Consider the following 57325-nt stretch of genomic DNA (forward strand, 5'->3'; position numbering starts at 1 on the left):
CGCTTCCAGCCGGGCAATGTCGGCCGCATAGACCTGCGCGCCCAGACGCGCCGCCACGAACCGGCCATAGCTGTCGATCACCCGCAGCGCGATCTGGTAGCGGGTCGCGTCGATCGCCGCTTCCGCCGAAGAGAGCCGCGCCTTGGCGGCATCGACGTTCGCGCCGATCCGCCCGAACGTCCACACCGGCTGCGTCAGCGTGCCCGTGACGACATAGCCCCGCCGCCCCCGCTCGCTCTCGAACGCCGGCTCGGGAAAATACGCCCAGCGCGCGCTCGCCACCTCATAAGCCGAAGCCCGCGCGCCATCGGTCTGCGACAATACCTGCGGATTGTTCCGCGCGGCCTGCGCCATCAGATCATCCAGCGACAGAGAGGACGGCTCAGAGACCGAGCCCGGCGCTGCGGCCACGGCCGCCGGCGCGCGAACATCGCCCTGCTGCGCAAAGGCCGTAAGCGGAGCAACAAGCACCGCCCCCAGCACAGCGCAGCCGATCAGCCCGCCCCCGCGCCCTGCGGGACCGCGCAAACCACGACACAGCGTCGCAGCGCGCCTCGTCCCAACCCCCTCAAACATCGAAATCACCCTGAATATCCTGATCTTGTGCCGACATCGCCAACCACCCCGCGCCAAAGCTACGAAGCGACCCGCACAACCAGTTGAAGAAGAAGCCACCACAGCAGCAGACTGACCGGAGCACCCAGGAGAATGCCCCGCGCCAGCGAAGGCTGAACCACATCCGGCGCAGACCAAGGATCACCGAGGGGCGTGCCTGTCCGGGCACGAACATCCGCAAGGCCGCTCATCCGACCGCCCTCCGCGTTTCGGACCAGCCGGCTTGCGGCTGATCGAACAGCGTGAGCACATTGGTGCCGCCCATAGGACCGGACCAGGAGCGGACGACGGAGGGATAGCCCGTGTGATAGCCTTGCAGCCACACAGCGCCGGCGCGCAGGGCCAGATCGGCCTCCGCGCGCGTTTCCACGCCCTCGACCACGACATCGCGGACAAAGCTGCCCGCCAGGCCGATCAGATGATGCAGCGCGACGCGATCCGGCTCGGAACTGGCCGCCCGGCGCAGGAAGAAGGCGTCGATCTTGATAATGTCGGGCTGCAGCGCCAGCAGCGAACGCAGCGAGGCATGGCCAACGCCGAAATCGTCCAGCGCGACCCGCACGCCGAGCTTGCGCAGCCGCGCCGCAAAGCATGTCGCCTCGCCAATGTCCGGATAATGCGCAGTCTCGGTGATCTCGATGACCAGACGGCGCGCGACGGACGGCATGTCGCGCAGGCGCGGCATCAGCTCATCCCACCACCCACCGGGACAGGCGCTGTGCGCAGAGATGTTGGCGCCCAGGCACACGTCGGGATCGCGCTGCAGTTCCTCGATCACCGTCGAGACCACATAATGATCCAGCACGCCGACCATGCCCAAGCGCTCCAGAGCGCCGATGGCAGGGCCGGCCGTCTCCTGACGCCCGTCCTCGAGCATCCGCAGCAGACATTCATGATAGAGCACAGCGTCGCCCTGCGCGCCGCTGCGCACCGGCTGCCAGACCGGAAGCAGCCGCCCGTTCGCCAGCGCCGAAAGCAGGGACGCAGCCTGCGCCATGTCGGCCCGATAACGCTGCGCCCAGTCGGCCTGCGTATCGATCGGGTTGCCGTTGAAACGCTGGGTCGTCAGGCGACACGCCAGATCGTCCCGCGCTGCACCAAGATCGGCGTCGGAATGGACATCGGGCAGCAGGGACCAGGCTGCACTGACGGCGAGCCGCAGGTCCGCGTTAGCGTGAAGGAGCGGCCGACCAGCGACCGCGACCGCAAAGCGCCGGGCGAAGTCCGCACATGCCGCATTCGTGAAGGCTTGCCCGAAGGCCGTCGGCGACCAGACCACCGCCGTAATCAGGTCATCGCAGACCGGCATCACGACCCCGTCGCCGCCGAGCACCTCACCGAGCAGAGCGGCCAGCAGAGCGCGCGCGCCTTCACGCACAGCTTCGCCATAAGCCTGGGCAAGGTGGGACAGGTTATCGATCCTGAACCCCACCATCACGAGTTCGGGTGCCGGCCCCACCGAAAGGTTAACCGGCACCCCGAAATCGTCTGCCATCCGTTGCGCCATATCCAGCATCCCAAACCCCTCTGAGTCCGTGACAGAATACTGAATACTGTTTCAAATGACTGTTTTTGCATCCTTTTGCAGTGCGAAAACGCCTGGATGGCGGTCCCGGCGGCGGCTCTCCGAGAGGGAGATGCGGGATGCTGAACATGGTTTACGGCAATGAAGGGCAGCGCAAATATCTGACCCAGGAAGAGCGGGCCGCCGTGCTCGCTTACGCCGCACGCGAAGCGCCCGAGACCTATACCTTCTGCATGGTGCTCGCCGTGACAGGATGCCGGATCTCGGAGGCCCTGGCGCTTACGCTCAGGAGCATCGATCTGCGCTCGCAATGCATCATCATCGAAAGCCTCAAGAAACGGAAAAGGGGGATTTACCGCGCCGTTCCGGCTCCGCTGGAGCTGGTGAAGCTGATCCACAAGGTGCATGGCCGGGGCAGGGGCGCGGACGACAGCCTGCTATGGACCTGGTCGAGAATGACAGCGTGGCGAAAGGTCAACGCAATCATGCAGGCGGTCGGCATCAAGGGAATGCAGGCGACGGCCAAGGGTTTTCGACACGGATTTGGCGTATCGGCCATCCACTCGGGTGTGCCGTTGAACATGGTGCAGAAGTGGATGGGGCACACCGACATCAGCACCACCGCCATCTACACAGGCGCCGTTGGGCGGGAGGAACTGGAGATTGCGAGCCGCATGTGGGGAAGCAGACCACGCCAGCGGAGTCGGCGCCAAATCGGCCTGAAGGGAGTGACGGGCACGCTCGGAAGCGCCTGGCAGTCGTAAACGGGCAGAAGGTTAAGGGCGTTTGCGCTCTCGGCCTTCTCCTTGCCGGTCAAGGCAGGGGCGAGAAATATTCTATATTTTTCAAAGTGTAAGACGGCGTGGGCCGGCTATTGGCTCGGGCTAAATCGACGTTAAAAGCAGATCGATAATTAAATAATTTAATGGATTTCGTCGAAGCTGTTGCCAGAAGATACAGTATTCAGTATTTTGTAACGTGTAGTTTTATTCATTTTCAATGCCTTACCCGTTTTATGTTGTCATCATCCGACTTTAAACCGGCATGGTGCGACCCAGCAATGCTGCGCTGCAAGAAACCCTTAACGACCGGCAGATTTGGAGCCTGACACGGCTCAAATGAACCCTGCCTGTCCCGCATGTCGAGCGCCGTATTTCAGAAGCAGGTCGGATACACGAGACTCCTAACAAATCAGGAATTTCCAGTAAAATTAAATAGAATTAATTATAGGTTAAATATTGCGTACTGACCATTATTGTTGACTATTTTAAACGTTTCCTTCTTCAATCATCAACCTCCTTCCTTTCCAAGATTCCCTTACGTCCGTAGCCATTTTTTTGGACGCCCTGCTTACGCAAGAGGGCAATTAACGCCAAGCTCTTCTCGGTCGTCATCCGTCGGACAAAGTCGCGTCCGCCTACGGAACTGGAACCGAGTCCCCTTGCCGCTGTCAGGAAGATGACGATGCTGGAGAGGCGAATCCCTTGAATCGCTGTCGCCGGACTGATCTTTCCCCAAGCTCGATGGCCCCTGAATGGCCGTGCGGGCGTCGGGTTCCCGGCTCCACTTGCCCTTTGGGGCTAACCCGCTTCAACGCCCTGGAGAGACGAACAAAAAGAAATTGATCCCGCTTCCGCATCTGCTATCGGTTTCGTTGATTACTCAACGAGGGGCGGATGACTGACACCGAAGTTCTAATTATCGGCGCTGGGCCCGTGGGGCTGCTGCTCGCGCTGGACCTGGCGTCGCGGGGGATCCAGGTCGTCGTGGCAGAGATGCGCCCAGCCGGTCAGCCACCCAGCGTGAAATGCAACCATGTGTCCTCGCGCACGATGGAGACGCTGCGCCGCCTCGGCCTGTCGCGGGAGGTGCGTGCGGTCGGCCTGCCGCACGATTACCCCAATGACATCGTGTTCCGCACGCGGATGACCGGCACCGAACTCGCGCGCATCCCCATCCCGTCGCGGCGCAACCGCTATCAGGACAGGAGCGGGCCGGATGGCTGGTGGCCCACCCCCGAACCGCCGCATCGGGTCAATCAGATCTTCTTCGAACCGATCTTCTTTGCCCATGCTGCGCAGCACCCTAACATCACGCTGCTCAACGAGACGCGGTTCGACAGTGTGCGGGACGAGGGGGGGAGCGTGTACGCGCAGCTGACCAACCTGTCCGCCGGTACGTCCCGAGAAATCCGCTGCCGCTACATGGTCGGCTGCGACGGGGGCAGTTCCGCAGTGCGCAAGCAGATCGGCGGAAAGCTAGAGGGCGATGCCGTCGTCCAGCGCGTACAATCCACCCTGATCGACGCGCCCGATCTTCTCGATGCACTCGGCAGCACCCCGGCGTGGATGAACTATAATTACAATCCAGACCGGGCCGGGACCGTGCTCGCCATCGATGGCGAGCGGCGGTGGCTCGTCCACAATTATCTGCGGCCCGATGAGGAGACGTTCGAGGAGGTCGACCGGGATCGGTGCATTCGGCACATCCTGGGCGTCGGGCCGGACTTCCCTTTCACGCCACTCTCCAACGAGGACTGGATCGGCCGGCGACTGGTCGCCAACCGCTTCCGCCAAGGCCGCGTCTTCATCGCCGGCGATGCCGCGCATCTGTGGGTGCCTTATGCCGGCTATGGCATGAACGCCGGCATTGCCGATGCCATGGACCTCTCCTGGATGCTCGCCGCCACCCTGCAAGGCTGGGCACCCGAGGGAATCCTCGATGCCTATGTCGCAGAGCGCAAGCCCATCACCGAACAGGTTTCCCGCTTTGCGATGGGTCATGCCAGCGGCGCCATCAAGGAGCGTAATACCCTGCCGCCGGAGATCGAGGACGGCACGCCCGAAGGCGAGGCGGCGCGGCGGGACGTGGGCGCCGCTGCCTATGCGCTCAATGTCCAGCAATATGCCTGCGCCGGGCTGAACTACGGCTATTTCTACGATGCTTCGCCGATCATCGCTTATGATGGCGAAGCCGCGCCCGCCTACACCATGCACGATTATACCCCATCAACCGCGCCGGGGTGCCGCGTGCCGCATTTCTTCCTCGCGGACGGGCGCTCGCTCTACGACCTCTGCGGGCCGGGCTACACGCTGATCTGCGTTGAGGACGAGGGTGAGGCCGCGCCGGACGTCGAGCCGCTGGTTGCAGCGGCGCGGGCTTGCGGGATGCCGCTCACGGTCCTCGCCATGGATCGCGCGCTCGATAATGTGCCGAAGGTTTACCGGCACCGCCTGCTGCTGGCCCGGTCGGACGGCCATGTCGCTTGGCGCGGTGACGCCATCGATGATGCAGCCTCGCTCGTGGATTTGCTGCGCGGCGCACGAGTGGCAGCGTGAAGCACGACCTTAAGGGTCGCACTGTCGCCCGCCTGCTCTATAAGTTGATCTATCAACACAAGCCGCAAGGACATTCATGACTGACGATCCCCTCGCCCTTCGCTGCGATCATGTCTTCGACATCCGCATCAATTTCGACAAGCGCTGGGCGACTGGCGCCATCCATGCGGGCGGCCCCAATCACGGCTACACGTCCGTAGGCGAAGGCAGCACCGTCGAGGGGCCCCGCCTCAATGGCAAGCTGGTCGATTATAGCGGCGCAGACTGGCCGGTGGTCCGCACCGACAAGGTGGTGGAGCTCAATGCCCATTATATGATCGAGGCGGATGACGGCGCGCTGATCTATATTCGCAACCTTGGCTATGTGCACGGTCCGCTGGATCTACCGGATGGCACCAAGACATCGTCCTATTTCCGCTGCACGCCCTATTTCCGCGCGCCGGACGGGCCGCATGGCTGGCTCAACCGCACCGTGATCGTCGGCGTTGGGCAGCGTCGCCCGAAACTGACGCCCGACGACGCGCCGGACCATTCGCTGTTCCGCTATTACGCGATCACTTAACCGCGTCGGTCGACACCGGTTGCGAAAGCACAACCAGCTGCTCGCCGATCTTGGCGAGCAGCTGGTTGAGCGTCTCGCACTCCTTGTCGGAGAGTTTCGCGGTCAGCAGTTCATGAAAGGCTTTCCGCTCGGCCAGCGCCGCGCGGTATCGCTCCAGCCCCACGGGAGTCATCTTGAGAATGGGCGCCCGCCGATCATGGGGGTTCTCCATGCGCAGCGTGTAGCCCTTCTCTTCGAGGGTGCTGACGGCGCGGCTGACTTCGGCCCGATCGACCCAGGCCATCTCGGCCACCTGCCGAACCGTTCCGCCCTGGTGCATCGTGGCGAGCCGCGCCATCACCCGCCATTCCGCATAGGTGATGTCCTCAATCTCCGCGAGATTGCGAATGGTCAGCCGATCCATGATCTTGGCGATCAGCGTCATCCGGAACGTCGGATAGTTCAGCTCATCAAGGTTCCAGCCGGGGAGCTGGACCTCGTCCGCCGAGCCTGCTTTACGACCGCTCACCTTCGACTGCGCTTTCTCATCGCTCATCATTCAAATCGCTGCCCCCTTGCCCGGCCCACGCCCCAGCGGTCAAGCTGCGGCCTCCGCGCGCCCAAGCCACGTCGCGAAATCCTACCACTGCAACAATTGCGCGCCAAAAGCAATTCATTGAGTCATCAACAGTCTTGCGTCGCCGACTGGCCGGTCTATACCGTCTGCGCGCAGGCAAGCGCCCTTCGTCCCACCCCCTATTGCGCAGGCCCCATGACCAACGACGCCTCGACACCTTCACAACAGCGACATTATGGCCCCGGCTATCGCGCCATGCTGCTGGCGCTGATCATGCTGGTCGCCGCCTTCGCCTATATCGACCGGGTGATCGTGCAGACGCTGGGCCAGCCGATCAAGGAGGATCTTGGCCTCACCGATTTCCAGCTCGGGCTGCTGGGCGGGCTCGGTTTTGCCATCCTCTATTCCACGCTGGGCTTGCCGATCGCGCGGCTGGCGGAACGACGCGACCGGATCACGATCATTTCCGTCTCGGTGGGGCTGTTCTCGCTGATGAGCGCGCTGTGCGGGCTATCGGCAAATTTCTGGCAGCTCTTCCTGTGCCGGATCGGCGTCGGCATCGGCGAGGCGGGCGTGCAGGCACCCAGCACCTCGCTCATCGGCGATCATTTCCCGCCGCATCAGCGCGGCTTTGCAATCACCATGATGCGGCTCGGCTCCCCACTCGGCTCGTTCATCGGTGCGCTGGCGGCGGTGTGGATCGCCAAGGACCATGGCTGGCGGACCGCGATGATCGCGGTATGCGGCCCCGGCCTCATCGTCGCCCTCCTCTTCCGCCTGTTGTTGCGCGATCCGCCCAGAGGTTTAAGCGATGGCCTGAGCAACGGCGCCCGGCCGACCAGCAAAGCCGCGACGCCGCCCCCTCCGATGGGAGAGGTGATGAGCATGATGGCGCGCAAGGCGGTGTTCCGCAATCTGCTCATCGGCCTCGCCCTTTCTAGCATGGCGCTCTACGCCGGCGGTGCTTTCACGGCGCCGTTCTTCATGCGCGTCCATGATCTCTCGATTACGCAGGCCGGCGTCTATGTGGCGATCATTTCGTCCACGGCGGCCACCGCCGGTATGGTGCTGGGCGGCGTCGGGATCGACTTCATCGCCCGGCGCGGACAGCATTGGTATGCGCTGCTGCCCTTTTGCGGCATCGCTACCAGCGTGCCGCTCTATCTGATCGGCTATTCGCTGGGCAGCCCGCTGCCGGCGCTCGTCTGCCTGACCGTGGCCGGCGTCTTCCTGTTCTTCTATTCGGTGCCGACCTTGGTCGCCCTGCAGAACCTCGTCGCGCCCAACGCGCGGACGACGGCGGCCTTCATCTACTTCTTCATCGCCACGCTGGTCGGCGTTGGCCTCGGCCCGCCGATCATCGGCCTGGCGAGCGACATCTTCGCCGGTTTCGCAATGCCCGGCTTCAAGAGCGTCTGCACGGCCCCCCGCCTGACCGGCGCCTGCGCGACAGCCTCGGCCTGGGGTGTGCGCCACGCCCTGCTGGCCAGCATCGCGCTCTATGCGCTGGCTGCCTTCCATTATTGGCGCGCGGCCTGCGCGCTCAAGCGGGACGCCAGCCTATCGGCCTAATCGGACGTAGCCCTAAATCCTGAACCGAGCGCAATTCTCCTTTTCTTGCGGCAAGGGATTGCATCGCCCGAACAATCGACATAGTTGCGACTTACTCGCATTATCGATTCATTCAGGGGGCTGTCTTGTCTTTTCTCCGATCCGTTCTGCTGGCGTCCGTCGCGCTGTCCGCTGCCCCCGCTATGGCCCAGATGGAAGGCGCCCCGGCGGAAGCTGGCGCGGATAGCGACGACACGATCATCGTGACGGGCCGCGTTCAGCGCCTCTACCGCGCGGATGAGACGACGGTCGGCAAGGCCGCCGAAGACCCCATGAACATCCCACAGGCCGTGCAGGTCATCAAGTCCGAGCTGTTTGCCGATCAGGGCGCGCGCGATGCTACCGACATCTATCGCAACATCTCCGGCGTGAGCGCCTTCAGCTATGCCGGCGTCACCTTCCGCGGCTTCCGTCAGGACCAGTCCTTCTACGATGGGCAGCGCGGCAACCCGTTCATCGGCTTTTCCGTGCCGCAATTGTTCAACATCGAGCGGGTGGAAGTGCTCAAGGGGCCGTCTGGCCTGTTCTTCGGCCCCGGCTCGCCCGGCGGCATCATCAACTATGTCTCCAAGACACCATCCGACAAGCGCGGGCTGCGTATGGTCGTGACCGGCGGCAATTACGACCGCGTCGGTATCTCCGCCGAGGCGACAGGGCCGATCGATGCCGAGGGCATCGTCACCTATCGCGTGGGTGGCTTCTATGAGTCCATGGACCCTTACCGGCTCAACACTCAGAACAAGTCGCGCATCGCCGACGCTGGCATCGCCATCAAGACCAATGAAGGCGGCAAGCTAACGCTGCAGGCGACCATCTATGACAATGAGCTGCGCGCCAATCGCCTGCGCGGCGTGCTCGTCGATGATGCCGGCAATTTCCTCACCGACATTCGCTGGAACGCCAATGAGCCGACCGACTTCCTGCACCTGACGAGCGAAGCCTATCAGGCGCGCTATCAAACCGCGATCGGCGAGCGGGTGACCTTCGATGCCGGCGTGCGTTACTTCACCGCGCGCGAGGTCCAGCAATATCATGAGCCGCGTGGGCTGGACCCCAACAATTCCGATCTTGTCCGCCGTGAGTTCCGCGACCAGATCCGCCCGGTCGATGGCCTGTCCTTCATGGCCAACGCCACAGCGCGTGTCGATCTGTTCGGCATGGAACATAAGTTCCAGGCGGGTGCGGACTGGTATGACGAGACGAACCTTCTCGACTCCCGCATCCTGCGGGCCGGGGTCAGCTCGCTCAGCCTCTCCAACCCGATCTACGGTGCAGGCAAGGGGGATGCCGCCCGCGCCGCCCTTTTGCCCTTCACCACCACCGACACACGCTCGAAGCGGCGCGGCGTCTATCTGCAGGACCAGATCAGCCTCACCGATGCGCTGCTGCTGGTCGGCGGGATGCGCTACGACTGGTTCCAGGACAAGGTGACGACCAGCACCGGCGGGACCGTCAGCAGTCGATCATCCTACACCGATAATGATGTCAGCTTCCGCACCGGTCTGATCTTCAAACCCCGACCGGACGTTTCGACCTATGTAAGCTGGTCGCAGAGCTTCGAGCCGCAGAGCGCTGCCAGTCAGGACGCCAATGCGGGCGGCCCCTTCGCGCCGGTGACTGGCAATCAAATCGAAGGCGGGATCAAGACCGAGCTGCTCGACGGGCGCATTCAGGCGAATGCCGCCGTGTACCGGATCGTGCGGCGGAACATCCTGCAGGTCGATGCCACCCGCGCGCCAGTCAACGGTGTCGATCAGTTGGCGCCCATCGGCGAAGTGACCAGCAAGGGGTTCGAGATCGACCTCGCCACAGACATCACGCCCAACTGGGTGTTGCTCGTCAACTATGGCTATAACGACGCCCGCATCACCGACACGGCCCCCGGCCAAGCCATTACCAATGCCGTCGGTGACCGGTTCGCCAATGCCCCGCGCCACAAGGTCGGCTTCTGGACGCGCTATCAGCTGCCCGTCATCGACACCGCTTTCGCCTTCGGCGGCGAGCATGTCTCGCGCCGCATCAGCCTATCCGGGCAGACGGTGAAGCCCTACACGATCTTCGACGCCTCGATCACCAAGGGGCTGGGCTTTGCCGAGGTGCTGCTGCGGGTGGATAACATCTTCGACACGGTCTACGCCGCCTCGGGCTTCAGCGCGCAGAGCGGGCACTTCCCCGGCGAGCCGCGCACCTTCCTCGCCGAGCTGCGGTTCAAGTTCTAAGCGTTCATGACAAGCGCCCGGAAGCCCAAACCCCGTTCGATCTGGTGGCGCGTCCATAGCTGGGCGGGGCTGAAGCTCTCGATTTTCCTGACCTTCATTCTCGCCACCGGCACGCTGGCGGTGTTTGCGCATGAGATCGACTGGCTGGTGACCCCGGCCATGCGCGTCACCCAGCAGGATGGGCCCGTGGCAAGCTGGGGTGCCATTGCGCAGGCGGCCGCCCGCGCGGAGCCGGAGGGGCGGCTGCAGATGGTCCACGCCCCGCTCGATCCCTGGTTCGCCGCGGAGGCGTGGGTGGACATCGGCAAGGGTTCGCCTCGCCGCGTCTATGTCGATCCCTGGGAAGCGCAGGTGACCGGCACGCATGGCTGGGCCAATGTCCACCGCTTCCTGCGGCAAGTGCATCGCCACCTCATGCTGCCGACCAAGATCGGCATTCCCATCGTCAGCGCGCTCTCGCTGGTGCTGCTGGCATCGCTGGTCACGGGTATCGTGACGTACAAGAAATGGTGGCGCGGCTTCTTCCGCGCGCCAAGACGCGGGGACTCACGGCGCTTTCATGGCGACCTGCACCGCCTCGCCGGCCTGTGGAGCCTGTGGTTCGTCGCGCTCATCACGCTGACCGGGCTCTGGTATCTGGTCGAAACGCTCGGCGGTCGGGCGCCGGTGCCGGAACTGCCCGAGATCGCCGCCGCCACTGCGCCGCCCCCGACCGGCGCCGCGCTGGATCGACTGGTCGCGGTCGCCCATGCGGCCAAGCCGACACTCTCGATCAGGGAAATCCGCTTCACGCCGGACAATGGCGTCATCTTCCTCGGGCAGGATCAGGCCTGGCTGGTGCGGGACCGCGCCAATGGCGTCGCCGTCGATCCCGCGACCGGCCGCGTGACCGCCCTGCTGGATGGGCGCGACCTCGACGTGCATCAGCGCATCTCGGAAATGGCCGACCCGCTCCATTTTGGCGACTTCGGCGGCCTGCCGACCAAGCTCGTCTGGTTCCTGTTCGGCGTGCTGATGACCGGCCTCGCGGTCACCGGGACAATCATCTACGCCCGCCGGCTGCAGAAGGCCGACGGCATGGAGGGCGGCGCCCTGCGCGCGGCCTGGGCCGGCATGGGCGTCTGGGCCTATATCGCCACCGCGCTCATCCTGCTGGCGCTGGTGCTGACGCCCGGAGCAATCGGCGGCGCAAGCTGAAGACGACCTGCATTGCCTAACAATTTTATGTAGCCAATGCCCGCCCCGCGCGGCACTGTGCGCCCTATGAAGATCGTGAGAACAAGGGCGTTGCGAGTGAAGGCTGTTCGGAAAATCATCCTCTCCGGCATGATGGCTTTAGCGGGCGTCGCTGGCCTCAGCGCCTGCGCGACCAGTGGTCTGCCAAAGGCAGTGTCGAACGAGACGCCCCTCGGCTCCGGCCCTTTTCCGGTGACCCCGTCCACCGATGCGCGCCTGCCCGATCACACGATCTATGATCCCCTGCGGGGGCGCACGCAGCCAAAGCAGAAGCTCCCTATCGTCGTGTGGGGCGTTGGCGGCTGTCTGGACAAGGGCACGTGGTTCCGTTGGTTCCTCAGCGAGATCGCCTCCCACGGCTATCTCGTGGTGTCGAACGGCAAGATCGGCGCGCTGGAGGATCAAAGCTGGCGGCCCGAGCCTGCGCCCAACCAGGGCCCGCCCGATCCGGCGACGGCACCGCCCGCCCCGACATCGGCCCGGCAGCTGATCGCCGCCCTCGACTGGGCCATCGCCGAGAACAGCCGCGCCGGCAGCCCCTATCAGGGCCGCATCGACACGGCGAACATCGCAGTGATGGGCATGTCCTGCGGCGGCGTGCAGGCGATCGAGGCAGGTGCCGACCGGCGTGTAACCACCACCGTCGTGTGGAATATGGGCCTGTTCCCTGACGATTCCGGCCTCAATGCCACCGCCGGCGGCAAGGCGCTGGTCAAGGCCGATCTGGCCAAGCTGCATGGCGCGGTCGCCTATATCAGCGGCGATGAGATGGATGTCGCCTTCCCCAACGCGAATGACGACTTCGCCCACCTGCCGAACATCCAGGCCCTGCGCGCCTATCGCAAGCAGACCCCGCATGAGGGCACCTATTGGGAGAAGAATGGCGGCGAATTCGGCAAGGTTGCCGTCGCCTGGCTGGACTGGCGCCTGAAGGGCGATTCACAAGCGCGCGCCATGTTCGTTGGCACCGATTGCGGGCTGTGCCGCAACCCGCGCTGGGTCGTGCGGCAGAAGAACTTGCAATAGCGCAGCGCCGGCCTGCAACGGGCAGCAGACTTTCAGATGCTGAGGAAAGTGGTGCCCGGGGACGGAGTCGAACCGCCGACACTGCGATTTTCAGTCGCATGCTCTACCAACTGAGCTACCCGGGCACGGGGATCGCCTCTGGTGCAAGACCCGGCGAAAGAGCGTGCGCTATAAGCATGGTCGCGGGGGCATGTCCAGCCCCGTTTCGCCCTTTTCCGTTCAAGAAAGTGACGGGAGCCGAAGATGCGCATTCCGCCCGCATTTGGCGGGCCTTGCGCGCCGGTCAGCCCCGCGAAGCGTCCTCATTGGCGGGACCGGCACTGCCGCCTTCGCCATCCTCGTCATCATCGGCACGAACGGGGACGCGATAGCCCTCATCCATCCAGCCGATCAGATCACGGTCGCGGCAGCCGCGCGAGCAGAAGGGGCGAAATTCCTGCACGCTCGGCTGGCGGCACAAGGGGCAGACGTTCTTAATGGGCATGATGCGTCCCGAGCGTCAGGGCGTCGTCGATGCGCAGGTCCAGCGACCCGCCGCGCCGGCGCTCCAGCAGCTTTATCCAGTCCGGATGGGTGCGGATATCCTTCGCGACAGCCGCAGGCACCGTCAGCACGACCGGCCCGCCTCCGCCGCCGGCGGTCTCCTGCCGCTCAGCCGCGCGCAGCGCCGCCATGCTCGCCGCGCGCACTGGGTCGGCGCGCAGCAGTTCCATGAGCGAGGGCCGCTCGCGCTTGCGGATGATCTGCACGAAGCCAAAGCCGTTGACCGCCGTGCGCTCGAAGGGCTGGGGCAGATATTTGTCGATCTGCGCCGCCGCGATCAGGCGCTCGTCCTTGTTGTTCATCGTTGGCAGATCGATGCCGATCGACCCGGCTATGCCCATGCGCGCAATCGCCTGCGCGGCAAGCTTGGCGCCCTTGGGGCCGAGCTGGGCGGGCGGCGCGGCACCGTCGACATCGATGAGTGTCATCGCCGGCGTCGGGAAGATGCGTAATGCGGCATCCTCGGCGCCCACCTCACCGCTCATCGCCTCGGCCAGCAATTCGCTCCAGCCGGCCGCTTCCATCCGGTCGGCCTCATGCGCCGGGCATGGCACGATAGGCACGCCGCTCGCCTGCAGCCGCTGGAGCAGGCTCGGCCCGGGACCGGCCTGCACGCCGAGCTGCGCGATGCGCCCCTTGGCCAGCTTTTCGCGCGCCTCGTCCAGCCCCGGCTCGGCGATAGCCTCGCGCAGGATCTCGACGCGCACGGGCGCGCCTTCCGCCACCTTGGGCGGGATCGGCTCGATCAGGACCATCTCGCCGCTATCCAGCCGCGCGATGCCGCGCTTGCGGGCAATGAGCGTGCGAACCAGCCGCCCGGAATGAATGCCGCCGGCGCGGGCGCGCTTGTCTTCCCGCTCGATCTGCGCCTCGACGATCCGCCCGCCCCTCACCAGCGCGGCGCGGGCCTCGCCAATGCCCTCTTCATAGAGCCAGTGGAGCGTCGTGGGTATATCAGTCACAAGAATAGCCTGCTGAAAGGAGGAGCGTGCGCGTTTCGTAAAGTGGCAGGCCAATCACGCCGGACGGACTGCCGGAGAGGGCGCGGATCAGTCCCGCCGCGCGTCCTTGAATGGCGTAGCCACCAGCCTTGCCGTCCCACTCGCCGCTGGCGAGATAGGCGTCGATCTCCTGCGGGTGCAGGCGCTTGAAGGTGACGGTGCTGGTCGAGAGCTTGTGGCGCGCCTTGCCCTCGGCATCGATCAGCGTGACCGCACTCAGCACGCGATGCCGCCGACCGGAAAGCAGCGTCAGGCAGGCGCGCGCCGTGGCTTCATCCTCCGCCTTGGGCAGAATGCGCCGCCCGCAGGCCACCACCGTATCGCCGCTCAGCACCAGCGCGCCGGGATGACGTGCCGCCACCGCCGCGCCCTTCTGCGCGGCCATGCGCGCGGCATAGGGCGCCGGCAGTTCGGTCTTGCGCGGCGTTTCATCGATGTCGGCAGGGTCCACGCCATCGGGCGTCACGCCGATCTGGGCGAGAAGGTCCAGTCGGCGCGGCGAGGCGGATGCGAGAATGAGGCGCATGGAGTCGCCTGTCCGGCTATCGCGGGGCGGAGGCGCCGCCGCGCTGCCGATCAGGGCTGGCCGGGGCCAGGGCCGCCGCGGCCGGGCATGTAGCGATAGGTGATCCGGCCCTTGGTTAGGTCATAGGGCGTCAGCTCGACCAACACTTCGTCACCGACGAGCACGCGGATGCGGTTCTTGCGCATCTTGCCTGCGGTGTGACCGAGGATTTCGTGATCATTTTCCAGACGGACGCGGAACATGGCGTTGGGCAGCAGTTCAACCACCTGCCCGCGCATCTCGAGGAGTTCTTCTTTGGCCATAATCTTCCAGTTTTTCGCGAATGGCGCCCCATAGCCGCAAAAGCGCGGATTGGGAAGCGATTGAGCCGTCCGGTGAATTTCAGCGCGTGTGCCAGTTCGGGCGGGTATCCACCGCGTCCGCAATGACGGAGAAAGCCTGCGCAATCTCGGCCGGCGTCGTGCAATAAGGCGGCATGAGATAAATGGTGTTGCCAAGCGGCCGAAGCAAGAGCCCCTGCGCCAGCGCATGCGCCCGCAAGCGGGGGGCGACGTCCGAGAGATAGCCGCCATCGGGCACCACCATGTCGATGGCCGCAATGGCACCGATCCGCCGGGGGTTGTGCAGGCGGCCATGGCCGGCGAGCGTTGCCAGCCCTTCATCAAGGGCCAAGCCCAGCGCGGCGATGCGCCCCGGCACATCCTCGTCTCGCCAGATCGCCAGATTGGCATTGGCCGCCGCGCAGCAGACCGGGTTGGCCGTGAAACTCGATGAGTGAAAGAACATCGTCGCGCGGTCCATGCTGCGGTGCGACTCGAAAATTGCTGCGCTGGCCAACGTCGCCGCCAATGGGACTGCGCCTCCGGTGAGCCCCTTCGCCAGGCAGAGGATATCCGGCGCCACGCCGGCCTGTTCGCAGGCAAAGAGCGTGCCGGTGCGGCCCCAGCCGGTCATCACTTCATCCACGATGAAGAGCACATCATGCTGCGCACAAATTTCGGCAAAGGCGCGGAGTGTTTCGGGTGGATAGAAGAGCATCCCGCCGGCCCCGAGCACCAGCGGCTCGACGATGAACGCGGCGGGCTTCTCGCCCGTCCGGCACAGCCGTTCCAGTGCATCGAGACTGGCCTGCACCTGCCCTTGCGCGGGAAAGGGCACCGTCTCCACGTTGAACAACAGCGGCGCATAAGCACGATTGAACACGCCGCGCTCGCCCACCGACATCGTGCCGATCGTGTCGCCATGATAGCTATGCTCGAGCACCAGCAGGCGGTGCCGCGCCTCGCCGCGATTGTGCCAATGGCCGAGCGCCATTTTGAGCGCCACCTCGACAGCCGTCGACCCACTGTCCGAGAAGAATACATGGTCGAGGCCGGGCGGGGTCAGCGCCACCAACGACCGGGCCAGCGCCTCCGCCTGCGGATGGGTGTAGCCCGCGAAGATCATCTGATCGAGCGTGCCCGCCTGCGCCGCGATGGCCGCCGCGATGCGCGGTTCGCAATGGCCGTGGGTGATGACCCACCAGCTTGAGATGCCGTCGAGCAGCCGATGGCCGTCATCGCAGGTCAGCCACGCGCCGCAGGCCGAGACGATCTGCGGGATCGGCTCGCCAAGCCCATGCTGGGTAAAGGGATGCCAGACCGGGGAGGTCATGACGGCCCACCCAGGGCCATCCGCACGGCAGCCAGATCGATATGCGCGTGCATGGCCTGCCGCAGATGCGCCGCATCGAGCGGGTCCAGCATCGGCAGACGGCCGAAGCTGCGCACGCCCGTCAGCGCCGGCACGATCGCCTCATTATCAGGATGTACCTCCCCGACGAAGATCAGCCCGGCAATGGCGATGGACCGCGCTTTCAGCGCCTCGATGCTCAGCAGGCTGTGGTTGATCGTGCCGAGCCCCGTCCTCGCGACGAGCAACACCGGCGCGCCCCAGCCCGCGAACAGGTCGATCATCAGCATCGACGGATCGCGGCGGACGGGCACCATCAGGCCCCCGGCCCCCTCGACGATCAGGGGACGCGCAGGTGGGAGGGTTAGACGGGACGGGTCCAGCACAAGCCCCTCCCGCTCGGCGGCCAGATGCGGCGAGGCCGGGAGCGCGAGCCGATACGCCTCCGGGAGGCACTGGCCCGGCGCAACGCCGAGCGTCACCGCATCCGAACTGTCCGTGCCATCGGCCGTGCCGGCCTGGATCGGCTTCCAGTAGGAAGCGCCCAGAGCCGCAGCGAGACCGGCCGCAACCACCGTTTTGCCGATGCCGGTATCTGTGCCCGAGACGATGAGGGCGCCGCTCATGCCGGCACCTGTCCGAGCGCTTGCTGCAACGCTTCCCCCAGTTCTGCGATGATCTGCTCATCGACATTCAGCGTGAGCGACACGCGCAGGCGCGCGGTGCCGCGCGGCACCGTGGGCGGGCGAATACCGCGCACATCGAACCCGGCCTGCTGCAGCAAGGCCGCAACCTGCATCGTCCGCGCATCGTCCCCCAGCACGATCGGCAGGACCTGGCTGGCAGGCGCGGGAAGCCCCAGCGGCGCGCATAAATGCTGCGCAGCATGGTCGATCAGATCGCTCAGGCGCGCGCGCAGATCGTCGCCCTCCAGACCGCGCGCCAGCGCGGCCTGCACCGCAACCGCCATCAGCGGCGATGGCGCCGTCGAGAAGACGAAGCTGCGCCCGCGATTGACCAGCAGATCGATGATCGGCCGGGCGGCCGTCACCAGCGCCCCCTCCGCGCCCAGCCCCTTGCCGCAGGTGTGGAGCGCAATGACATTTTCCGCCGGCTCAAGATGCGCGCCCAGGCCCCGCCCGCCCGGCCCGTGAACGGCGGTGGCGTGCGCCTCGTCCAGCACCAGCATCGCATCATGCCGCGCAGCGACGGCAGCAAGGTCATCGACCGGCGCCCTGTCACCGTCCATGGAATAGAGCGTTTCGGCGACGATCCACACCCGCCCAGTGCCCCCCTCGCGCCGCCAGCCGGCAATGGAGTCGGCAAAGGCGTCGGCATCGTTATGCTGCGCGAGCACGGAGCGGGCCTTGCCGAGCTTCATCCCGTCATGGGCACTGGCATGAATGAGCGAATCCGCGACGACAAGATCGCCTGGCCCCGGCAGGCCGGCAAGAATGGCGATGTTCGCGGCAAAGCCATTGGCCAGAAACAAAGCCGCCTCGCTGCCGAATATCTGCGCGGCCTGCGCCTCCAGCGCCTCATGCTCCGGCGCATTGCCGCGCAGCAGCCGCGACCCGCCCGACCCGACCGGCACACCCCGCGCCAGCGCATCGGCCACCGCAGCCGCAATCGCCGGGTCGCTAGCAAGGCCGAGATAGTCGTTAGATGCAAAATCATGGCCCGCGCGCGGCATAAGGCGCCGCCGGCGCGCGCGACGCTCCAAAGCGTCAAGCTGGGACTGGAAGGAGGCAAGCGCAGAAGACATGGCGGGCGCTATAGCGTCGGCGCCTCCGGCTCGCCAGCATCGCGGAGAGGGCCCATCGGCCAAGACGTGAAAAGCCCGCCCGGACAAGATCCGGACGGGCTTTCCTCCTCTCCCGTTTCCGGGATGTGCGCCGGGATCTTTACATCGCCCCGTGCGCCAGTGCGGCGAGCAGAAGCAGCGCCACGATATTGGTGATCTTGATCATCGGGTTGACCGCCGGACCGGCCGTATCCTTGTAGGGATCGCCGACCGTGTCGCCCGTCACGGCAGCCTTGTGGGCCTCGGAGCCCTTGCCGCCATGATGGCCATCCTCGATATATTTCTTGGCATTATCCCAGGCGCCGCCGCCACTGGTCATCGAGATAGCGACGAACAGGCCGGAAACGATGACACCGAGCAGCAGCGCGCCCAGTGAAGCAAAGCCCTGCGCCTGCCCGGCCACGGCGGTGATGATGAAGTAGACCGCAATGGGCGTCAGCACCGGCAGCAGCGAGGGAATGATCATTTCCTTGATCGCCGCCTTGGTCACGATGTCCACGGTGCGGGCATAATTGGGTCGGGACGTGCCCGCCATGATGCCCGAATCGCTGCGGAACTGCTCACGCACATCCTCGACCACCGCGCCCGCTGCCCGGCCCACGGCAGTCATGCCGAATGCACCGAAGAGATAGGGCAGCAGCGCCCCCAGCAGCAGACCCACGATGACGTAGGGATTGCTCAGCGAGAAATCGACCGCGATGTCCGGAAAGTAGATTTCCAGATCCGCCGTGTACGCCCCGAACAGCACCAGTGCGGCCAGCGCCGCCGAACCGATGGCATAGCCCTTGGTCACCGCCTTGGTGGTGTTACCCACGGCATCGAGCGCATCGGTGCGGTGGCGCACATCATCGGGCAAGCCCGCCATTTCCGCGATGCCGCCGGCATTGTCGGTCACCGGGCCATAGGCATCGAGCGCGACGACCATGCCGGCCAATGCGAGCAGCGAGGTAGCCGCGAAGGCCACGCCGATGATCCCGGCGATCTGGTAGGTCGCGATCACCGCGATCGTGATGACCAACGTCGGCAGCGCCGTCGATTCCAGGCTGATCGCCAGACCCTGGATCACATTGGTGCCATGGCCTGTGACGCTCGCCTTCGCGATGGACTTGACCGGGCGATAGTTAGTGCCGGTGTAATATTCCGTGATCCACACCAGCAGGCCGGTGACGATCAGGCCGATCAACATGCACCAGAACAGCGCCATGCCGGTATAGCCACCGGTGCCATCCAGCCCCGCGCCGATCGCCATATCCATGTCGCCCAGCACGCGCCAGGTGACGTACCAGATGCCGCCGACCGAGAGCACCGCCGTCATCCAGAAGCCCTTATAGAGCGCGCCCATGATGTTCTGCGACTTGCCCAGCCGCACGAAATAGGTGCCGATGATCGAGGTGATGATGCAGATGCCGCCGACGACCAGCGGCAGTGACATCAGCGCCATGAGTTGCGCAGACGGCGCATCGACCAGCAGCGCGATGGAGACCATGGTGAGGCCGAGCGTCACCACATAGGTCTCGAACAGATCGGCGGCCATGCCGGCGCAGTCGCCGACATTGTCGCCGACATTGTCCGCAATGACCGCCGGATTGCGCGGATCGTCCTCGGGAATGCCGGCCTCGACCTTGCCGACGAGATCGGCGCCCACATCGGCCGCTTTGGTGAAGATGCCGCCGCCCAGACGCGCGAAGATGGAGATGAGCGAGGCGCCAAAAGCCAGCGCGGTCAGCGCGGCGATGATCGAGCGATCATTGGGCGCGAGGCCGCCCGGACCGGTCAGATACCAGAACGTCCCGGCGATGGAGAGCAGGCCGAGGCCGGCCACGAGCATGCCGGTCACCGCGCCGGACCGGAAGGCCAGCGTCAGCCCGCCCTGCAGGGATTCGCTCGCGGCCTGCGCGGTGCGGACATTGGCCCGCACGGAAATGTTCATGCCGACATAACCGGCGACGCCCGAGAGCACCGCGCCGATCAGGAACGAGACGGTGGAGAGCAGGCCGAGCGTGAAGAAGAGAATGATGGCGACGATGACGCCGACGATAGCGATGGTGGTATATTGTCGCCCGAGATAGGCTTTGGCGCCTTCCTGAATGGCACCCGCAATTTCCTGCATCCTGGCACTACCGGCCGGCGCGCTCAGCACCTGGCGACTGGTCACCAGACCATAGATCACGGCAAGCAGGCCGCAACCAATGGCGATCAAGACCGAGGTCATATCGCGTTCTCCCCTGTGACGGTGCCCGGGCGTTGACCGCCCATGTTCGGCTTTGGAGCGGAAGGTAAAGCGCTCTCCCGTGCCGTCAAGCGGTTAAACGGAAGGGGCGGGATCGGGACTATGCGTCCGTTCGCATCGAGCGAAGTCGAGATGCCGCAAGCGCCGCCCGCTGGGCGGGGTGTCTCGACTTCAGCTTACGGCTGAAGTTTATCCTGAGCGCCCGCCCTGCGGGCAGTCGAAGGGCTCGACACGAACGGGGCATCGGCCTTGCAATCGGCCCAGCGGCCGCGTCCACCTCCTAGTCGGTTCGTCCTGAGTAGCCATTGAGCCTGCCAAAATGGCGTATCGAAGGACTGCTCAGGGCGCGATGCTTCGATACGGCGCTTCGATACGCGCCACGGCGCTACTCAGAGCCTACTCAGCAGGAACGGAAGCTGGAGCGCGACCATCAGCCGTGCTCGTAGCCCAGCCGCGCCGGCAACGGCACTGCCTTGCCATCAAGGCGCAGCGTCAACCCCTCGCCATGCTTGAACCGCCCGACCTCCAGCAGTCCGCGCGGCGGCGCCAGCGTGCCGGGCAAGGCAACGAGCAACACATAATCATCGCCAGCCGTCGCAGCAGCAAGCCGCGCCTCGATGCCGTTCCCGCGCAGCGACACATAGGCATCGGACAGCGGCACCTGATTGATCTCCACCGCGCAATCGCTGGCCAGCGCCATACGTTGCGCATCAATGAGCAGCCCGTCGGAGACGTCCATCATCGCATGGGCCTGCGACGAGAGCGTCTGCCCGAGCGTGATGTGCGGCGTGGGCACGCGATAGGCGCGGATCAACTCCGCCGGCTCCTTCAACCCCTCAGCGAGCAGCGCCAACCCGGCGCCCGCATCGCCAATCGGGCCGGAAACGAACAAGCGGTCGCCCGGTCGCGCGCCGGTGCGCGCCGGCACCTGTTCATGCGCGGGCACCTCGCCCATGGCGGTCAGGCTAAGCACGCGCGGCGCGCCCGCCGGCAGCTTTACGGTATCGCCGCCAATGAGGTGCATGCCGAAACTGCGCAGCGCCCGCCCCAGCCCATCGAGGAACCCCTCGTCCCAGCGGGGCTGACCGGTCAATCCGTAGTTCAGCAGGCAGGCAACAGGCACCGCGCCCTTGGAGGCGAGATCGGAGAGATTGACCGCCGCCAGCTTCCATCCGACGGTTTCGGGCGGATCGTCGGCGCGGAAATGCACGCCTTCGACCATCGTGTCGCTGGTGATGACGAGTTGCTGCCCCATGGTGGGCATCACCGCCACATCGTCCATCAGGCCGCGCGCCGCGGGGTCGCTCGCCATGGCGCGCAGACGGCGGAGAAGGTCCGCCTCGCCGCTCATCTCAGGTGCGCACGCTCTTGGCGATGCCGTCGAGCAGGCCGTTGACGAAGCCGGCCTCCCGCTTGTCATAGAAGGCGTGGGCGACATCGACATATTCGCTGATGACGCTCGCCGTCGGCACGTCGGCGCGAGCGATTAGTTCATAGGTGCCGGCGCGCAGGATCTGCCGCATCGGCTTGTCGAGGCGCTCCATCGACCAGCCCTTGGCCAGCCGGTCGATGATATGCTGGTCGATCTCGTCGCGGCGCGCGTCCACGCCCTTCACCACATCATCGAAGAAGGCCTGTTCGGCCGGGTGATAGGTCACGTCCTCGATGGTTGCGCCAAGGCGGTGCTGATGGAACTCGTGGAGGAGCAGCGGCAACGGCGTGCTTTCCATCTCCTGCTGGTAGAGCGCCTGCACGGCCGCTAGCCGCGCCGCAGAGCGGGACTTTGATTTCGTTGGCTTCATTGCGTCCTTCATATCGGTTCGGGCGCGCGATGGATACGGGATTTCACCATCCCGTTCCGCGCGCCCCTGCATCGGGTCTGTCTATTTCAGCCGCACCGCCACGCTGGCCGCGTGGGCCGGCAGCCCCTCCGCCTGCGCCAGCGCCAGCGCTGCCGGGCCGATGGCGCCGATGGCCCGCGCATCGAGCTGCAGGAAACTGGTGCGCTTCATGAAGTCCAGCACGGAAAGCCCGGAGGAGAAGCGCGCGCGGCGCCCGGTCGGCAGCACATGGTTCGGCCCGGCGACATAATCGCCGATTGCCTCCGGCGTCATCCGGCCCATGAACACCGATCCGGCATGGCGCACCTTGTCGAACAGCGGCTGCGGATCGTCCACGGCCAGTTCGAGGTGCTCGGGCGCCAGCCGGTCGACCAGCGGCAGCGCGGCCTCAAGGTCCGGCACCAGGATGATCGCGCCATTATTGGTCCAGCTCACCCGCGCGCGAGCGCCGGTTTCGAGCCGATTGAGCCAGTCCTCGACCGACGCGGCCACCGCCTTGGCAAAGGCCGCATCGTCAGTGAACAGGATCGACTGGCTGGTCTCGTCATGCTCCGACTGGCTGAGCAGATCGGCAGCGATCCATTCGGGATCGTTCTTGCCGTCCGCGACCACCACGATCTCGCTCGGCCCCGCCACCATGTCGATGCCGACAACGCCGTAAACCTGCCTCTTGGCTTCCGCGACCCAGGCATTGCCCGGCCCGACGATCACGTCCACCGGCTTGATCCGCGCCGTACCATAAGCCAGCGCAGCGACGGCCTGCGCGCCACCGACGCGCCAGATTTCGCTCACGCCAGCGATGTGCGCCGCCGCCAGTACGGCAGGGTTGAGCTGCCCGCCCGGCGTCGGCGACATCATCACGATGCGCTCGACCCCCGCCACCTTGGCCGGAATCGCATTCATCAGCAGCGAGCTGGGATAGGCGGCCAGCCCGCCCGGCACGTAGATGCCTGCCGCTTCCACAGCGTTCCACCGCGCGCCGAGCCGCACGCCGGCCTCGTCGGTCCAGCCGGCATCTTCCGGCTTCTGCTTTGCGTGATAGGTGGCGATCCGCTCAGCGGCGAGATTGAGCGCATCGCGCAGCGGCGCATCGATCTGCGCATAGGCCTGGGCGCATTGTTCGGCGCTGATCGACCAACCCTGCGCATCAAGATCGAAACGGTCGAACCGCGCGGTCAGGTCGGCCAGCGCGGAGTCCCCCTCGGCCCGCACGCGCCGGACGATATCGCGCACAGCCTGTGCGACATCCTCATCCGCCTCGCGCCGGGCGTTGACCAGCGCCTCGAACTGCGCAGCGAACCCCGCATCACGGGCATCCAGCTCAAGCGGCACGGCTGGCCTCCACGGCAGCGCGGAAGCGCTCGACCATTGGCACCAGCTCGGCAGCGCGCATCTTCATCGCCGCCCGGTTGACGATGAGTCGCGCGGAAATGTCCATGATCTTCGCGGTTTCAACGAGGCCATTGGCCTTGAGCGTCGCGCCGGACGAGACCAGATCGACGATCCGCCGCGCCAGCCCGAGCGAGGGCGCCAGTTCCATCGCGCCATTCAGCTTCACGCACTCGGCCTGGATGCCCAGCGCCTCATAATGCGCGCGGGTGAGATGCGGATATTTGGTCGCGACGCGGACATGGCTGGCCGCCCCGAGCACCTCGGGCACCGCATCGGCCGGCTCGGCGACAGACAGGCGGCAATGGCCAATATCGAGATCGACCGGCGCATAAAGCTCGGAATAGCCGAACTCGGCGATCACGTCCGATCCCACGATGCCGACCTGCGCCGCGCCATGCGCGACGAAGGTCGCCACATCGAACGCGCGCACGCGGATGATGGACAGGCCCTCGACATTGGTCGCGAACCGCAGCGCCCGGCTTTCCTTCTTATGGAACTCCGCCTCGGGCTCGATGCCCGCGCGCGCCAGCAGCGGCAGGGCCTCTTCGAGAATGCGTCCCTTGGGAATGGCGAATGTGATGGAGCGGCTCATAGCCGGCGCGCTTTAGGCCCTCACGCGCGAAACTGCAATTGCGGGCCGCATTCGCTCCTCAAGGCAACGGATTGGCGCCCGAGGCATTGGTCAAAGAGATAAGAAGGAGACTGATGACATGGGTAAAGGTATCTTGCTGTGGCTGATCGGGATCCCGATTCCCATCATCATCCTGCTCTACCTGCTCTTCTGACCTGAAGACCATGAAGGCGGACCGATGCCGGACAGGAAGCTCCGTCCGGCGTCGATCTGCCTTTTTCCTTACGAAAGCATGCTGGCGCGCCAACGCGCGCCCCGCCTGTCCTCAATCCTCGAACGGATCGCGCACCAGGATTGTGTCCTCACGCTGCGGTGAGGTCGAGACGCTGGCGACCGGGCATTCGATCAGCTCTTCGATGCGGCGGATATATTTGATGGCCTGCGCCGGGAGGTCCGCCCAGGAGCGGGCGCCGACGGTGGTGCCTTCCCAGCCCTCCATCTCTTCATACACCGGCTCGACTGCGGCCTGATCGGCCGCGTGCGCGGGCAGATAATCGATGATTTCGCCATTCAACCGGTAGCCGGTGCAGATTTTGATCGTCTCGAACCCGTCGAGCACGTCGATCTTGGTGAGGGCAATGCCGGTGACGCCGGAAAGCGCGCAGGTCTGGCGGACCAGCACCGCGTCGAACCAGCCGCAGCGGCGCTTGCGGGCCGTGACGGTGCCAAATTCATGGCCGCGCTGACCGAGACGCTCGCCGGTCTCGTCCACCAGCTCGGTCGGGAACGGGCCGGAGCCAACGCGCGTGGTGTAGGCCTTCACGATCCCCAGCACGAAGCCCGCCGCACTCGGCCCCATGCCGGAGCCCGAGGCGACCGTGCCGCTCACCGTGTTGGAGCTGGTGACGAACGGGTAGGTGCCGTGGTCCACATCGAGCAGCACGCCTTGCGCGCCCTCGAACAGGATGCGCTTGCCGCCCTTGCGCACATCGCGCAGCCGCTTCCACACCGGCTCGGCGAACTGCAGCACGAAGGGCGCGATCTCGCGCAGATCGGCGATCAGCTTGGTCCGATCGATGGGGGGCTCGCCAAAGCCGGCGCGCAGCGCATCATGATGGGCGCAGAGCCGATCGAGCTGCGGCTCCAGCGAATCAAGATGAGCGAGATCGCAGACCCGGATCGCACGGCGGCCGACCTTGTCTTCATAAGCCGGGCCGATGCCACGGCCCGTGGTGCCGATCTTGCCCTTGCCGGCCGCCGTCTCGCGTAGGCCGTCAAGATCGCGGTGGATCGGCAGGATGAGCGGGCAATTGTCGGCGACGGCGAAATTGTCGCGCGTCACATGCACGCCCTGCCCCTGCAGCTTCTCGATCTCGGCCTTGAGCGCCCAAGGATCGAGCACCACGCCATTGCCGATGATGGAGAGCGTGCCAGTGACGATGCCGGAGGGCACGAGGCTGATCTTGTAGACCTGCTCGCCGACGACGAGCGTATGCCCGGCATTGTGACCGCCCTGGAAGCGCACGACGCAATCGGCGCGGCTGGCCAGCCAATCGACAATCTTGCCTTTGCCTTCATCGCCCCACTGGGCGCCGATCACGGTTACATTTGCCATGGATACACGTCTCCGCCTGCCGGGCGGATCGCGACCACCCTTCGACAGGACTCGGTGGTCGGACTGGATCAAAGCGGGCGCGCCATCGCACCCGGTCCGGGGCGCCCGTTAGCCGCTCGACGGACCTCCCGTCAAGGCAGGTGCGGCGAGCAGGCATGGCAGGAGATCGGGCAATTCACCCATGGCGAACATCCGTTCATCGCATTGTAAGGCAAAGTTCCCGATCAAAAGGCCTGGCATTTTTGAAAGTCAGGCTCATGATTCGCTCTCATTTACCTCGCGTCACGCTCATCGCCGCAATCGCGGCCACGGTCGGTGTTACCAGCCTGCCCGCCGATGCAAGCCTGCGCGATCGCATTCGCGAGCGCATGGCCGGGCGGATGCAGCAGGATATCGCAGCCGACAAGACGGTGGACGGGCGCGAAATGGCCTATGGGCGCGACCCGGCGCAGACCCTCGCCTTCTGGCCCGCTGTTGGGCAGAGGTCCGCGCCGGTGCCACTCGTCATCTTCGTGCATGGCGGCGGATGGCAGCATGGCAACAAGACCAATGCCACGGGCCAGCGCAAGGTCGCGCATCTGACGGCGCAGGGCTATGCGCTCGCCTCCATCGACTACCGGCTGGTGCCGCAGGCGACGGTCGAGCAGCAGGCGGCGGATGTGGCCAGCGCCCTCGCCTATGTCATCGCCAACGCGGACAAGCTGAACATCGACCCCCGGCGGATCCTGCTGATGGGGCACAGCGCGGGCGCGCATCTCGTCGCTTTGGTGGGCACGGACCCGCGCTATCTGCGCGAGGCCGGTCTGGCACCAGATGCCGCCGCCGGCATCGTGGCGCTGGATGGCGCCGCATATGACGTGCCGGCCCAAATGAAGTCCGGGCCGCGCATCATGGGCAAGACCTACACAGAGGCCTTCGGCAACGATCCGGCCCGGCAGAGGGCTCTCTCTCCGACGCTGCACGCCGCTGCGCCCAATGCGCCGGCCTTCCTCATCTTCCATGTCGACCGCGAGGATGGCACCGCGCAGGCCCGCGCGCTGGCCGAGGCTCTGCGAAAGGCCGGAACGCCGGTGCAGGTCGACCGGTTCGAGGGCAAAGGCCTGCAGGGCCACATGGAAATCAATCGCCGGCTGGGCGACCCGGATTATCCCGCCACGCCGGTGCTCGACAAGTGGCTCAAGGCGCTCTTCGCGCGCTGAGCGCGGCATAAGCCGGCGATAAGGGTCGCAATCGCGGTCGCGCCGGCCTATCATGCCCGCCCTAGCAAGAACGCCCCGGAGATAGACCCATGCGTGTTTTCCTGATCGGCCTGGCCACGCTCTCGCTCGCTGCCTGTGGCGGCGGCGCCAGCCAACAGAATAGCGCAGGCGCAGCCAACAATGCCGCGCTGGCCAGCAATGCGATGGACAATGCCGCCAACGCGATCGACCATGTCGCGGCCATCGAAAACCTCTCCGAAACGCAGCAGCAGGCGGTCTTCCTGCGCGCCATTCGCGATGCCGATATTTCGTGCCGCGACGTCACGAAGGTCGAGCGGCTTGAGCCGGAAGGCGGCGTGCCCACCTGGCGCGCCCAGTGCGATCAGGGCGATGCTCATCTCATCATGGTCCAGCCCGACGGCAATGCGCAGGTCATGTCGCGCCCCACGCGCTGACCGCGCCCTGCCGGCTGGGTCGTCAGCCAGGCCATTGCACTTTGCCGATGAATCTCTAGCATCCTGAGCGGCCGGACAATCAAGCCGCAGGGGACGCGTCATCAGCCTGATATTGAGCGAGAGCAAGCGGCTGCGCATCGGCAGCATGATGACCTTCTACGTGGCGCAGGGGCTTCCGCTCGGGCTTTTCCTGACCGCGGTGGCAGCCTGGCTTGCCTCCAACCAGATGCCGCCTGCCGCCATCGCCTCGCTGGTGGCGACCGCCTATCTGCCGTGGAGCTTCAAGTTCATCGGCGCGGCGCTGATGGATCGTTATGCCTATCTGCCGATGGGACGGCGGCGCGCCTGGCTGATCGGCTCCCAGGCCGTCATCCTGATCGGCCTCACCGTCGCCGCGATTGCTGCGCCGGGGCCGCAGGATCTCGGCCTCATCACCGTGCTCGGCGTTCTCATCTTCTCCGGCGGCGCCATTCAGGACGTGGCAGTCGATGGCCTCGCGGTCGATATTCTCCCGGATGAAGAGCAGGGAACGGCCAGCGCCTTCATGTTCGGCGGACAGGCGCTGGGCATGGCCATTGGTGGCGCGATGGGGGGCTATCTGCTCCAGCATTATGGCGCCGCGATCGCCTTTGCCGCCTTCCTGCCCTTCAATGCCGGCTTCCTGCTGCTCGCTCTGGTGCTGCGCGAGCGGCCGGGCGAGAAGCTGCTGCCATGGACAAAAGGCCGCGCCTCGGCCGAGGCGCTGAGCGCCCACGGCCTGCCCTGGCTGCGCATCCTCGCCATCACCTTCCGCTCGATGATCAAGCGCGACAGTCTGGTGCTGCTCGCCGCCAGCGTGCTTGGCCGCGCGGTGGGTGGGGCATTCACTGCCTTCTGGCCGGTCTTCGCGACCACACAGGCGAATTTCAGCACCAGCAGCTATTCGGGGATGGTCGCCACGGTCGGCCTGTTGGTGTCGATCTCCTGCATGGGCGTCGGCTCCCTCCTCGTCGGGAAGATCGGGCCCCGCCGCGCGACCGTCATCACCTATGCCGGCTATGCCGTCATGTCGCTGGTCTTCCTGCTCTCGCCCGAGGTCGCGATGATCGGCACCGTCTTCGTGCTGCTCTCCATCGGGCGCGAGGCGACGGACATTCTGACGTCGATCAGCTCCAACCCGCTGCGGATGCGCCTGTCCGACAAGCGGGTCGGCGCCACCCAGTTCACGATCTATAATTCGCTGTCCAACCTGCCGGTCGCGCTGGGCGCCAGCCTTTATGCGTGGATCTATGGCGCGAGCGGCCTTGCCTGGCTGATGGGCATCCTGATCGCAATGACGGTGCTGAGCTGCGTCATCTTCGCCATGCTGCGCATCGGTGAAGTGGCTGACACGCCCGCCTCCAATGAGGACGACCTCATCCCGGTGATCAACTAACCGGCCACGGGCGTGCCGGCCAGATCGTCAGGCCGCCTCGTAAAATGTCCGGTAGGTATGCAGTTCATGCACACCGGTGACGATACCAAAACGGTTCATATACTCCTCCGCCTCGCGCGCCGCCTCGCGGAAATCATAGGTCGCGCCGATGGGCTTGGTGTGACGGAGCGCCGTCCCGTCGACAACCCCGGTCTTCCAGCCTTTCTTCTCCGCAAGCACCGGCCACACCGGGTCCAACCCCCAGCCATATTTCAGCGAGGGGAAGGGAAAGACAATGTCGAACACTTCCCGGCGAAAGGCGACCAAAGGGCCGACCTCCGTAAAGTTCGTCTCGCGCACCAGCACGCCCTTGCGCCGCCGCATGATGTCCCAGCCCCAATAAGAGTAGGCGCGCTGCGCGGGGCCACAGATCTTGAGTTCGGCATATTCGGCGAGCGCAAGGAAGGTGTCCATGAACTGGTCGGGCAGCTCGACATCATCGTCGGTCATCACCACCCAGTCGAATTCGCTAAGGTCATGCCGCGCTAGGAGGACATTGGTGTTGTCCAGCTTGCCGAGATTATCGACGCCCTTGCTGTCAAAGGTGATGCGGTGTCGCTCGCTCTGCATCCGAGCATAGATTTCGCCCAGCGATTGCGGCGAGCGGTTCGATTGAACGCCGACCACGAGAACCCGCAAGCTCGGCATGGACTGGAAGTGCTGGGAAGCCCGAAAGCGGGCAATTTTGGGATCGATGGCCCGATCGTGGAAAACGTCCACCACCCGGCCTGAGAGATTCCTCGCGGTTCGACTCGCCCGACCCTTGATCCTCTTCAAAATTGCCATGCACGCACTCCCGCAAACCGTCACTCGCCCTACGACATGGGAGTTGACGTTTTATTCACGGCAAAACGCACAGGACCGTCAGCCCGCCTCGTAAAATGTCCGATAGGTGTGCAGCACATGCACGCCGGTAACGATGCCGAAGCGGTTCATATACTCCTCCGCCTCGCGCGCCGCCTCGCGGAAATCATAGGTCGCGCCGATGGGCTTGGTGTGTCGGAGCGCCGTGCCGTCGACGACCCCGGTCTTCCAGCCTTCCTTCTCCGCAAGCACCGGCCAGACGGTGTTGACGCCCCAACCATATTTCAGCGAGGGGAAGGGAAAGACGATGTCGAACACTTCGCGGCGGAAGGCGACCAGCGGACCGACCTCCGCGAAGTTCGTCTCGCGCACCAGTACACCCTTGCGACGGCGCATGATCTCGCGGCTCCAATAAGAATAGCCGCGCTGCGCCGGGCCACAGATCTTCAGCTCGGCATATTCGGCGAGCGCCAGGAAGGTGTCCATGAACTGGTCGGGCAGTTCGATATCGTCATCGGTCATCACCACCCAGTCAAACGCGTTGAGATCATGCCGCGCCAAGAGGACGTTGGTGTTGTCCAGCTTGCCGAGATTATCGACGCCCTTGCTGTCGAAGGTGATGCGATGACGGTCGCTCTGCATCCGGCCATAGATTTCGCCGAGCGATTGCGGCGAGCGGTTCGATTGAACGCCGACCACGAGAACCCGCAAGCTCGGCATCGACTGGAAGTGCTCGGAAGCCCGAAAGCGGGCGATTTTGGGATCGATCGCCCGATCGTGAAAAACATCCACCACCCGACCTGAAAGGTTCCTGGCGATCCGACTCGCCCGACCCTTGATCCTTTTCAAAATTGCCATGGACGCACTCCGCAAGCCGCCACTCACCTCTAAGCCATGGGAGTTGACGTTTTGTTTCACGGTAGGGCTCGCGGCCCTTATGCGATGGCCATCTCCGCGCCTTCCGTTTCCGCGATCCAGCCGCCGCCAAGCACCCGGTCGCCATCGTAGAGCACTGCCGCCTGACCCGGCGCCACGCCAAATTCTTCGCTCTCGAAGATCAGCCGGTCGCCATCCAGGCGGGCGGGAACGGGACGGGCCATGGACCGCACCTTGGCGCTCAAGCTTCCACGGAACGTCCCGCCGAGCCAGTTGATCTCGTCAAGGCGCGCGGCGCGCACGGCCAGTGCCGCCTTCGGCCCGACGATCACCCGGCGCTGCGCTGCATCAAGCCGCACGACATAGAGCGGTTCTGCGAGGCCGCCGATCTCCAGCCCACGCCGCTGGCCGACTGTATAATGGATCAGGCCCTTATGCGGCCCCAGCACGCGGCCATCGACATGGACGATGTCCCCCGCATCATCGGCTTTGGGCCGGATTTTCCGCACCACGCCGGCATAGTCGCCATCCGGCACGAAGCAGATGTCCTGACTGTCCGGCTTGAGCGCGACGCCCAGCCCGAGTTCTGCCGCGATCTGCCGGACGACCGGCTTTTCCATGCCACCGAGCGGAAAGCGCAGATAATCGAGCTGATCCTGCGTCGTTGCGAACAGAAAATAGCTCTGATCCCGCGCGGGATCGACAGCGCGATGCAGCTCAGCCCCGGCAGGGCCTACCACGCGCCGGACATAATGGCCGGTGGCCAGGCAATCGGCACCAAGATCGCGGGCCAGCGCGAACAGGTCGGTGAACTTGACGCCCATATTGCAGCGGACACACGGAATGGGCGTGCGGCCGGCCAGATACTCATCAGCGAAGCGGTCCATTACGCTTTCGCGGAAGCGGCTTTCATAATCGAAGACATAATGCGCGATGCCGAGCTTGTCTGCGACCGCCCGCGCATCGCGAATATCCTGCCCGGCGCAGCAGCTTCCCGTCCGCCCCACGGCGGCGCCATGATCGTAAAGCTGCAGCGTGATGCCGATGGTTTCCGCGCCCGACCGTGCGGCCAGCGCCGCGACCACGCTGGAATCCACGCCGCCGGACATGGCAACGACGATCCGCTTGCGCTGCAAAGGGGTTGGAAGCTGAAAAAGTCCGTCCATTGGCGCCATATAAGCGCATTGGGGCGCAGCGACCAGCACCCGCAACCGATGACCAGCGAGTAAAGACCGTCCGTCGCGGTCTATGCACCGGTAATCTCACCTAACAACCTGTCACCACGGCCTTTACGAGCGCTTATCTTTTGGCTGCTAGCAGGGTGGCCATGGACATAAGTGCCAACCTCGATGATCAGGCCCTGCCTGTCGCCCTGGCAAGTGGACGCAGCCCCCGGATTCCGGATCTGCGCCTGCTGCTCACGGTTCACGCCGCGCGCCAGGATACGACACCGACGGCCCGGGCCATTCGTGAAGCCGATCTTCCGGTCGTGCTTGCGGATGAGCCGTCACGGCTGAGCCTGATCTTTGCATCGGACACACCGAGCCCCGCAGCGCTGCGACGCGCGGCGGGATCGTTCAATGCATCCGTGGCGGCATTCATGGCGGTGGGGACCAATGGTGAAGGCGCCGTTCACTCTGGCGGTTAGCCGGAGTGAAAAGCTTTGGGGTCAACATCATGAGCAAGAAGACCGTGTCAGACCGATCCCCGTCGGTGAATGAGGAAAGAATGATCGAGAACCAGAAGATTCGCCCTGCTCAAGTCGTCGGCCCTCTCGGTGAGCCGCTGACGCTTGACTCGCTGCCGCCGCCATCGACCACGCGTTGGGTCGTTCGGCGCAAGGCGGAAGTCGTGGCGGCCGTCAATGGCGGCCTGCTGACAGTGGACGAAGCCTGTGCGCGTTACGATCTGACGCTCGAGGAATTCGCCAGCTGGCAGCGCGCGGTGGACCGGTCCGGCATGCCGGGGCTGCGGGTCACGCGGATCCAGCATTACAAGTCGCTTTACGAGCGCCAACAGCGCTTCTGAGGCAGCGCGGGGCCTAGCCCCCCGCGCTCAAAGAAACAGGCCCGCCCGAGCGATCGGCGCGGGCCTTTCTTTATGCGCGATTTTGTGACGACTTTGCTTTGGGGCGGCGCCTGCGGCGCCAAAACCACGCGGCGGTCATCATCGCCAGCCCGGGCAGCCAGATCAGCAGCAGTTCGGAGTAGACCGTCTCCAGCCCGCGCGCCGAGAAGAAGCGCGCGCCGATCGGGGAGACGCGGATCGGCTGCCAGTCGAGGAACAGCAGCTGATGGTCGAACGGCCATAACAGCATCACGCCCTGGCCGCCATCTGTCAGCATATCGAGCAGAGGATGGGACACTGCGCAGGCGAACAGAAAGGCAAAGGCCGCTGGATGTCGCGCGCGCGGCCAGACCAGGGCGATCAGGCCGGCCACGCCGAGCGCAAACGCCAGCGAATGGGAGAAACCCCGATGCCCCCATTGGCTGGCATAGCCAATGCCGAGAGGAAAGCCGATCACATCGAGATCCGGCAGGGCAGCGAGCGCACCACCGATGATGACAAGGGCTGGCGCAATCCGGCGCGGGCCCAGCGCACCGCCGGCGAACAGGGATAGGGCGGCGTGGCTGAAGATGGTCGGCATGTCGTCTCTCTGCGCGACTTTCGGCTGTCAGCCAACCGCCATCGTCGACCCTTAATAGCCGACCGTTAGCCCCACGGACACATAACGGTCCCCGACATTGCCCTTCACGGCAACCCGGGGCAGCACCGGCATGGCGACGGTGCCATAGACGCGGGGCTCCTCGCCGCTGATCCGCGCGCCGATGCCGATGCGCAGGGACATGGGGATCTGGTATGCCGCTTCCACCCGGCCATAGGCTGCCGTGCCGCCATCGCGCAGATAAACCCCGGCGCCCGGCGTGAGGCTGAAGCCTGCAAAATCCACCGCATAACCAGCGCCCAGTTCAGCACCCCAGCGCCCATTGGCACGGGCATAGTTGCCCTCCGCCCCCAGCCCTTCTGCCTGCGCGGGGACGGCAAGGCCCGCTAGCGCAAGCGCTGTGCAGGATATCAGGGCGGTGCGAATGGTCGTCATCTTGAAAACTCCGGAGACTGGGCTCGCGTTGGCTAAGCGTGCGGTTCCGCAGCAGCAACGTTGCGGGGACGAACCGAGTCGCCGGCGCGACGGACAGACTCCGCCCCCCCGCGAGCCATCGCGCACAGTTCCGCGCGAAAAGTGGCAAGGCTCCGGGCACGCTTTTGCGTTGCAACCGTAATGATAGCCGTTACGCCTCAGGGTTCCGATGGCGATTTGAAACGGGGAAAGCATGATCGAAGCAGGCCGCCTACAGCCCCACTCTCGCCAACACGTTGAGGCGGGGGCCGCGGGGAGCGCGCCGGCATGAAGGGCAATTACTGGCGCGCCGCCAAGGCCGCGAAAGCCTGCGTGATCGTCGACGCGGAAGACTATTTCCGGTTCGCGCGGCAGGCCATGATCCGCGCCCGCAAGCGCATCATGCTGGTCGGCTGGGATTTCGATGCGCGGATCGAACTGGCGCACCGGGAAGACGGGCAACCCGATGGTCCGGAACCGACCACCATCGGCGATCTCATATACTGGCTGGTCGAGACCAATCCCGAGCTCGAAGTCTATCTGCTGCGCTGGGATCTCGGCGCCATTGGGTCGCTGTTCCGGGGCAAGACCATCTTCACCGTGGCCAAATGGGCCATCCATCCGCGCATCCATGTGAAGCTGGACGCTCATCACCCCACCGGCGGGTCGCATCATCAGAAGATCGTCGTGATCGACGATTGCTTCGCCTTTTGCGGCGGGATCGACATGACCGGCGACCGGTGGGACACGCGCGCGCATCGCGACGAGGAACCCGAGCGACATCGCCCCGGCAAAGGGCCGGCCTACATGCCCTGGCACGATGCCACGACCGCGCTGCAGGGGCCGGCGGCGGCGGCGCTGGGCGAGCATTCGCGCGACCGCTGGAAGCGGGCGACCGGGCAGACCATTGCCGGCATCCGCAGCAAGCATGACGTCTGGCCGGAAGCGCTGCCGGTGCAATTCGAGGATGTGGAGGTTCTCATCGCCCGCACGGCACCCAAAATGCCGGACCAGCGCGAGGTGACCGAGATCGAGCAGCTCTATATCGAGCAGATCGGGCGGGCGAAGCGGTGGATTTATGCCGAAAGCCAGTATTTCGCCTCCCGCCGCATCGCCGAAGCCATGGCCCGGCGGCTGGACGAGCCGGACGGGCCGGAGATCGTGATCGTCAATCCCGAGGCCGCGCAGGGCTGGCTCGAACCGCTGGCCATGGATACCGCGCGCGCCCGACTGGTGGCCGCGCTGCGGCGGCGGGACAAGCATGGCCGGTTCCGGCTCTACCATCCGGTCACGCGCGATCAGGAGCCGATCTACGTCCACGCCAAGGTGATGATCGTGGATGATATGATCCTGCGCGTCGGCTCATCCAACATGAATGCACGCTCCCTCCGGCTCGATACCGAATGCGACGTGGCCGTGGACTGCTCCCGGCCGAGCAATTCTGGATGCAGCGCCGCCATCGCGGAGGTTCGCAACGACCTGCTTGCCGAGCATCTCGATGCCAGCATCGCGCAAGTCGAGAAAAAGCTGGCCGCCAGCGGATCGCTGATCGAGACGATCGAGGCGCTCCGCTTCAAGGGCCGGAAAAACGCAAAGAGCCGTCGGCGCACGCTGGTGCCCTATGAGATTCCCGATCTCACAGGCGTCGAGGCATGGCTGGCGGACAACCAGATCCTCGACCCGGAAGGACCGGACGACATGTTCGAAGCCCTCAGCAACCGCGGCCTGCTCCGCCGCCTCTCCGGCTGGCGCCGTAGCAGGGGCTGATCCTGCGCGATCGTGAGGCGCTGCGGCGGAATCGCGAGCGCGCCAAGGAAAAGGGGCGACCTTGTGATCGCCCCCCGTCCCTTTCATCCGACTCCAACGAGCCGGCTGACCCTGCAGATCAAGCTGTGGTCTTATTTCTCCGGCGTCGCCAGAGCGCGGCGCAGGGCTTCGATGCGGGCCTTGTTGAATTGCTTGGCCTGCGGCGAGTCCGGCGCCATGGCGTCAAAGCCGTGATAAGCCGAGGGGACGACGAGCAGCTCGGTCGGCACGCCCGCCTCGGTCAGGCGGCGCGCATAATCGATATCCTCGCTCACGAAGAGATCGACCCCGCCGACGGCGATGAAGGCAGGCGGCAGACCCTTGAGCGAGGCGGCACGGGCCGGCACGGCGGCGGCGGGCACCTTGTTCGTGCCCGGCTGCTGGCCAAGGAATGACTTCCAGCCGAGCTGGTTCTGCTGCGCATCCCAGCCGACCGTGGCGATGTGCGGCGGTACCTTCACCACGCCGCCGGTGCGATCATCCAGCATCGGGTAGATGAGCACCTGGAATGCGACCGGAATTTCGCCGCGGTCGCGCGCGGTCAGCGCCAACAGCGCGGCATGGCCACCGCCGGCGCTCTCGCCCATCACGGCGATCCGCTTGGGATCGAGGCCGAGCTTGGCGGCATTGTCATGCATCCAGCGCAGGCCGGCATAATTGTCTTCGATCGATCCGGCATAAGTCGTTTCCGGCGCGAGGCGATACTCGACGGAAACGATGACCACGTTCAGTTCTTTGGCCAGCTCCTGCAGGCGGCGCACGTCGGTCGCGGCCGTGCCGAGAATGTAGCCGCCGCCATGGGTGTGCAGGATGCCGCCGCGCCAGGCGCCTTCCTGCGCGTTGATCACATACAGCTTCACCTGCGGCGCGCCGGCCGCACCGGGGATCATCTGCTCGACGACCGGAACGTCCCGGTGACGCGGCGGCGGGGGGGGCCCCATATTGCCCGACTTGCGCGACGCGCGCACCGAGTCCTCGGTCATTTGCCCCATCAGGGTCGAGTAATAGAGCGCCATGCGGGCGGCGCCGTGCAGTTCCGGCGCGACGGGCGCGAGCTTGGCCGCGTCCTCAGCGCTCAGCGGGGCCGCCGCGACGGCAGCGGGATCGGGCAGCGGCTGGGCGCTGGCCATGTGGGCCGGGCCGGTCGTGGCGAGCAGCGTCGCCACCAGCCAGGCCGAGGATCGGTTCAGAAACTTCATGAATGCGTCTCCTGTCGCATGAGTCAGATCAATGATCGCTGGCGCCGGCGGCGCCGATGCCGGTCTCGGACCGGATGCGCTGCGCGGTGTAGCCCGCGCGGTCCACCTGTGCCCGCGCGCTGCGGTCGAGCGTCGAGATCAGCCAGATGGTGAAGAAGGCCAGCGGCATCGACACCAATGTGGGCGAGGCCAGCGGGAAGATGGGGTGCGCGGCGCCAAGCTGGCCCACCCAGATCACCGGCGAGAGGATGGTCAGCGCCAGCGCAGTCAGCGTGCCGATGGCCGAGCCCCAGGCAACGCCGCGCGTCGTGCAATCCTTCCACAGGATGGAGAGCAGAAGCGCAGGGAAATTGCCCGAAGCAGCCACGGCGAAGGCCAGGCTCACCATGAACGCCACATTCTGCTTTTCGAAAGCGATCCCCAGCCCGACCGCGATCAGGGCCAGCACCAGCACGGTGATCCGCGAGAGGCGCAGTTCGGTCGCCTGGTCGACATTGCCCTTGCGGATGACCGAGGCGTAGAGATCATGCGCGATGGTCGAGGCGCCGGAAAGGGTGAGCCCGGCCACCACTGCCAATATGGTGGCGAAGGCGACCGCCGAGACGAAGCCCATGAACACCTCGCCGCCCACCGCGTCCGCGAGATGGACCGCCGCCATGTTGCTGCCGCCACGCAGCCCGCCGCTCAGGGCGTCGAGATAGGCCGGGTTACTGCCGACGAACACGATCGCGCCGAAGCCGATGATGAAGGTGAGCACATAGAAATAGCCGATCCACCCCGTCGCCCACAGCACGGAGGCGCGGGCGGTGCGGGCATCGCGCACCGTGAAGAAGCGCATGAGGATATGCGGCAGGCCAGCGGTGCCGAACATCAGCGCCATGCCGAGCGAAATGGCGGACAGCGGGTCCTTGATGAAGCCGCCGGGTGCGAGAATGCCTCGCGCGCTCGCCGCCGCTGCATCTGCGCTGGCGCCTGCGGCCAGCGCAATCGCCTGCTTGGCGGCGACGGCCTGCTCGAACAGCGTGTCCAGCGAAAAGCCGACGCGATACAGCACGGCAAGCGACATGAAGGTGGCGCAGCCGAGCAGCATGACTGCCTTGATGATCTGCACCCAGGTCGTCGCGATCATCCCGCCGAACAGCACATAAGCGGTGATCGCGAGGCCGATGATCCCGACCGCATAGGGATAGGGAATGCCGAACAGCAGCTGGATGAGCTGCCCCGCGCCGACCATCTGCGCGATCAGATAGAACAGCACGACGGTCAGCGAACTGAAGGCGGAAGAAATGCGCACCGGCGTCTGCGCGAAGCGGAACGCGACGGCATCGACAAAAGTGTAGCGGCCCAGATTGCGCAACCGCTCGGCGAGCAGGAACAGGATGATCGGCCAGCCGACCAGAAAGCCCGTGGAGTAGATCAGCCCATCATAGCCATCGGCATAGATCTGCGCGGAAATCCCGAGGAACGAGGCGGCGGACATATAGTCACCGGCAATGGCCAGACCGTTCTGCCGACCGCTGATGCCGCCGCCAGCCGTATAGAAATCGCTCGTCGTGCGCGTCCTCCGTGCGGCCCAGGCCGTGACGCCCAATGTGACGATGATGAACAGGCCGAAGGTGACCACGGCCGGCATGTTTGGGCCGGCATTGCCCGGCGTCGCCGCACGGGCGATCCCGGGCATCAACGCGCCGATGGTCACCATGAGGGCGAGCGCCGCCCAGCGCGAACCGCTCACAGGCGATGCTCCGCCCGCAACGCATCCAGCTCGGCATCGAACCGGCGGTTGGCAATCCACACATACAGGCCGGTCAGCGCGATGCCCGAGAGGATCACCGCCATTCCCAAAGGCACGCCGATGGTCGTCGTCATGCCCGGCAATGGCTGGCCAAGAATGGTGCGCCCGAACGCCACTAGGAGGATGAAGCCGAAGAAGATCGCCATCATCACGCCGCTCAAAATCCAGCCGAGGCGGCCACGAGCTTGGACGAGAGCCTGATAGTGCGGATCGCGACTGATGGCCGCAAGTTCATGATCGCCATCCAGATCCATCAGCCACTCCCCTCGCCCGCCACATTATGTGCGACAGGCTATTGTCCATCGATTGCAAGTCAATCCCTCATCCGGCGGCTGGGGACTTTATCCGCAGGGGTCGCCCAACTCTGCCCGGCCAGGTGTGCAGGATGGCCGGGCAGAGGGTTCGGGCGGCCCGAACTCGTAGGCCCGAAAGCAATTTTGCAATCGATTGCCATTCAATACACGGGAGGTTCGGCTGTGACAAGCGTGGGTTGAAATCGGCGTTGGGGCGAATTTTTATAGGAAGGTTTGCGATACGTTCGCCGGGCGATATGAGCCTCCTTCATCAACCGCCCTCTTTCAGGCTGATGAACCCATCTGCCCCAGAATTTCGACGGTGCGTTCGTCAGGGCTGTCAAACCAGCGCTCGATCGCGGCACGGAAAATCGGCCTGTCCTCAGCGCTGTTAAACAGCGTCAGTGATGACCTGAGCTTGATCGCGTCGATGGCGCCAAAGACCTGCTCAGCGCTGGAGCCATGCAGCTCCTGTAATGCGATGACGCATTCCTCATAGCGCGGGCCGAGGACCGGGTGCGCCAGATAGGCTTTGGCTTCGGCGCGCGAGCGGATCGCGAAGTGCTGCGCCGTGGGGCTGGTCCCCAGGCCCGCAATCTGCGGAAAGATGAACCACATCCAGTGCGTTCGTTTTGCACCGCTGCGGATTTCCGCGAGGGCCTGCGCGTAGCGTCCCTGCTGGGCGTCGACAAATCGGTTCAGATCGAATGGATCGCTGGTCATCCCGCACATTGGCAGTGGGAGCCTGTAAAGCCAACCTGTCCCGAGCGGTGCCGAACAGGCGGGCAGTGCCGCGCCTGTCTGCCACCCACGATAATTTGGAAGCCAATTCGCGGCTGCTGCGTTCGGCCAGCATGGGATTATCCAATCAGCAGGTGCGAAGGACGACGATGCCATGGATCGATCGGAGGAGTGGCACGTCTCTCGACGCGGCGTGCTGGTTGGCGGCTCGGCCACGGCGGCTACCATGAGCCTGAACAACGCCGATGCTCGGCAGCCCTTGCCGCAACCACGCGAGGCGATGGTCGAGGTTACCCTGAGCGTGAATGGTCAGCCGCACAGGTTCCAAACTGACACGCGCACCACATTGCTCGATGCGCTGCGCGAAGAGCTCAAACTCACCGGCACGAAAAAAGGCTGTGATCATGGTCAGTGCGGCGCCTGCACCGTGCTGGTCGACGGTGTCCGGATCAACAGCTGCCTGACGCTCGCGGTGATGCATGATGGCGACAAGGTCACCACCATCGAAGGACTGGGCACGCCGGAACAGCTGCACCCCATGCAGCGCGCCTTCGTCAAGCATGATGGCTATCAGTGCGGCTATTGCACGCCGGGCCAGATCTGCTCTGCGGTGGCCATGCTGGATGAGATTGCCGCGGGCGTGCCGAGCCATGTCACCGATGATCTGTCGGCCCAACCGCAACTCAGCAATGCGGAACTGCGCGAGCGGATGAGCGGCAATATCTGCCGCTGCGGCGCCTATTCCAACATTGCCGAGGCGATTACCGAAGTCGCGGAGGCCAAGGCATGAGGCCGTTCACCTATGAGCGCGCGACCTCGCCCGCTCAGGCCGCGACGGCCGTCTTCAGCCAGCAGGGCGCGCGCTTCATTGCCGGCGGTACGAACCTGCTGGACCTCATGAAGCTGCAGATCGAAACGCCGACCCATCTGGTCGATGTCCAGGATCTGAAGCTCGATCAGATCACGCAAGAGCCCGATGGCGGCCTGCGGATCGGCGCGCTCGTCACCAATACGGCACTCGCGGCGGATCGGCGCGTGCGCAGCGATTATGCGGTCCTGAGCCGGGCCATTCTGGCTGGCGCATCCGGGCAGCTGCGCAACAAGGCGACAACCGGCGGCAATCTGCTGCAACGGACCCGCTGTCCCTATTTCTACGATACCAACCAACCCTGCAACAAACGTCAGCCCGGGACCGGCTGCGCGGCCATTGAGGGCGCCTCCCGCCAGTTGGCGGTGATTGGCGGCAGCGCTGCCTGTATCGCGACGAACCCCAGCGACATGGCGGTTGCGATGCGGCTGCTGGATGCGCGCGTGGAGACGGTCGATGCACAGGGCAATGTCCGGTCGATCGACATTGCCGACTTTCACAAATTGCCCGGTGAGACGCCGCATGTGGAAACCGCGCTGGCGCCTGGCGAACTGATCACGGCCGTGCTGCTGCCCAAGCCTATTGGCGGCCAGCATGTCTACCACAAGGTGCGTGACCGGGCCTCCTATGCCTTTGCGCTCGTGTCGGTGGCGGCGATCCTCCAGCCGGATGGCTCTGGCCGCGTTGCGGTGGGCGGGATCGCGCCCAAGCCCTGGCGCACGGACGCCGCGGATGCCGCGCTCCCGCAAGGGGCGGAGGCAGTGGCCCGGCACCTCCTCGCCGGCGCCGCGCCGACCAGGGACAATGCATTCAAGATCGAGCTGGTCGAGCGGACGCTTGCCGGCATCTTGCACGACGCGAAGGGTTGATGCCGTGAAGTTCGATGCCCCCGCTACCCAGAACCCGATCGACCAGCTCAAGGTCGTCGGCAAGTCCACCGATCGCATCGACGGGCCGCTCAAGACGACGGGGCGCGCACCCTATGCCTATGAGCGGCATGAGGTCGCCGCGAACCAGGCCTATGGCTTCGTCGTCGGCGCGGCCATCGCCAAGGGGACGATCCGGTCGTTCGATCTGGTCGACGCCAAGGCCGCGCCTGGCGTGCTCTCGATCATCACCACGCTGGACCATAAGCCGCTTCCGCTCGGCGGCCAGAACACCGCCAACCTGTTCGGTGGAGCCGAAATCCAGCATTATCATCAGGCGATTGCGCTCGTGGTCGCCGAGACCTTTGAGCAGGCCCGCGCGGCCGCGTCGCTGATTCAGGTCGATTATGTCCGGCAGGACGGCAAATTCGATCTCGAGCGCGAGGCGTCCCGGGCCGAGCCCGTTCCGGACGAGGACGAGACCAACAAAGCCGGCGATTTTGCGGCCAGCTACGCCAAGGCTGAGGTCAAGCTCGACCAGCGCTACAGCACGCCGGACGAAAGCCATGCGATGATGGAGCCGCACGCCACCATCGCCGCGTGGGAGGGCGAGAAGCTCACCGTCTGGACGTCGAACCAGATGATCGCCTGGGGCAAGCGCGATCTTGCCAAGGCCCTATCGCTCAAGCCCGAGCAGGTGCGGCTCGATTCCCCCTATGTCGGGGGCGGCTTTGGCGGAAAATTGTTTCTGCGCTCCGATGTCGTCCTTGCGGCGCTGGGGGCCAAAACGGTCGGGCGGCCGGTGAAGCTGGCCCTCACGCGTCCGCTCATCATCAATAACACGACCCATCGGCCCGCGACGCTGCAGCATATCCGGATCGGCGCGAACAAGGATGGGCGCATTCTTGCGATCTCGCATGAGAGCATTTCGGGAAATCTGCCGGATGGCGAGCCGGAGACCGCCGTCCAGCAAACCAAGCTTTTCTACGCGGGGGAAAGCCGGGAAGTCGCCATGAAGCTGGCGCAGCTCGATCTGCCGGAAGGCAATGCGATGCGCGCGCCTGGCGAAGCGCCGGGGCTGATGGCGCTGGAGATCGCCATGGATGAAATGGCCGAGAAGCTGGGGATGGATCCGGTGGAATTTCGTATCCTGAACGATACGCAGGTCGATCCGATGAAGCCCGAGCGTCCCTTTTCGGCGCGTCATTTCGTCGAGTGCCTCAGGACCGGCGCGGAGCGGTTCGGATGGCACAAGCGCAAGGCGACCCCTGCATCGGTGCGTGAGGGTCGCTACCTGATCGGCATGGGCATGGCAGGCGGTTTTCGGAACAATCAGCTGACCAAATCCGCAGCGCGGGTCCGCCTCTCGGGCGACGGCAAGGTCACCGTCGAGACCGACATGACCGATATCGGCACCGGCACCTACACGATCATCGCCCAAACCGCCGCCGAGATGATGGGCGTGGACCTGGGCGACGTCATCGTGAAATTGGGCGACTCTGATTTCCCCGCCGCGGCGGGCTCCGGTGGCCAATGGGGCGCGGCCAACTCGACAGCCGGCGTCTATGCCGCCTGCATCAAGATGCGCGACCAGGTGGCGGCGCGCTTGGGGCTGAACAATGCGGATGTGACGTTTACCGACGGCGAGGTCCGCTCGGGCGATCGCGCCGTGCCTCTGCGCGACGCCGCGCGCGATGGGGAGCTCATTGCCGAGGATGGCATCGACTATGCCGACGACTTTGCCGACCGGGCGCAGCAATCCACCTTCGCTGGTCATTTCGTGGAGGTCGGGGTCGATGCCTTCACGGGCGAAACCCGCATCAGGCGAATGCTCGCTGTGTGCGATGCCGGTCGCATCCTCAATCCCAAGTCAGCGCGAAGCCAGGTGATCGGCGCCATGACCATGGGCGCAGGCGCCGCACTGATGGAGGAACTTGTGGTCGACAAGCGGTTCGGCTTCTTCGTCAATCACGACCTCGCGGGTTATGAGGTCCCGGTCCATGCAGACATCCCGCATCAGGACGTCATCTTCCTCGATACCACCGACCCTTGGTCCACGCCGATGAAGGCGAAAGGCGTTGGGGAACTGGGGATTTGCGGCGTGGGAGCCGCGGTCGCCAACGCCATCTACAATGCCACCGGCGTGCGGCTGCGCGATTATCCGATGACCTTGGACAAGCATCTCTCGCGCTTACCGAAGGCGGTTTAGGCGGACGCGAATGAGGTTTAGTGGAGCAGCGCTGGACGGCCTGAGTTGAGCGCGACGAAGAAATGTCGCGGCGGCCAAGCCATGGTTGCGAGGCATTCTGCTCTCATGGAGGCCGCGCTCTGCTCCAACTGAGGATTGGACGATGAGTGTCAATCGTCGGCGCCCAAGATGACTATTGGGCTTCCTATGAGGAAACATGCGGGTGGTTCCTGAGCTTGGATCCGCTAATGACGAATGTTGGTGGTTTCTCAGGCCGGCTGACTATGGGATTTAGCAAAACCGCTGAAATAGGCTTTCAAATTTGCGTCGGTAACAGGTTCAAGCAAGCTTGCCACCTGCTCTTCAAGGGTCGAGCCCTCGTTGACGTCGCCACCCCGCTGAAATCCCATCTCCCAACGCGCGAACGACCGTGCCGCGATTGCCTTGTTATTCAGTTGGACCACAGCATAGTGACGCTGATCCTTTGAAATGCGGGAGAACGTCGAATTGACGGCGTCTTCAGGGCCTTCGAGAACCTGAAGGAAGCGCCGATTCCCTACCACGAGCAAGCCCGTTACATCAGCGAGCCGGTTATTCCGTCGGGACGCAACCAAAATGTCCTCAAGCTCCGCGTCCGAAAGCGTTCGACGGACAGTGCTGATATATAAAATGCGATGCATAGCAGGCTCCTTAGCGACCGGGCTAGGGATGCGATGTTAATCAAATACTTCCAGCGCGGTGAGCCGAGTGAAGACCCCATGATCGGCGGCGATTTCAATGGTGAGAATCCGTGCACCGCTGGGTCGCACGCTGACGCTGATTAAAGTGTGCGCCATCCATATCAGGGGCATTCGTAGCGCAGGTGGGCCATGTGGGGGTGGCCGGCCGCTTGGAGATGAGCCTGACTAAACACTGCCGACGAAGAGGACTGGACTCGACAGCGAGATACTAAGCCGCCCGGCAAAGAAATCCAAATCTAAGCGGCCGATGCGCAGCATGGCGCCAAATTCAGCATCCAGACTGCAGCGATTTCCGCCGCCGCTTCAAAGAAGGCCTAAATGCTCATCTTTGACTGGGAATGGTGCGGTCGAGAAGACTCGAACTTCCACGGGCTTTCGCCCACAACGACCTCAACGTTGCGCGTCTACCAGTTCCGCCACGACCGCACATCAGGGAGGTGGGAGCCGATGGCCCCCGGGTAGGCGGCGGCCTTTAGCAAAGGGATTCGGGGCATGCAACCATCCTTCGCACTTCATCGTGATATAGCGTGAAACGCGCCGCGGGATCGGGCTGTTGGCTTGACTTGCGCGGCCCTGCAGGCGATCCAGCAGGGCGCTGACGTGCCCAATGCACGCGCTTTTATCACGATTTTTGCAGTCCTTGTGTCGCGGGCGCCAGAAGCCCGGTCATGGCTGCGCCGGAAGGACCGATCCGATGCCACGCGGCTGTGCTGACTATGCGTTCCGTCACTTCGATGATCCACAGCCTGCGCCGCGCGAATCAGTATGCCCGACGCGTGCGCGGAATGCATAACTTCTCCCGGTCCCCCTCCCTCTTTCCTCTCCTCTCCTGATCAAGCAGCTTCATGTCCGACACTGACACCATCCTGCCGCCCCGCCACACCGGCCTGCTGAGCGAGGCCCGCCGCATCGCGTGGCTGGCCTGGCCGATCGTCCTCACCAACCTCAACTGGACGATCATGCACCTCGTCGATGTGACGGTGGTGGGCTATGCCGGCACGAGCGAACTCGGGGCATTGGCGGCCGGCCGGGTGGTGATGTTCGTCATCCTGATGCTGCTGCTGGCCGGCATGTCCGGCGTAATCGTCTTCACCAGCCGCGCGGATGGCGGCGGAGACCTGCACCGCACCGGGGCGCTATGGCGGGAAGCGGTGCTGACCGGCCTTTTGCTCGGCGTGCCCAGCGCCGTCGTCATCGCGCTGTTCGCCCAGCCCCTGCTGGCGCTGACCGGCGTCGCCGATGCGCTGGTCGATCCCGGCGCGCATGTGCTCGCCGCGATGATGCTGGGCCTGCCCGGGCAGATGCTCTCGATCGGCTGTGCGTATTTTCTGGAAGGGGTGAGCGCGCCGCGCCGGGTGTTGATCGTCAACCTCGCCACCTTGCCGGTCAACGCCGTGCTGACCTGGGCCATGGCGCTCGGGCATCTCGGTTTCCCGGCGATGGGCGCGTTCGGCGCCGCGCTGGCGACGTCGCTGACCTCGCTGGGCGGCGGCCTGGCCATGGCCTATATGGCGTGGACGCTGCCAAGCGCGCGCGAGCGCGGATTGCGCCGTCTCGACCTGGCGGCCTGGCGCAGCGCGCTGAGCGGCATCGGCGCGATCGTCCGCTTCGGCGCCATGCCTGGCATTGGCGCCGCCATGGAAGTGCTCGGCTTCTCCTATCTCATGATCCTCTCCACGCGGATGGGCGAGATCGTGGCCGGCGGCTTTCAGGTGATGCTCTCGCTGCACAATCTCGGCTTTGCGCTGGCGCTGGGGCTCGGCTCGGCGGCAGGCGTGCGGGTCGGCAATGCGGTGGGCGCGGGCGAGCCATGGGAGGCGCGCAGCCGCACCATGATCGCGTGCGGCCTCTCCATCCTGTTCATGGGTGCGGTGGTGCTCGCCTATCTGCTCTTCGGCCGGCCGATTGTCGCCGGACTCACCGCGCAACCGGCCGTGGCGCGGGAAGCGCTTATCATGCTGCTCATTCTGGCTCCCTTCATCCTGTGCGATGGCATCCAGGCGATCTTCGTCGCCGCGCTGCGCTCACTGGGGGATCAGGTGGTCGCCAGCGTCAATGGCATCATCGCCTTCTTTGGCGTGATGGGCGTCATGGGCTGGTACGGCCATGCGCAGGGCTGGGGATCGGCGGGTCTGGCGTTCGCCGCAGCGCTTGGCATGGCGGCGGCGATGGTGCTGCAGGCAGCGCGCTTCTGGCAGGTCAGCCTGCGTTATCGGCGAACCTGAGTTCAAGGTTGCGCGCGTTCTTGGGGATGTCCAGCCGGCTCTCGGAAACGCGCGCTTCCTCATTGGGCTTGAGCGTGGACTTGTCCGCCTTGGTCATCCAGCTGAACACCAGCCGACCCTGATCGTCGCGCAGCTCGACCACCACCGGCGGAACGGTCTGTTCCTGGTCGCTATCGTTGAGGATGCGGGCGCTGAACGCGAAATATTCCTCGCCGGTCGGCAGGTTGCGGCGCTCGGGCGGCTTAGGCAGGTAGAAATTGAGGCCGGAGGTCGCAGGCGCACCGCCAAAGCCGAGCGCAACGGCCCAGTTGGGCGGGCCGAAATAGGCGAGCGCACCGCCGGCAAGGCTCACCGCGACGAAGAAGGCGAGCGCCGCGGCCGTCCAGAGCCTGGCGGGATTGCGTCGCGGACGCGTCGGCGCCTCGGCTGGCTCGTCGGGATAATGGACGAACTCCTGCGACGGCGCGGCAGCAGGCGGCGGATCGATCGGGTCGTGACGCGGTTCAGCCGGGGGCGCTGCGGCGGCGGTTTCCTCAGTGCCGACCGCGACCGGCGCCACAGGAGCCTGCGCTTCGGCGCTCTCGACGGGTGCGGATGCGGGGACCTCATTCGGCGCAAGGCCGGCGTCCGCCGCAGCATCGGCCATCGCCGGCTCGGGGCGCTCCACCGGTGCGCCCTCCTGAAACCAGCTGTGGCGGCAAGACGCGCACCGGACCTGACGGCCCGCAGCACCAATCGCGCTATCGGGCACAACATAGCGTGTGGCGCATTGAGGGCAGACGAGGATCATCGCGCTCCATAAACACCGGTTTCCCGCAGAGGGCAAGCGGGCGTTTGAACGTGGCCGGGGATATCCCCACAGCGACGGACGGCAGGGCCTGTGGGACGCGCGCGAGGCCGGCGCACCATCCGCCACCTTGCCCGCAATGGGGGCCTGTGCCATGCACGGCGCGGCAGATCATCGGCGGGCGTGGCCGCGCGCCATTAATGGGGACATGCAATCGCGGCGATGGCTAGAATAGTCCAGTTCGAGAATGTCGGGCTGCGGTATGGGCCCGGCCCAGAGACGCTGTCCGACCTCAGCTTTTCGCTCGACGAAGGGGCCTTCTATTTCCTCACCGGCGCGTCCGGCGCGGGCAAGACCTCGCTGCTCAAGCTGCTCTATCTCGCCCAGCGCCCCAGCCGCGGCGCGATCCGCCTGTTCGATGCCGATATCGTCACCCTGCCCCGCGCACGTCTGCCGAGTTTCCGCCGTCGCATTGGCGTGGTGTTTCAGGATTTCCGGCTCGTCTCGCACCTCTCGGCCTTCGATAATGTCGCGCTGCCGCTGCGCATCGCCGGTGTAAACGAAGATCAGATCCGCCCGCCGGTGGAGGAGATGCTGCACTGGGTCGGCCTGTCCGACCGCGCCCATGCCTTGCCCGCCACTCTCTCCGGCGGTGAGCAGCAGCGCGTCGCTATTGCCCGCGCCGTCATCGGCCGCCCCGAACTGCTGGTGGCGGACGAGCCGACCGGTAACGTGGATCGGGACATGGCGACCCGGCTCATCACCCTGTTCGAGGCGCTCAACAAGCTCGGCACCACCATCGTCGTCGCCACGCACGACACCGCCCTGCTCGGCAAGGTCTCCGGCGCGCGGACCATGCGGCTGGAGGGCGGACGCATGGCACCGATCGAGGGGCAGGATGGCGTCAGTGCGCTCCCCTCGCCCTATCGTCCAGCGCCCCATCAGCCGGGACAAGCCTGAGCCATGGCGCGCAATCCGCTTGAAGGCATGAGCCGCCCTTATCGTCCCGGCCCGCTGCTGCCGCAGGGCCGGCTGACCGGGCCGATGCCGTGGGTGATCGCGATCATGATGTTCCTGACCGTGCTGGCAACCGCCGCCGGCCTCGCCCTCAATCAAGGCGCGCGAGCCTTGGTGGATGAGGTCTCCGGCCGCGTGACCGTGCAGGTGGCCGAGGCCGATCCGCAGGCGCGCGGCCAGGCGGTGCGCCGCATCGTGGGCCTGCTCGATCAGGCCGAGGATGTCGGCACCGTGCATGTCGTGCCGGAGAGTGAACTGGCGGCGCAACTCGCGCCCTGGCTCGGCAATGACCTCAAGCTGGCCGATGTGCCTCTGCCAGCGCTGATCGATGCCGAGCTGCTGACCCTGGAGAGCGCCCGGTCCGAGCGCCTCGCTGTGCTCGACAAGGCAGTGAAAGAGATCAATGCCCATGCCCGCGTCGAGCCGCATGGCGATTATCTCTCGCCGCTGGCGCAGCTTGTCTGGTCCATCGGCCTCGTGGCCTTCGCCGTCGTCGCGCTGATGGCCTTTGCGACCGGCGCCGTGGTCGTGCTGGCCGCACGAAGCGCGCACGCCACCCATCGCGGTACCATCGACATCATGCACATGCTGGGCGCCACCGATGCGCAGGTGGTGCGCCTGTTCCAGCGGCGGATGATGCTCGATGCGCTGTTCGGCGGCGTTGTAGGTTACGCGGCGGCGACGCTCGTCATCATCCTCGTCGGCCGCTCGATGGCGGCTGTGGCGTCCGACCTGATGAGCAGTGCCTCGCTGCCTGGCATCGCGTGGATCATCTTCCCGCTGCTGCCGGTGGCGGGTGTGGGCGTCGCGTCGCTGTCGGCACGCCTCACCTTGCGGCGGGCGCTGGAGCGCTCCTTGTGATCCGGCGGTTTCTCTCGATCATCCTGCTGGTCTGGGCGTTCGGCTTTGCCTGGTTCGCCCTGCTGCTGCCCCAGCCGCAGGACGATGAAAAGACCGATGCAATTGTCGTCCTCACCGGTTCGGCAGGCCGCATCGAGCGCGGACTAGCCCTCCTCCGCCGCGACCAGAGCCGCCATCTGTTGGTCTCCGGTGTGGATCGGGACGTGCGGCGCGGCGAATTTGCCGCGCTTTACAGGGTTTCACCGGCACTGATGAGCTGCTGCATCACCTTGGGTCGTGAGGCGATCGACACGCGCTCCAATGCCATCGAGACGGCGCAATGGCTGCGCCGCAACCGTTACACCTCCGTGCGGATCATCACCACCGACTGGCACATGCGCCGCGCGCAATACGAACTCTCGCGCCAGATCGATCCTTCGGTCCGCATCGTGCCGGACGCGGTGCGGTCTCACCCCAGCCTGACCGTGCTGTTCCGCGAATATCACAAGTTCGCCCTGCGGCGGATTGCCGGTCTGCTCGGCATTTGAGCGGGAACGGAAAGCCCATGCCACCCCTGTCCCCGCTCGGCACGCTGGTGACGGCGCTGCGCTCGGCGCTGTTTTCGGTGCTGTTCTACGGCATGACCGTCTTCCTGCTGCTCGCCTGCCTGAGCGTGATGCCGTTCGGGGCGCGCAAGGTCGTGCCGCTCGCGGCGGTGTGGTCGCGCATTCACCGGTTCCTGGCGCGCTGGGTGCTGGGCCAGAAGATCGTCGTGGAGGGCGCCTTCCCTGACGAACCGGTGTTCATCGTCTCCAAGCATGAATCGATGTTCGAGACGCTGGACGCCGTGATCCTCTTCCATCGCCCGGTGATCGCCGCCAAGCGCGAGCTGGGGGACATCCCGGTCTGGGGCGCGGTGGCGCGGGCTTATGGGCTGATGATCGTCGACCGGGCAGGCGGTGCCAGCGCGCTGCGCGGCATCCGTGCCGAAGCGCGCGCCGCCTTTGCCGAGGGCCGCCCCGTGCTGCTCTACCCGGAAGGGACGCGCGTGCCGCATGGTGAGCGTGCCCCGCTCAAGGCTGGCTTTGCCGGGTTGTATTCCATGCTCGGCGTGCCCGTGCTGCCGGTGGCGCTGGATACGGGCCGGCTATCGCCCCGCAACAGTTTCCTGAAGCGCTCCGGCGTCATCACCTATCGGCTGGCGCCGCTCATTCCGCCCGGCCTGCCTCGTGCGGAAGCGGAACGCCAGCTGTTCGAGGCGATCAACAGCCTCAATGGACCGGCGCCCGGGCCGGAAATCGATTCGGTTTGACGCGAAATCGATTCGACTCACCGTTCGTTCATTGTCGTTTCATCCGGGCGAACGGATAGCTAAGCTCGAGCGGGGGTCTGATCGTGCCAGCGATATTGCGGCACGACCGCTGGCCGATCTGCGATTGCGGGAGACATTTGAATGAACCGGACGAGAGCACCGATCCAGCCTCTCATCACTTGGGCGATCGGGCTGGTGGCCAGCGCGGCACTGGTGGCGGCGCCTGCCGCGGCCCAGATCAACACGGTCGATCCCAACACGCAGATCGACGCGGATCTCGCGCCCGGCGCGCCGGCGAACCAGACGCCGCTGCCATCCGAGCCTGCGCCTTCTTACCCGCCAGCCGATCCGGTCTATAACGATCCGGCAACCAGCCCGCCGCCCGCGCCCCCGGCGAGCACCACGGCTCAGACCGCAACCACAGCGACCGAGGCCGCCGGCGTGCCAGAGAATGCCGCCGCAAACACCTACAAGAAGGACGATCTGATCGGCGCGGCCGAGGGCGTTTTCGGCAAGGGCGCTGAAGGGCTCGCCGGCATCATCGAGAACATCCTCAAGGATCAGGGCGAGCCGATCGCCTACATCGCCGGGCGCGAGGCCTCGGGCGCCATCGGTATCGGCCTGCGCTACGGATCAGGGACGTTGTTCCACAAGATCGAGGGCCAGCGCGACGTCTACTGGACAGGCCCCTCCATCGGCTTTGACCTCGGCGGCAATGCCGCGAAGACCTTCGTGCTCGTCTACAATCTCTATGACAGCCAGGAGCTCTATAAGCGCTTCCCGGCCGGCGAGGGCGCCGCTTATCTCGTTGGCGGTTTCAACGCGAGCTACATGCGCTGGGGCGATATCGTGCTCATCCCCATCCGGCTGGGCGTCGGCTATCGGCTGGGCGTCAACGCCGGCTACATGAAGTTCACCGAAAAGCGCAACTGGCTGCCCTTCTGAGCATCCACGCGAGCGGCGCATCCACCGATCAGGTAAAGCGCCGCTTTGCGCGGGCAGAGACAAACTCATCCCACGCAGCGCTGGTCTGTGCGCGCGCATGCGCTAGATTGGCGGCATAACACCGCGCACAGGAGACAAGACCATGGCCGACAGCGACCCCGCCAACAATCTGCCCGCCGGATATGTTCCGCCCAAGGTGTGGCGCAACGAGACAGAGAATGGCGGGCAGTTCGCCAGTATCAATGCGCCGACGGCGGGCGCGCGGCAGGACATCACCCTGCCCATCGGCGAACATCCGCTCCAGCTCTATTCGCTGGGCACACCCAATGGTCAGAAGGTCACGGTGATGCTCGAGGAGCTGCTGGCCGCGGGCTATGACGCGGAATATGATGCTTGGCTGATCAAGATCTACACCGGCGAGCAGTTCGGCAGCGATTTCGTGAAGATCAACCCGAACAGCAAGATTCCGGCGATGATGGATTACAGCCAGAACCCGCCGCTGCGCCTGTTCGAGAGCGGTTCTATGCTGGTCTATCTGGCCGAGAAGTTCGGCGCCTTCCTGCCGACCGACGTGCGCAAGCGCACCGAGACGTTCAACTGGCTGATGTGGCAGATGGGCTCCGCGCCGTTCGTCGGCGGCGGCTTCGGGCACTTCTATGCCTATGCGCCGATCAAGATCGAATATGCCATCGACCGCTACGCCATGGAAACCAAGCGCCAACTGGACGTGCTCGACAAGCAATTGGCCGACAAGGAATTCATCATCGGCGACGAGATCACCATCGCCGATTTCGCCATCCTGCCCTGGTATGGATCGATGATGCGCAGTGCCTATGATGCGCAGGAGTTCCTCTCGGTCCATGAGTATCGCAATGTCGACCGCTGGGTGACGCAACTCCATGCCCGCAAGGGTGTGAGCCGCGGCCTGCTCGTCAATGCTGCAGGACGCCCCGGCGGCGGCATCGCCGAGCGACACAGCGCCAAGGATCTCGACGACGCCATCGCCGCAGCGGCGGAAAGCGCGCCCGCATGAGGCGGCTTTAAACGCACAACGCGCATGGCCGGGTCAGCCAGGCCCGGCCATGCGCATCATCCTGCCTGTCCGGATTCCCCGGTTATCAAGGCGCCGAACAGCCCCGCCGAGAAATTTCTTCACGCATTTAAACGGTGCGGGAACCAAAATGCCTGATTGGCGTTCCCCTCGGGGGTCTGAGCTATCTGCCCTTTTGGCATCTGAAAGGGCGGGCATTAAGTGCTTCATAATAATCGCGAAGTGTTTCTCTATGCCGCCATCGCCTTCCTTCTGGCGATCCCGTTCGCCGGAGACCTGATCTTTCCGCTCGGCACCGCTGTCTGGGTCATCTACCTCCTCCCTACCGTTCTCGCCTTCCTCGCGTCCGCTCCCCTCGCGCCGCTCGTGACCGCGTCGCTGGCAACGCTGTTGACGATCATGGGCTTCTTCTTCGCGCGCGATGGAGTCGATCCGAACATCGCCATCGTCAACCGCGTCATCGGCGCCTCCGTGAACTGGCTGCTGGCCGCTGTTGGCGTCATGTTCATCCGCAGCAAGCTGGAAATCGCCCGGCAGGATTGGCTGCAGGCCGGGCAGGTCGGGCTTGGAAATGCCGTTGCTGGCGACCTGTCGATCGAAGAGGTCTCCCAGCGTGCCTTGCGCTATCTGGCCGAATATCTCGGCGCGCAAGCGGCTGCCCTGTTCGTCCGCGAGCAAGCGACCTTTCAGCGCCGTGCCGTTTATGGCGTTCCGCAAGACGCCCCCATTCCGCAGGAGATCACGCCCAATGATGGGTTGCTCGGTCAGGCCGTACGCGACAAGCGCAGCTTTCTGCTGACCGAGGTGCCGGAAAATTATCTCTATTACGGCTCGGCGTTCGGCCGGGCGGTCCCGCAGCAGATTCTGGTCGCGCCCGCGCGCGCCGATGGCGAAGTCAACGCCGTGATCGAACTGGGATTGACCGGCAAGACCACGCAAGATGCCGAAGCTTTCATGACGCGGATCGCCGCGCAGCTTGGCGTCTCGATCCGCTCGGCAGCCTATCGCTCGCAGCTGCAGGCGCTGTTGGAGGAAACCCAGCATCAGGCCGAGGAACTGCAGGCGCAGGGCGAAGAGCTGCAAGCCAATAATGAGGAGCTGGAAGCGCAGAGCCAGCGGCTGCTGGAATCGCAGGCGCGGCTTGAAGCGCAGCAGGCCGAGTTGGAGGAGAGCAACGCCTCGCTGGAAAATCAGGCCCATGAGCTTGAGGCCCAGCGCGATGAGCTGGAACAGGCCCAGGCCTCGCTTGAGGAGCAGACCGCCGAGCTTGAGAAGGCCAGCCGCTACAAATCCGAATTCCTCGCCAACATGTCTCACGAGCTGCGCACGCCGCTCAATTCGCTGCTCATCATGGCGCGGCTGCTCGGGGAGAACCGGGCAGGCAATCTCTCGGCCGATCAGGTCAAGCACGCCCGCACGATCGAATCCTCCGGCAATGATCTGTTGGCGCTGATCAACGACATTCTCGACATCTCGAAGATCGAGGCGGGCAAGGTGGAGCTGGACATCCGCCCGGCCAAGCTCTCGACCATGTTCGAACGCCTGAGCGCGACCTTTTCCGCAGGCGCGACCTCGAAGGGGCTGGCGCTGCGGACGGAAATCGACCCCGGCCTGCCAGCCGACATCCGCACCGACGCCCAGCGCGTCGAGCAGGTGCTCAAGAACTTCCTCTCCAACGCGATCAAGTTCACCGCCGCCGGTGAGATAACGCTGCGCGCATCGGCCGCGCCGGGCGGCGGCATCGCGCTGAGCGTGCGGGATACCGGCATCGGCATTCCGGCCGAGAAGCTGGGCATCATCTTCGATGCCTTCCGGCAGGCGGACGGGACGGTCAGCCGCAAATATGGCGGCACCGGCCTTGGCCTGTCGATTTCCCGCGAACTGGCCGGGCTGCTGGGCGGTTCGGTCGGCGTCGAGAGCGCTGCCGGCGAAGGCAGCGTGTTCACGCTGACGCTGCCGCTCGAGCTGGAGCCATCCGCGCTCGATCAGGGCCGCTCGCAATCCCGCCCTGCCCTGCCGGAACCCGCGCGTGGGCCGGCGATGCCAGCCTTGCCGCGCCAGTCGCCGGTGGCGGATGATCGCGAGGTACTTTCGGGCGATTCCCGCTTGATCCTCGTCGTGGAGGATGATGCGCGTTTTGCGGAAATCCTCGCCGACCTCTCGCACGAACTCGGTTTCCAGTGCCTCGTCGCGGGAACGGCGGACGAAGGCGTCTTGCTGGCCCGGCAATATCTGCCCCACGCCATCATCCTCGACATGAACCTGCCCGACCACACTGGCCTCTCCGTGCTCGACCGGTTGAAGCGCGACGTGCGCACGCGGCACATCCCGGTGCATATCGTTTCGGTCAGCGAGGATGCGCAGGCGGCGCTGGCCAATGGCGCCGTGGGCTATCTGCTCAAGCCGGTGCGGCGCGAGCAGCTGGTCGACATGCTCGAAGCGCTGGAAACGCGCATTTCGCAGCGGGTGCGCCGGGTGTTGGTGGTGGAGGACGATGCCCGCCAGGCCGAGAGCATCGGCCTGCTCTTGGGCTCGCGCGATGTCGAGACGGTGGCCGCACACAGCGCGGCCGAATGCCTCGACCGGCTTGGCACGACCAGCTTCGACTGCATGGTGCTGGACCTCAACCTGCCCGATACGCCGGGCCTCGATCTGCTCGAACGGCTGAGCGAGGATGAGACGATCGGCTTCCCGCCGGTGATCGTCTACACCGGCCGCGATATCTCCCCCGAGGAAGAGCTGCGCCTGCGCCGCTATTCCAAGTCGATCATCGTCAAGGGCGCCAAGTCCCCCGAGCGCCTGCTCGATGAGGTGACCTTATTCCTGCACCAGGTCGTTTCCGAACTGCCCGAGGCGCAGAAGGAGATGGTCGTCCGCTCGCTCAACCGGGATGTCGCGCTGGATGGCAAGACCATCCTCGTGGTCGAGGATGACATTCGCAATGTCTATGCGCTGACCAGCATTTTCGAGCCGCATGGCACAACTATTCGCATCGCCCGCAACGGCCGGGAGGCGCTCGACGCGCTGGACCAGTCCGCAAAGGGCGAGGCGCCGATGGTCGATCTGGTGCTGATGGACGTGATGATGCCGGAGATGGATGGCCTGACCGCTACCCGCCACATCCGCGGGCAGAACCAGTGGCGCAACCTGCCGATCATCGCCCTGACCGCCAAGGCCATGGACCGCGACCAGCAGGAATGTCTGGCAGCGGGCGCCAATGATTATCTCTCCAAGCCGCTCGACGTGGACAAGCTATTGTCGCTGGTGCGCGTGTGGATGCCGCGATGACCCCCGAAGCCGAGCTTGCCCCGCTGGACGTGCTGGAAGCCGATCTGCTCATCGAGGCGATCTGGCGACATTATCATTATGACTTCCGCGGATACTCGCGCAATTCGCTCCACCGCCGCCTGCTGCGTGCCCAGCCGCATCTTGGCTGCGAGAGCTTCTCCCAGATGCAGCATATCGTGCTGCGCAGCCCCGCCGCCTTTGGCGAGCTGATGCGCTACCTGACCATCCAGGTGAGCGAGATGTTCCGCGATCCCGATTATTTTCGGGCCCTGCGCGAGCAGGTGATCCCGCATCTGCGGACCTACCCCTCGATCAAGGTGTGGATCGCCGGCTGCGCCAATGGCGAGGAATTCTATTCCATGGCCATCCTGTTCCGGGAAGAAGGGCTGGAGGAACGCACGATCTTCTACTGCACGGACATCAGCCCCGGCGCCCTCAACAATGCGCAGAGCGGCGTCTACGAGCAGAGCCGCATCGCGAAGTTCACCGAGAACCACCGGCTGTCCGGCGGACACACATCCCTCTCCGATTATTATACCGCAGCCTATGGCGGCGTGGTGTTCGACAAGTCGCTGCGGTCGCGCGCGGTGTTCGCCGAGCACAGCCTCGCGACGGATCAGGTGTTTGCCGAGGCGCATCTGATTTCCAGCCGCAACGTGCTCATCTATTTCGACCGCGATCTGCAGGACCGCGCGATCGATCTCTTCGCCAATTCGCTGGTGCGCGGCGGCTATCTCGGCCTAGGCTCGCGTGAGACGCTGCGCTTCTCGCGGACGTCCGGCTGCTTTGATGACTTCGTGCCTCAGGAAAAAATCTATCGCCGCAACCTCGTCCCGTCACAGGAGCCCGGCCATGTCGCCTGATCCGGTCCGCATCCTCATCGTCGATGACGTGGTGGAAAATCTCGAAGCGCTCGAAGCGCTGCTGGCCCATGACGGCGTGGAGACGGCCCGCGCCGGTTCGGGCGCCGAGGCGCTGGAGCTGTTGCTGGTCAACGAGTTCGCCCTTGCCCTGCTCGATGTGCAGATGCCGGGCATGGATGGCTTCGAACTGGCCGAGCTGATGCGCGGCACCGAGCGGACCCGCCGGATCCCGATCATCTTCCTCACCGCCGTCGCAACCGACGAGACCCGGCGGTTCCGCGGCTATGAAGCCGGCGCCGTCGACTATCTGCTCAAGCCGATCGATTCCCTCGTGCTGCGCAGCAAGGTGGAGGTGTTCGTCGAGCTTCACCGGCATCGGCAGGCCCTGGCGCGCCATGGCGATGAATTGAGCCGCGCTCTCGGCCGACTGCAGGCGCACCGGGACAATAGCCCGCTCGCCATCGTGGAGTTCGATGACAGCGAGCGGATCGTCGGCTGGTCGAAGGGCGCCGAGCGCATGTTCGGCTGGAGCGAGCGGGAAATGCTGGGCGGCGACCTCGCCACGACAGCCTGGAGCGATGCCGATGGCACTGCCCCCCTGCACAGCCTGTTCGCGGACTTCCGCGCCGGCGTGAAACAGCGCGATATGCTGAGCCTCGTCCTGCACAGCCGGCAGGGGACAGACATCGATACGGAATGCTATTGTTCCGCGGT

At 65.1% G+C, this 57325-nt stretch carries 53 protein-coding genes and 2 tRNA genes (2 of these 55 only partly in view); 26 read left to right on the forward strand and 29 right to left on the reverse strand.

All coding sequences use genetic code 11. From position 1 onward, the window contains the following. Positions 1–576: the start of a TolC family protein gene (locus M2342_RS16305; RefSeq protein WP_264578508.1), read on the reverse strand. 792 nt of this gene lie to the left of the window's left edge; the window shows 576 of its 1368 coding nt (coding positions 1–576); the start codon lies at positions 574–576; its stop codon lies beyond the left edge, outside the window. A 226-nt stretch (positions 577–802) separates the two neighbouring features. Then, on the reverse strand, positions 803–2110 hold the full coding sequence (locus tag M2342_RS16310; protein ID WP_264579852.1) for an EAL domain-containing protein: 1308 nt from the start codon (positions 2108–2110) through the stop codon (positions 803–805). 149 nt (positions 2111–2259) lie between these two features. On the opposite strand from M2342_RS16310, the gene M2342_RS16315 reads away from it, so the two are divergent. The 3 genes from M2342_RS16315 (at position 2260) to M2342_RS16325 (ending at position 6040) form a co-directional block, all read left to right on the forward strand. Beyond that, on the forward strand, positions 2260–2904 hold the full coding sequence (locus M2342_RS16315) for a tyrosine-type recombinase/integrase (protein WP_264579853.1): 645 nt from the start codon (positions 2260–2262) through the stop codon (positions 2902–2904). 912 nt (positions 2905–3816) lie between these two features. Further along, on the forward strand, positions 3817–5478 hold the full coding sequence (locus tag M2342_RS16320; protein WP_264579854.1) for an FAD-dependent oxidoreductase: 1662 nt from the start codon (positions 3817–3819) through the stop codon (positions 5476–5478). A 76-nt stretch (positions 5479–5554) separates the two neighbouring features. Further along, entirely contained in the window at positions 5555–6040 is a 486-nt protein-coding gene (locus M2342_RS16325; protein ID WP_264579855.1) for a DUF3237 domain-containing protein, read from the forward strand. Here the strand turns inward: M2342_RS16325 and M2342_RS16330 are convergent. Next, a complete protein-coding gene (locus tag M2342_RS16330; protein ID WP_264579856.1) occupies positions 6033–6578 on the reverse strand; it encodes a MarR family winged helix-turn-helix transcriptional regulator in 546 nt (181 codons plus the stop codon). The two genes, M2342_RS16325 and M2342_RS16330, sit on opposite strands and share 8 nt — an antisense overlap. Positions 6579–6791: 213 nt before the next feature. Here M2342_RS16330 and M2342_RS16335 point away from each other — a divergent pair, with 213 nt between their 5' ends. From M2342_RS16335 to M2342_RS16350, 4 genes are all read left to right on the forward strand, one after another. After that, on the forward strand, positions 6792–8168 hold the full coding sequence (locus M2342_RS16335) for a spinster family MFS transporter (protein ID WP_264579857.1): 1377 nt from the start codon (positions 6792–6794) through the stop codon (positions 8166–8168). A gap of 125 nt (positions 8169–8293) precedes the next feature. Next, positions 8294–10426, forward strand: a complete 2133-nt coding sequence (locus M2342_RS16340; RefSeq protein ID WP_264579858.1) for a TonB-dependent siderophore receptor — start codon at positions 8294–8296, stop codon at positions 10424–10426. Between the two features lie 6 nt (positions 10427–10432). Beyond that, a complete protein-coding gene (locus M2342_RS16345) occupies positions 10433–11623 on the forward strand; it encodes a PepSY-associated TM helix domain-containing protein (protein WP_264579859.1) in 1191 nt (396 codons plus the stop codon). Between the two features lie 96 nt (positions 11624–11719). Continuing rightward, on the forward strand, positions 11720–12688 hold the full coding sequence (locus M2342_RS16350; protein WP_264579860.1) for a hypothetical protein: 969 nt from the start codon (positions 11720–11722) through the stop codon (positions 12686–12688). Positions 12689–12737: 49 nt separating this feature from the next. Here the strand turns inward: M2342_RS16350 and M2342_RS16355 are convergent. The 14 genes from M2342_RS16355 to M2342_RS16420 form a co-directional block, all read right to left on the reverse strand. Beyond that, a tRNA-Phe gene (locus M2342_RS16355) sits at positions 12738–12813 on the reverse strand. 158 nt (positions 12814–12971) lie between these two features. Further along, entirely contained in the window at positions 12972–13172 is a 201-nt protein-coding gene (locus M2342_RS16360) for a DNA gyrase inhibitor YacG (RefSeq protein ID WP_264579861.1), read from the reverse strand. After that, on the reverse strand, positions 13162–14199 hold the full coding sequence (locus M2342_RS16365) for a ribonuclease (RefSeq protein WP_264580066.1): 1038 nt from the start codon (positions 14197–14199) through the stop codon (positions 13162–13164). Before M2342_RS16365 ends, M2342_RS16360 begins: the two co-directional genes overlap by 11 nt. Further along, positions 14186–14758, reverse strand: coding sequence for a Maf family protein (locus M2342_RS16370; protein WP_264577270.1), 573 nt, complete (start codon positions 14756–14758; stop codon positions 14186–14188). Before M2342_RS16370 ends, M2342_RS16365 begins: the two co-directional genes overlap by 14 nt. A 50-nt stretch (positions 14759–14808) precedes the next feature. Next, positions 14809–15060, reverse strand: a complete 252-nt coding sequence (gene infA / locus M2342_RS16375) for a translation initiation factor IF-1 (RefSeq protein WP_181558542.1) — start codon at positions 15058–15060, stop codon at positions 14809–14811. Positions 15061–15139: 79 nt separating this feature from the next. Next, positions 15140–16411: an adenosylmethionine--8-amino-7-oxononanoate transaminase gene (locus M2342_RS16380; protein ID WP_264577269.1), complete on the reverse strand. Its 1272-nt coding sequence runs from the start codon at positions 16409–16411 to the stop codon at positions 15140–15142. Further along, complete coding sequence (gene bioD, locus M2342_RS16385) at positions 16408–17055, reverse strand: dethiobiotin synthase (RefSeq protein ID WP_181558540.1); 648 nt, start codon at positions 17053–17055, stop codon at positions 16408–16410. The genes M2342_RS16380 and bioD overlap by 4 nt, the downstream gene beginning before the upstream one ends. Continuing rightward, positions 17052–18194 (reverse strand): 8-amino-7-oxononanoate synthase, encoded by a 1143-nt coding sequence (locus M2342_RS16390; RefSeq protein ID WP_264577268.1) that lies wholly within the window; start codon positions 18192–18194, stop codon positions 17052–17054. The genes bioD and M2342_RS16390 overlap by 4 nt, the downstream gene beginning before the upstream one ends. Positions 18195–18333: 139 nt before the next feature. Further along, on the reverse strand, positions 18334–20445 hold the full coding sequence (locus tag M2342_RS16395; RefSeq protein WP_264579862.1) for a sodium-translocating pyrophosphatase: 2112 nt from the start codon (positions 20443–20445) through the stop codon (positions 18334–18336). 448 nt (positions 20446–20893) lie between these two features. Beyond that, on the reverse strand, positions 20894–21814 hold the full coding sequence (gene thiL, locus M2342_RS16400) for a thiamine-phosphate kinase (RefSeq protein ID WP_264579863.1): 921 nt from the start codon (positions 21812–21814) through the stop codon (positions 20894–20896). A gap of 1 nt (position 21815) precedes the next feature. Beyond that, entirely contained in the window at positions 21816–22265 is a 450-nt protein-coding gene (nusB, locus tag M2342_RS16405; RefSeq protein WP_264579864.1) for a transcription antitermination factor NusB, read from the reverse strand. Between the two features lie 81 nt (positions 22266–22346). Next, positions 22347–23636, reverse strand: a complete 1290-nt coding sequence (hisD, locus tag M2342_RS16410; protein ID WP_264579865.1) for a histidinol dehydrogenase — start codon at positions 23634–23636, stop codon at positions 22347–22349. Beyond that, positions 23626–24288 (reverse strand): ATP phosphoribosyltransferase, encoded by a 663-nt coding sequence (hisG, locus tag M2342_RS16415; protein WP_264579866.1) that lies wholly within the window; start codon positions 24286–24288, stop codon positions 23626–23628. Before hisG ends, hisD begins: the two co-directional genes overlap by 11 nt. Before the next feature lie 304 nt (positions 24289–24592). Further along, the gene (locus M2342_RS16420; RefSeq protein ID WP_264579867.1) at positions 24593–25882 is read right to left on the reverse strand and encodes an adenylosuccinate synthase; all 1290 of its coding nucleotides are present in this window, start codon (positions 25880–25882) and stop codon (positions 24593–24595) included. 368 nt (positions 25883–26250) lie between these two features. Between M2342_RS16420 and M2342_RS16425 the strand changes: the two genes are divergently transcribed. The 3 genes from M2342_RS16425 to M2342_RS16435 all read left to right on the forward strand — a co-directional run bounded on the left by M2342_RS16425 (position 26251) and on the right by M2342_RS16435 (position 28950). After that, positions 26251–27081, forward strand: coding sequence for an alpha/beta hydrolase (locus M2342_RS16425; RefSeq protein WP_264580067.1), 831 nt, complete (start codon positions 26251–26253; stop codon positions 27079–27081). Between the two features lie 89 nt (positions 27082–27170). After that, complete coding sequence (locus M2342_RS16430; protein ID WP_264571890.1) at positions 27171–27536, forward strand: hypothetical protein; 366 nt, start codon at positions 27171–27173, stop codon at positions 27534–27536. 112 nt (positions 27537–27648) lie between these two features. Beyond that, positions 27649–28950 (forward strand): MFS transporter, encoded by a 1302-nt coding sequence (locus M2342_RS16435; protein ID WP_264579868.1) that lies wholly within the window; start codon positions 27649–27651, stop codon positions 28948–28950. A 27-nt stretch (positions 28951–28977) separates the two neighbouring features. On the opposite strand, the gene M2342_RS16440 is transcribed toward M2342_RS16435, so the two are convergent. The 3 genes from M2342_RS16440 to mnmA form a co-directional block, all read right to left on the reverse strand. After that, positions 28978–29709 (reverse strand): hypothetical protein, encoded by a 732-nt coding sequence (locus M2342_RS16440; protein ID WP_264579869.1) that lies wholly within the window; start codon positions 29707–29709, stop codon positions 28978–28980. A 144-nt stretch (positions 29710–29853) separates the two neighbouring features. Next, positions 29854–30585, reverse strand: coding sequence for a hypothetical protein (locus tag M2342_RS16445; protein WP_264579870.1), 732 nt, complete (start codon positions 30583–30585; stop codon positions 29854–29856). Positions 30586–30728: 143 nt separating this feature from the next. Next, a complete protein-coding gene (mnmA, locus tag M2342_RS16450; RefSeq protein WP_264579871.1) occupies positions 30729–31835 on the reverse strand; it encodes a tRNA 2-thiouridine(34) synthase MnmA in 1107 nt (368 codons plus the stop codon). A 161-nt stretch (positions 31836–31996) separates the two neighbouring features. Between mnmA and M2342_RS16455 the strand changes: the two genes are divergently transcribed. Both M2342_RS16455 and M2342_RS16460 read left to right on the forward strand, forming a co-directional pair. Further along, positions 31997–32317, forward strand: a complete 321-nt coding sequence (locus M2342_RS16455; RefSeq protein WP_264579872.1) for a hypothetical protein — start codon at positions 31997–31999, stop codon at positions 32315–32317. 80 nt (positions 32318–32397) lie between these two features. Next, positions 32398–32697: a DUF1153 domain-containing protein gene (locus M2342_RS16460; RefSeq protein WP_181561284.1), complete on the forward strand. Its 300-nt coding sequence runs from the start codon at positions 32398–32400 to the stop codon at positions 32695–32697. A gap of 70 nt (positions 32698–32767) precedes the next feature. Here M2342_RS16460 and M2342_RS16465 read toward each other — a convergent pair whose 3' ends face one another. Both M2342_RS16465 and M2342_RS16470 read right to left on the reverse strand, forming a co-directional pair. Continuing rightward, positions 32768–33316 carry a metal-dependent hydrolase gene (locus M2342_RS16465; protein ID WP_264579873.1) on the reverse strand — a complete coding sequence of 183 codons (549 nt, stop codon included), beginning with the start codon at positions 33314–33316 and terminating at the stop codon, positions 32768–32770. Positions 33317–33367: 51 nt separating this feature from the next. Then, on the reverse strand, positions 33368–33769 hold the full coding sequence (locus M2342_RS16470) for a hypothetical protein (protein ID WP_264579874.1): 402 nt from the start codon (positions 33767–33769) through the stop codon (positions 33368–33370). 306 nt (positions 33770–34075) lie between these two features. On the opposite strand from M2342_RS16470, the gene M2342_RS16475 reads away from it, so the two are divergent. Next, complete coding sequence (locus M2342_RS16475) at positions 34076–35554, forward strand: phospholipase D-like domain-containing protein (protein WP_264579875.1); 1479 nt, start codon at positions 34076–34078, stop codon at positions 35552–35554. Positions 35555–35685: 131 nt separating this feature from the next. On the opposite strand, the gene M2342_RS16480 is transcribed toward M2342_RS16475, so the two are convergent. The 4 genes from M2342_RS16480 to M2342_RS16495 form a co-directional block, all read right to left on the reverse strand. Next, complete coding sequence (locus M2342_RS16480) at positions 35686–36792, reverse strand: alpha/beta hydrolase (protein ID WP_264579876.1); 1107 nt, start codon at positions 36790–36792, stop codon at positions 35686–35688. Positions 36793–36820: 28 nt separating this feature from the next. Continuing rightward, positions 36821–38494, reverse strand: coding sequence for a cation acetate symporter (locus M2342_RS16485; RefSeq protein WP_413715173.1), 1674 nt, complete (start codon positions 38492–38494; stop codon positions 36821–36823). 29 nt (positions 38495–38523) lie between these two features. Further along, positions 38524–38841: a DUF485 domain-containing protein gene (locus tag M2342_RS16490; RefSeq protein WP_181558521.1), complete on the reverse strand. Its 318-nt coding sequence runs from the start codon at positions 38839–38841 to the stop codon at positions 38524–38526. A gap of 324 nt (positions 38842–39165) precedes the next feature. After that, positions 39166–39603, reverse strand: coding sequence for a DUF1810 domain-containing protein (locus M2342_RS16495; RefSeq protein ID WP_264579878.1), 438 nt, complete (start codon positions 39601–39603; stop codon positions 39166–39168). A gap of 172 nt (positions 39604–39775) precedes the next feature. Between M2342_RS16495 and paoA the strand changes: the two genes are divergently transcribed. The 3 genes from paoA to paoC are packed head-to-tail and all read left to right on the forward strand — an operon-like array spanning position 39776 to position 43564. After that, the gene (gene paoA, locus M2342_RS16500; protein ID WP_264579879.1) at positions 39776–40411 is read left to right on the forward strand and encodes an aldehyde dehydrogenase iron-sulfur subunit PaoA; all 636 of its coding nucleotides are present in this window, start codon (positions 39776–39778) and stop codon (positions 40409–40411) included. Beyond that, positions 40408–41358 (forward strand): FAD binding domain-containing protein, encoded by a 951-nt coding sequence (locus M2342_RS16505; RefSeq protein ID WP_264579880.1) that lies wholly within the window; start codon positions 40408–40410, stop codon positions 41356–41358. The genes paoA and M2342_RS16505 overlap by 4 nt, the downstream gene beginning before the upstream one ends. A gap of 4 nt (positions 41359–41362) precedes the next feature. After that, a complete protein-coding gene (paoC, locus tag M2342_RS16510) occupies positions 41363–43564 on the forward strand; it encodes an aldehyde oxidoreductase molybdenum-binding subunit PaoC (RefSeq protein ID WP_264579881.1) in 2202 nt (733 codons plus the stop codon). Positions 43565–43812: 248 nt separating this feature from the next. Here the strand turns inward: paoC and M2342_RS16515 are convergent, their stop codons facing one another. Together M2342_RS16515 and M2342_RS16520 are read right to left on the reverse strand one after the other, a co-directional pair. Then, a complete protein-coding gene (locus M2342_RS16515; RefSeq protein WP_264573770.1) occupies positions 43813–44223 on the reverse strand; it encodes a BLUF domain-containing protein in 411 nt (136 codons plus the stop codon). A 399-nt stretch (positions 44224–44622) separates the two neighbouring features. Next, positions 44623–44709 (reverse strand) — tRNA-Leu (locus M2342_RS16520). Positions 44710–45128: 419 nt separating this feature from the next. Here M2342_RS16520 and M2342_RS16525 point away from each other — a divergent pair. After that, on the forward strand, positions 45129–46508 hold the full coding sequence (locus tag M2342_RS16525; protein WP_264571856.1) for an MATE family efflux transporter: 1380 nt from the start codon (positions 45129–45131) through the stop codon (positions 46506–46508). Here the strand turns inward: M2342_RS16525 and M2342_RS16530 are convergent. Beyond that, positions 46483–47298: a zinc-ribbon domain-containing protein gene (locus M2342_RS16530; protein ID WP_264579882.1), complete on the reverse strand. Its 816-nt coding sequence runs from the start codon at positions 47296–47298 to the stop codon at positions 46483–46485. The genes M2342_RS16525 and M2342_RS16530 overlap by 26 nt on opposite strands. Positions 47299–47517: 219 nt before the next feature. On the opposite strand from M2342_RS16530, the gene ftsE reads away from it, so the two are divergent. The 9 genes from ftsE to M2342_RS16575 all read left to right on the forward strand — a co-directional run. Further along, positions 47518–48255, forward strand: a complete 738-nt coding sequence (ftsE, locus tag M2342_RS16535) for a cell division ATP-binding protein FtsE (protein ID WP_264579883.1) — start codon at positions 47518–47520, stop codon at positions 48253–48255. 3 nt (positions 48256–48258) lie between these two features. Then, positions 48259–49173, forward strand: a complete 915-nt coding sequence (locus M2342_RS16540) for a cell division protein FtsX (protein ID WP_264579884.1) — start codon at positions 48259–48261, stop codon at positions 49171–49173. Next, positions 49170–49700 (forward strand): YdcF family protein, encoded by a 531-nt coding sequence (locus M2342_RS16545; RefSeq protein ID WP_264579885.1) that lies wholly within the window; start codon positions 49170–49172, stop codon positions 49698–49700. Before M2342_RS16540 ends, M2342_RS16545 begins: the two co-directional genes overlap by 4 nt. Positions 49701–49717: 17 nt before the next feature. Further along, positions 49718–50464, forward strand: a complete 747-nt coding sequence (locus M2342_RS16550; protein WP_264579886.1) for a lysophospholipid acyltransferase family protein — start codon at positions 49718–49720, stop codon at positions 50462–50464. Between the two features lie 141 nt (positions 50465–50605). Next, entirely contained in the window at positions 50606–51409 is an 804-nt protein-coding gene (locus M2342_RS16555) for a DUF1134 domain-containing protein (protein WP_264573796.1), read from the forward strand. A 142-nt stretch (positions 51410–51551) separates the two neighbouring features. Next, complete coding sequence (gene yghU / locus M2342_RS16560; RefSeq protein ID WP_264573797.1) at positions 51552–52442, forward strand: glutathione-dependent disulfide-bond oxidoreductase; 891 nt, start codon at positions 51552–51554, stop codon at positions 52440–52442. A gap of 219 nt (positions 52443–52661) precedes the next feature. Then, the gene (locus M2342_RS16565) at positions 52662–55748 is read left to right on the forward strand and encodes a response regulator (protein WP_264579887.1); all 3087 of its coding nucleotides are present in this window, start codon (positions 52662–52664) and stop codon (positions 55746–55748) included. After that, entirely contained in the window at positions 55745–56611 is an 867-nt protein-coding gene (locus M2342_RS16570) for a CheR family methyltransferase (RefSeq protein ID WP_264571847.1), read from the forward strand. The genes M2342_RS16565 and M2342_RS16570 overlap by 4 nt, the downstream gene beginning before the upstream one ends. Further along, positions 56601–57325: the start of a response regulator gene (locus M2342_RS16575; protein ID WP_264579888.1), read on the forward strand. It continues 1099 nt past the right edge of the window; 725 of the gene's 1824 nt are visible here — the first part of the coding sequence; it begins with the start codon at positions 56601–56603; its stop codon lies off the right edge, out of view. The genes M2342_RS16570 and M2342_RS16575 overlap by 11 nt, the downstream gene beginning before the upstream one ends.

Origin of the sequence: Sphingobium sp. B8D3A, assembly GCF_025961995.1 — a bacterium.
In the GTDB taxonomy this organism is placed as follows: Bacteria; Pseudomonadota; Alphaproteobacteria; order Sphingomonadales; family Sphingomonadaceae; genus Sphingobium.

Bases quoted from the DNA above. Each gene is read 5' to 3' on its own strand.
- M2342_RS16310 (WP_264579852.1), bottom strand. From the start codon at position 2,110: ATGGCAGACGATTTCGGGGTGCCGGTTAACCTTTCGGTGGGGCCGGCA.
- M2342_RS16315 (WP_264579853.1), top strand. From the start codon at position 2,260: ATGCTGAACATGGTTTACGGCAATGAAGGGCAGCGCAAATATCTGACC.
- M2342_RS16320 (WP_264579854.1), top strand. From the start codon at position 3,817: ATGACTGACACCGAAGTTCTAATTATCGGCGCTGGGCCCGTGGGGCTG.
- M2342_RS16325 (WP_264579855.1), top strand. From the start codon at position 5,555: ATGACTGACGATCCCCTCGCCCTTCGCTGCGATCATGTCTTCGACATC.
- M2342_RS16330 (WP_264579856.1), bottom strand. From the start codon at position 6,578: ATGATGAGCGATGAGAAAGCGCAGTCGAAGGTGAGCGGTCGTAAAGCA.
- M2342_RS16335 (WP_264579857.1), top strand. From the start codon at position 6,792: ATGACCAACGACGCCTCGACACCTTCACAACAGCGACATTATGGCCCC.
- M2342_RS16345 (WP_264579859.1), top strand. From the start codon at position 10,433: ATGACAAGCGCCCGGAAGCCCAAACCCCGTTCGATCTGGTGGCGCGTC.
- M2342_RS16360 (WP_264579861.1), bottom strand. From the start codon at position 13,172: ATGCCCATTAAGAACGTCTGCCCCTTGTGCCGCCAGCCGAGCGTGCAG.
- M2342_RS16370 (WP_264577270.1), bottom strand. From the start codon at position 14,758: ATGCGCCTCATTCTCGCATCCGCCTCGCCGCGCCGACTGGACCTTCTC.
- infA (WP_181558542.1), bottom strand. From the start codon at position 15,060: ATGGCCAAAGAAGAACTCCTCGAGATGCGCGGGCAGGTGGTTGAACTG.
- M2342_RS16380 (WP_264577269.1), bottom strand. From the start codon at position 16,411: ATGACCTCCCCGGTCTGGCATCCCTTTACCCAGCATGGGCTTGGCGAG.
- bioD (WP_181558540.1), bottom strand. From the start codon at position 17,055: ATGAGCGGCGCCCTCATCGTCTCGGGCACAGATACCGGCATCGGCAAA.
- M2342_RS16390 (WP_264577268.1), bottom strand. From the start codon at position 18,194: ATGTCTTCTGCGCTTGCCTCCTTCCAGTCCCAGCTTGACGCTTTGGAG.
- M2342_RS16395 (WP_264579862.1), bottom strand. From the start codon at position 20,445: ATGACCTCGGTCTTGATCGCCATTGGTTGCGGCCTGCTTGCCGTGATC.
- thiL (WP_264579863.1), bottom strand. From the start codon at position 21,814: ATGAGCGGCGAGGCGGACCTTCTCCGCCGTCTGCGCGCCATGGCGAGC.
- nusB (WP_264579864.1), bottom strand. From the start codon at position 22,265: ATGAAGCCAACGAAATCAAAGTCCCGCTCTGCGGCGCGGCTAGCGGCC.
- hisG (WP_264579866.1), bottom strand. From the start codon at position 24,288: ATGAGCCGCTCCATCACATTCGCCATTCCCAAGGGACGCATTCTCGAA.
- M2342_RS16420 (WP_264579867.1), bottom strand. From the start codon at position 25,882: ATGGCAAATGTAACCGTGATCGGCGCCCAGTGGGGCGATGAAGGCAAA.
- M2342_RS16425 (WP_264580067.1), top strand. From the start codon at position 26,251: ATGGCCGGGCGGATGCAGCAGGATATCGCAGCCGACAAGACGGTGGAC.
- M2342_RS16430 (WP_264571890.1), top strand. From the start codon at position 27,171: ATGCGTGTTTTCCTGATCGGCCTGGCCACGCTCTCGCTCGCTGCCTGT.
- mnmA (WP_264579871.1), bottom strand. From the start codon at position 31,835: ATGGACGGACTTTTTCAGCTTCCAACCCCTTTGCAGCGCAAGCGGATC.
- M2342_RS16455 (WP_264579872.1), top strand. From the start codon at position 31,997: ATGGACATAAGTGCCAACCTCGATGATCAGGCCCTGCCTGTCGCCCTG.
- M2342_RS16460 (WP_181561284.1), top strand. From the start codon at position 32,398: ATGATCGAGAACCAGAAGATTCGCCCTGCTCAAGTCGTCGGCCCTCTC.
- M2342_RS16465 (WP_264579873.1), bottom strand. From the start codon at position 33,316: ATGCCGACCATCTTCAGCCACGCCGCCCTATCCCTGTTCGCCGGCGGT.
- M2342_RS16470 (WP_264579874.1), bottom strand. From the start codon at position 33,769: ATGACGACCATTCGCACCGCCCTGATATCCTGCACAGCGCTTGCGCTA.
- M2342_RS16475 (WP_264579875.1), top strand. From the start codon at position 34,076: ATGAAGGGCAATTACTGGCGCGCCGCCAAGGCCGCGAAAGCCTGCGTG.
- M2342_RS16480 (WP_264579876.1), bottom strand. From the start codon at position 36,792: ATGAAGTTTCTGAACCGATCCTCGGCCTGGCTGGTGGCGACGCTGCTC.
- M2342_RS16485 (WP_413715173.1), bottom strand. From the start codon at position 38,494: ATGGTGACCATCGGCGCGTTGATGCCCGGGATCGCCCGTGCGGCGACG.
- M2342_RS16490 (WP_181558521.1), bottom strand. From the start codon at position 38,841: ATGGATCTGGATGGCGATCATGAACTTGCGGCCATCAGTCGCGATCCG.
- M2342_RS16495 (WP_264579878.1), bottom strand. From the start codon at position 39,603: ATGACCAGCGATCCATTCGATCTGAACCGATTTGTCGACGCCCAGCAG.
- paoA (WP_264579879.1), top strand. From the start codon at position 39,776: ATGGATCGATCGGAGGAGTGGCACGTCTCTCGACGCGGCGTGCTGGTT.
- M2342_RS16505 (WP_264579880.1), top strand. From the start codon at position 40,408: ATGAGGCCGTTCACCTATGAGCGCGCGACCTCGCCCGCTCAGGCCGCG.
- M2342_RS16515 (WP_264573770.1), bottom strand. From the start codon at position 44,223: ATGCATCGCATTTTATATATCAGCACTGTCCGTCGAACGCTTTCGGAC.
- M2342_RS16525 (WP_264571856.1), top strand. From the start codon at position 45,129: ATGTCCGACACTGACACCATCCTGCCGCCCCGCCACACCGGCCTGCTG.
- M2342_RS16530 (WP_264579882.1), bottom strand. From the start codon at position 47,298: ATGATCCTCGTCTGCCCTCAATGCGCCACACGCTATGTTGTGCCCGAT.
- ftsE (WP_264579883.1), top strand. From the start codon at position 47,518: ATGGCTAGAATAGTCCAGTTCGAGAATGTCGGGCTGCGGTATGGGCCC.
- M2342_RS16540 (WP_264579884.1), top strand. From the start codon at position 48,259: ATGGCGCGCAATCCGCTTGAAGGCATGAGCCGCCCTTATCGTCCCGGC.
- M2342_RS16550 (WP_264579886.1), top strand. From the start codon at position 49,718: ATGCCACCCCTGTCCCCGCTCGGCACGCTGGTGACGGCGCTGCGCTCG.
- M2342_RS16555 (WP_264573796.1), top strand. From the start codon at position 50,606: ATGAACCGGACGAGAGCACCGATCCAGCCTCTCATCACTTGGGCGATC.
- yghU (WP_264573797.1), top strand. From the start codon at position 51,552: ATGGCCGACAGCGACCCCGCCAACAATCTGCCCGCCGGATATGTTCCG.
- M2342_RS16570 (WP_264571847.1), top strand. From the start codon at position 55,745: ATGACCCCCGAAGCCGAGCTTGCCCCGCTGGACGTGCTGGAAGCCGAT.